The 42,182-nt window shown below is 49.5% G+C and carries 51 protein-coding genes, 1 tRNA gene and 1 pseudogene (1 of these 53 only partly in view); 30 read left to right on the top strand and 23 right to left on the bottom strand.

Annotated features, from left to right (window positions below):
* Positions 1–282: 282 nt before the first annotated feature.
* From sppA to DXD65_RS15885, 6 genes are all read left to right on the top strand, one after another.
* Positions 283–2,052, top strand: coding sequence for a signal peptide peptidase SppA (gene sppA, locus DXD65_RS15910; RefSeq protein WP_117704147.1), 1,770 nt, complete (start codon positions 283–285; stop codon positions 2,050–2,052).
* On the top strand, positions 2,053–3,183 hold the full coding sequence (gene lpxK, locus DXD65_RS15905) for a tetraacyldisaccharide 4'-kinase (protein WP_009037013.1): 1,131 nt from the start codon (positions 2,053–2,055) through the stop codon (positions 3,181–3,183). It abuts the gene before it with no gap.
* Entirely contained in the window at positions 3,122–3,931 is an 810-nt protein-coding gene (locus DXD65_RS15900; RefSeq protein WP_005835556.1) for a purine-nucleoside phosphorylase, read from the top strand. The genes lpxK and DXD65_RS15900 overlap by 62 nt, the downstream gene beginning before the upstream one ends.
* Before the next feature lie 6 nt (positions 3,932–3,937).
* Positions 3,938–4,987 carry a thiamine-phosphate kinase gene (gene thiL, locus DXD65_RS15895; protein ID WP_005828671.1) on the top strand — a complete coding sequence of 350 codons (1,050 nt, stop codon included), beginning with the start codon at positions 3,938–3,940 and terminating at the stop codon, positions 4,985–4,987.
* 143 nt (positions 4,988–5,130) lie between these two features.
* Positions 5,131–5,206: transfer RNA gene (locus DXD65_RS15890), tRNA-Phe, on the top strand.
* A gap of 461 nt (positions 5,207–5,667) precedes the next feature.
* Complete coding sequence (locus tag DXD65_RS15885; protein WP_117678159.1) at positions 5,668–6,903, top strand: site-specific integrase; 1,236 nt, start codon at positions 5,668–5,670, stop codon at positions 6,901–6,903.
* 80 nt (positions 6,904–6,983) lie between these two features.
* Here the strand turns inward: DXD65_RS15885 and DXD65_RS21575 are convergent, their stop codons facing one another.
* On the bottom strand, positions 6,984–7,178 hold the full coding sequence (locus DXD65_RS21575) for a hypothetical protein (protein ID WP_081342751.1): 195 nt from the start codon (positions 7,176–7,178) through the stop codon (positions 6,984–6,986).
* A 27-nt stretch (positions 7,179–7,205) separates the two neighbouring features.
* Between DXD65_RS21575 and DXD65_RS15875 the strand changes: the two genes are divergently transcribed.
* From DXD65_RS15875 to DXD65_RS15825, 11 genes are all read left to right on the top strand, one after another.
* Positions 7,206–7,502 (top strand): hypothetical protein, encoded by a 297-nt coding sequence (locus DXD65_RS15875; protein ID WP_070737847.1) that lies wholly within the window; start codon positions 7,206–7,208, stop codon positions 7,500–7,502.
* Positions 7,487–8,629, top strand: a complete 1,143-nt coding sequence (locus DXD65_RS15870) for a hypothetical protein (RefSeq protein ID WP_117681687.1) — start codon at positions 7,487–7,489, stop codon at positions 8,627–8,629. Before DXD65_RS15875 ends, DXD65_RS15870 begins: the two co-directional genes overlap by 16 nt.
* A 3-nt stretch (positions 8,630–8,632) precedes the next feature.
* Positions 8,633–9,520 carry a hypothetical protein gene (locus DXD65_RS15865; protein ID WP_117678146.1) on the top strand — a complete coding sequence of 296 codons (888 nt, stop codon included), beginning with the start codon at positions 8,633–8,635 and terminating at the stop codon, positions 9,518–9,520.
* A gap of 69 nt (positions 9,521–9,589) precedes the next feature.
* The gene (locus DXD65_RS15860) at positions 9,590–9,841 is read left to right on the top strand and encodes a hypothetical protein (protein WP_005634966.1); all 252 of its coding nucleotides are present in this window, start codon (positions 9,590–9,592) and stop codon (positions 9,839–9,841) included.
* A 50-nt stretch (positions 9,842–9,891) separates the two neighbouring features.
* Positions 9,892–10,389 (top strand): DUF4313 domain-containing protein, encoded by a 498-nt coding sequence (locus DXD65_RS15855; RefSeq protein ID WP_025017653.1) that lies wholly within the window; start codon positions 9,892–9,894, stop codon positions 10,387–10,389.
* A gap of 47 nt (positions 10,390–10,436) precedes the next feature.
* Entirely contained in the window at positions 10,437–11,036 is a 600-nt protein-coding gene (locus DXD65_RS15850; protein WP_038607716.1) for a hypothetical protein, read from the top strand.
* Positions 11,033–11,332 carry a hypothetical protein gene (locus DXD65_RS15845; RefSeq protein ID WP_005637786.1) on the top strand — a complete coding sequence of 100 codons (300 nt, stop codon included), beginning with the start codon at positions 11,033–11,035 and terminating at the stop codon, positions 11,330–11,332. The genes DXD65_RS15850 and DXD65_RS15845 overlap by 4 nt, the downstream gene beginning before the upstream one ends.
* Positions 11,308–11,517, top strand: a complete 210-nt coding sequence (locus tag DXD65_RS15840; RefSeq protein WP_005802673.1) for a hypothetical protein — start codon at positions 11,308–11,310, stop codon at positions 11,515–11,517. Before DXD65_RS15845 ends, DXD65_RS15840 begins: the two co-directional genes overlap by 25 nt.
* A gap of 13 nt (positions 11,518–11,530) precedes the next feature.
* Positions 11,531–12,550 carry an LPD29 domain-containing protein gene (locus DXD65_RS15835; RefSeq protein ID WP_117884371.1) on the top strand — a complete coding sequence of 340 codons (1,020 nt, stop codon included), beginning with the start codon at positions 11,531–11,533 and terminating at the stop codon, positions 12,548–12,550.
* A gap of 10 nt (positions 12,551–12,560) precedes the next feature.
* Entirely contained in the window at positions 12,561–13,262 is a 702-nt protein-coding gene (locus DXD65_RS15830) for a hypothetical protein (protein ID WP_117884310.1), read from the top strand.
* Position 13,263: 1 nt separating this feature from the next.
* Positions 13,264–13,974, top strand: coding sequence for a hypothetical protein (locus DXD65_RS15825; RefSeq protein WP_117884312.1), 711 nt, complete (start codon positions 13,264–13,266; stop codon positions 13,972–13,974).
* Positions 13,975–14,032: 58 nt separating this feature from the next.
* Here the strand turns inward: DXD65_RS15825 and DXD65_RS15820 are convergent, their stop codons facing one another.
* Positions 14,033–14,377: a hypothetical protein gene (locus DXD65_RS15820; RefSeq protein WP_117678144.1), complete on the bottom strand. Its 345-nt coding sequence runs from the start codon at positions 14,375–14,377 to the stop codon at positions 14,033–14,035.
* A 330-nt stretch (positions 14,378–14,707) separates the two neighbouring features.
* Here DXD65_RS15820 and DXD65_RS15815 point away from each other — a divergent pair, with 330 nt between their 5' ends.
* The 7 genes from DXD65_RS15815 to DXD65_RS15780 all read left to right on the top strand — a co-directional run bounded on the left by DXD65_RS15815 (position 14,708) and on the right by DXD65_RS15780 (position 20,438).
* The gene (locus DXD65_RS15815; RefSeq protein WP_005942846.1) at positions 14,708–14,998 is read left to right on the top strand and encodes a DUF4120 family protein; all 291 of its coding nucleotides are present in this window, start codon (positions 14,708–14,710) and stop codon (positions 14,996–14,998) included.
* A gap of 281 nt (positions 14,999–15,279) precedes the next feature.
* Positions 15,280–15,558: a hypothetical protein gene (locus tag DXD65_RS15805; protein ID WP_005636603.1), complete on the top strand. Its 279-nt coding sequence runs from the start codon at positions 15,280–15,282 to the stop codon at positions 15,556–15,558.
* Entirely contained in the window at positions 15,545–16,366 is an 822-nt protein-coding gene (locus DXD65_RS15800; RefSeq protein WP_005636601.1) for a DUF4121 family protein, read from the top strand. Before DXD65_RS15805 ends, DXD65_RS15800 begins: the two co-directional genes overlap by 14 nt.
* Positions 16,353–17,093, top strand: a complete 741-nt coding sequence (locus DXD65_RS15795; RefSeq protein WP_007851225.1) for an N-6 DNA methylase — start codon at positions 16,353–16,355, stop codon at positions 17,091–17,093. The genes DXD65_RS15800 and DXD65_RS15795 overlap by 14 nt, the downstream gene beginning before the upstream one ends.
* Before the next feature lie 32 nt (positions 17,094–17,125).
* Positions 17,126–18,361 (top strand): hypothetical protein, encoded by a 1,236-nt coding sequence (locus tag DXD65_RS15790; RefSeq protein WP_117678143.1) that lies wholly within the window; start codon positions 17,126–17,128, stop codon positions 18,359–18,361.
* 12 nt (positions 18,362–18,373) lie between these two features.
* Positions 18,374–19,255, top strand: a complete 882-nt coding sequence (locus DXD65_RS15785) for a hypothetical protein (RefSeq protein WP_005828711.1) — start codon at positions 18,374–18,376, stop codon at positions 19,253–19,255.
* 28 nt (positions 19,256–19,283) lie between these two features.
* Entirely contained in the window at positions 19,284–20,438 is a 1,155-nt protein-coding gene (locus tag DXD65_RS15780) for a hypothetical protein (protein WP_005828713.1), read from the top strand.
* Positions 20,439–20,506: 68 nt separating this feature from the next.
* Here DXD65_RS15780 and DXD65_RS15775 read toward each other — a convergent pair whose 3' ends face one another.
* From DXD65_RS15775 to DXD65_RS15715, 13 genes are all read right to left on the bottom strand, one after another.
* On the bottom strand, positions 20,507–20,986 hold the full coding sequence (locus DXD65_RS15775; protein WP_117678142.1) for a glycoside hydrolase family protein: 480 nt from the start codon (positions 20,984–20,986) through the stop codon (positions 20,507–20,509).
* Positions 20,983–21,444 (bottom strand): DUF3872 domain-containing protein, encoded by a 462-nt coding sequence (locus DXD65_RS15770; protein ID WP_005828717.1) that lies wholly within the window; start codon positions 21,442–21,444, stop codon positions 20,983–20,985. The genes DXD65_RS15775 and DXD65_RS15770 overlap by 4 nt, the downstream gene beginning before the upstream one ends.
* Before the next feature lie 21 nt (positions 21,445–21,465).
* Positions 21,466–22,053 (bottom strand): conjugal transfer protein TraO, encoded by a 588-nt coding sequence (locus tag DXD65_RS15765; protein WP_117678141.1) that lies wholly within the window; start codon positions 22,051–22,053, stop codon positions 21,466–21,468.
* Positions 22,050–22,964, bottom strand: a complete 915-nt coding sequence (gene traN / locus DXD65_RS15760) for a conjugative transposon protein TraN (RefSeq protein ID WP_117678140.1) — start codon at positions 22,962–22,964, stop codon at positions 22,050–22,052. The genes DXD65_RS15765 and traN overlap by 4 nt, the downstream gene beginning before the upstream one ends.
* A 49-nt stretch (positions 22,965–23,013) precedes the next feature.
* A complete protein-coding gene (gene traM, locus DXD65_RS15755; protein WP_117678139.1) occupies positions 23,014–24,321 on the bottom strand; it encodes a conjugative transposon protein TraM in 1,308 nt (435 codons plus the stop codon).
* Positions 24,272–24,571, bottom strand: coding sequence for a TraL conjugative transposon family protein (locus DXD65_RS15750; RefSeq protein ID WP_005656892.1), 300 nt, complete (start codon positions 24,569–24,571; stop codon positions 24,272–24,274). The genes traM and DXD65_RS15750 overlap by 50 nt, the downstream gene beginning before the upstream one ends.
* Complete coding sequence (gene traK / locus DXD65_RS15745; protein ID WP_005636947.1) at positions 24,568–25,191, bottom strand: conjugative transposon protein TraK; 624 nt, start codon at positions 25,189–25,191, stop codon at positions 24,568–24,570. Before traK ends, DXD65_RS15750 begins: the two co-directional genes overlap by 4 nt.
* Before the next feature lie 169 nt (positions 25,192–25,360).
* Complete coding sequence (gene traJ / locus DXD65_RS15740) at positions 25,361–26,374, bottom strand: conjugative transposon protein TraJ (RefSeq protein ID WP_008778744.1); 1,014 nt, start codon at positions 26,372–26,374, stop codon at positions 25,361–25,363.
* A gap of 2 nt (positions 26,375–26,376) precedes the next feature.
* Complete coding sequence (locus DXD65_RS15735; protein WP_005656895.1) at positions 26,377–27,006, bottom strand: DUF4141 domain-containing protein; 630 nt, start codon at positions 27,004–27,006, stop codon at positions 26,377–26,379.
* Positions 27,003–27,359 (bottom strand): DUF3876 domain-containing protein, encoded by a 357-nt coding sequence (locus DXD65_RS15730; RefSeq protein ID WP_005636939.1) that lies wholly within the window; start codon positions 27,357–27,359, stop codon positions 27,003–27,005. Before DXD65_RS15730 ends, DXD65_RS15735 begins: the two co-directional genes overlap by 4 nt.
* The gene (locus DXD65_RS15725) at positions 27,356–29,890 is read right to left on the bottom strand and encodes a TraG family conjugative transposon ATPase (protein WP_117678138.1); all 2,535 of its coding nucleotides are present in this window, start codon (positions 29,888–29,890) and stop codon (positions 27,356–27,358) included. The genes DXD65_RS15730 and DXD65_RS15725 overlap by 4 nt, the downstream gene beginning before the upstream one ends.
* A complete protein-coding gene (locus DXD65_RS15720) occupies positions 29,887–30,213 on the bottom strand; it encodes a DUF4133 domain-containing protein (RefSeq protein ID WP_005636934.1) in 327 nt (108 codons plus the stop codon). Before DXD65_RS15720 ends, DXD65_RS15725 begins: the two co-directional genes overlap by 4 nt.
* A 5-nt stretch (positions 30,214–30,218) precedes the next feature.
* Positions 30,219–30,521, bottom strand: coding sequence for a DUF4134 domain-containing protein (locus DXD65_RS15715; protein WP_005840906.1), 303 nt, complete (start codon positions 30,519–30,521; stop codon positions 30,219–30,221).
* A 640-nt stretch (positions 30,522–31,161) separates the two neighbouring features.
* Here DXD65_RS15715 and DXD65_RS15700 point away from each other — a divergent pair.
* Both DXD65_RS15700 and DXD65_RS15695 read left to right on the top strand, forming a co-directional pair.
* Positions 31,162–32,172, top strand: coding sequence for a hypothetical protein (locus tag DXD65_RS15700; protein ID WP_070737736.1), 1,011 nt, complete (start codon positions 31,162–31,164; stop codon positions 32,170–32,172).
* Positions 32,173–32,204: 32 nt separating this feature from the next.
* On the top strand, positions 32,205–33,344 hold the full coding sequence (locus DXD65_RS15695; protein ID WP_117887783.1) for an AbiH family protein: 1,140 nt from the start codon (positions 32,205–32,207) through the stop codon (positions 33,342–33,344).
* Positions 33,345–33,810: 466 nt separating this feature from the next.
* Here the strand turns inward: DXD65_RS15695 and DXD65_RS15690 are convergent, their stop codons facing one another.
* The 3 genes from DXD65_RS15690 to DXD65_RS15680 are packed head-to-tail and all read right to left on the bottom strand — an operon-like array spanning position 33,811 to position 35,718.
* Complete coding sequence (locus DXD65_RS15690) at positions 33,811–34,479, bottom strand: DUF4122 family protein (RefSeq protein ID WP_117678135.1); 669 nt, start codon at positions 34,477–34,479, stop codon at positions 33,811–33,813.
* Entirely contained in the window at positions 34,467–34,916 is a 450-nt protein-coding gene (locus tag DXD65_RS15685; protein ID WP_117678134.1) for a DUF3408 domain-containing protein, read from the bottom strand. Before DXD65_RS15685 ends, DXD65_RS15690 begins: the two co-directional genes overlap by 13 nt.
* Positions 34,917–34,923: 7 nt before the next feature.
* On the bottom strand, positions 34,924–35,718 hold the full coding sequence (locus tag DXD65_RS15680) for a ParA family protein (protein ID WP_005636912.1): 795 nt from the start codon (positions 35,716–35,718) through the stop codon (positions 34,924–34,926).
* 166 nt (positions 35,719–35,884) lie between these two features.
* Here DXD65_RS15680 and DXD65_RS15675 point away from each other — a divergent pair, with 166 nt between their 5' ends.
* The 4 genes from DXD65_RS15675 (at position 35,885) to mobC (ending at position 40,170) form a co-directional block, all read left to right on the top strand.
* Complete coding sequence (locus DXD65_RS15675; protein WP_074783307.1) at positions 35,885–36,094, top strand: hypothetical protein; 210 nt, start codon at positions 35,885–35,887, stop codon at positions 36,092–36,094.
* A 351-nt stretch (positions 36,095–36,445) separates the two neighbouring features.
* Positions 36,446–36,868, top strand: a complete 423-nt coding sequence (mobA, locus tag DXD65_RS15665; RefSeq protein WP_117678132.1) for a conjugal transfer protein MobA — start codon at positions 36,446–36,448, stop codon at positions 36,866–36,868.
* Entirely contained in the window at positions 36,853–38,100 is a 1,248-nt protein-coding gene (gene mobB, locus DXD65_RS15660; protein WP_117678131.1) for a conjugal transfer protein MobB, read from the top strand. The genes mobA and mobB overlap by 16 nt, the downstream gene beginning before the upstream one ends.
* 36 nt (positions 38,101–38,136) lie before the next feature.
* A complete protein-coding gene (gene mobC, locus DXD65_RS15655) occupies positions 38,137–40,170 on the top strand; it encodes a conjugal transfer protein MobC (RefSeq protein WP_117884316.1) in 2,034 nt (677 codons plus the stop codon).
* A gap of 85 nt (positions 40,171–40,255) precedes the next feature.
* Here mobC and DXD65_RS15650 read toward each other — a convergent pair whose 3' ends face one another.
* The 5 genes and pseudogenes from DXD65_RS15650 to DXD65_RS15630 all read right to left on the bottom strand — a co-directional run.
* Positions 40,256–40,819, bottom strand: a complete 564-nt coding sequence (locus tag DXD65_RS15650) for a hypothetical protein (RefSeq protein WP_074783311.1) — start codon at positions 40,817–40,819, stop codon at positions 40,256–40,258.
* A gap of 10 nt (positions 40,820–40,829) precedes the next feature.
* The gene (locus DXD65_RS15645) at positions 40,830–41,246 is read right to left on the bottom strand and encodes a protein-export chaperone SecB (protein WP_117678129.1); all 417 of its coding nucleotides are present in this window, start codon (positions 41,244–41,246) and stop codon (positions 40,830–40,832) included.
* 19 nt (positions 41,247–41,265) lie between these two features.
* Complete coding sequence (locus tag DXD65_RS15640; protein ID WP_117834196.1) at positions 41,266–41,535, bottom strand: hypothetical protein; 270 nt, start codon at positions 41,533–41,535, stop codon at positions 41,266–41,268.
* Between the two features lie 166 nt (positions 41,536–41,701).
* Positions 41,702–42,070: pseudogene (locus tag DXD65_RS21530) on the bottom strand (hypothetical protein).
* Between the two features lie 6 nt (positions 42,071–42,076).
* Positions 42,077–42,182, bottom strand: partial view of a translation initiation factor 2 gene (locus tag DXD65_RS15630; RefSeq protein ID WP_117884320.1) — the 3' portion only. The gene runs 797 nt beyond the window's last position; only the last 106 of its 903 coding nucleotides appear in the window; its start codon lies off the right edge, out of view — the gene reads right to left on this strand; it ends in the stop codon at positions 42,077–42,079.

Genomic DNA, 42,182 nt, shown 5'->3' with positions numbered 1-42,182 from the left:
CTTTCCACAGCTGTGGTAAGAAAAGAACATTGCTGTGGAAAGATTAGTTTTTAGAGAAACAGACTCAGAAAGTAAAGAGATAGCAATTATATCTGGCATTTTAGAAACTAACTATCCATAAAGAACGAAATGAAATACTCCAAAGATAAAAGAAAAGAGAATGAAATCTCCCACAATACTGTGACAAACCGAAAAACTCAGCGACAGATAGGGTAAATATCAACCTAATTATTTATCTTTGTTAGCTTTTAAAAGTTAGCATACTAAAAACAATAAAGTGCAATGAAAGATTTTCTGAAATTTACGTTTGCCACCATTACCGGCATCATCGTATCAGTCGTTGTTTTAGTTTTCATCAGTATTCTGGTGGTTTTCAGCATGGTATCATCTTCGGAGTCAGAAACGCAAGTACGCAAAAACTCCATTATGATGCTGGATTTGAATGGTGCACTGGCTGAACGCAGCCAAGACAATCCGTTCGATGCCCTTATGGGAGACAATTATAAGACTTATGGCCTGGATGATATCCTCTCTTCTATCAAAAAAGCAAAAGAGAATGACGACATTAAAGGTATCTATATAGAAGCGACTTCGCTGGGTGCAGGATTTGCTTCACGCGAAGAAATACGCAATGCATTGAAGGATTTCAAGGAATCGGGAAAATTCATCGTGACTTATGGTGACAGCTATTCCCAAGGTCTTTATTATCTGTCAAGTGTAGCCGACAAGGTGTTGCTGAACCCGCAAGGTATGGTCGAGTGGAGGGGCTTGGCCGCTACCCCCATGTTCTTCAAGGATTTGCTGGCCAAAATCGGAGTAGAAATGCAGATATTCAAAGTAGGTACCTACAAATCGGCTGTAGAGCCTTTCATCTCTACCGAAATGAGCCCTGCCAACCGTGAACAAATCGACGCTTACCTGACCTCCATCTGGGGACAAGTGACCAATGATGTTGCAGAATCACGCAAAATATCTGTAGACTCACTGAACGCCATTGCCGACCGCATGTTGATGTTCTATCCCGCAGAAGAAAGTGTGCAATGCAGACTGGTCGATACATTAATATATAAGAATGATGTGCGCAACTACCTGAAAGCGATGGTAGGCATCGACAAAGACGACCGCATGCCCGTACTTGGTTTGCAGGACATGATTAACGTAAAGAAGAATGTTCCCAAAGACAAAAGTGGAAATGTGATTGCCGTATACTATGCCTATGGAGAAATTGACGGTGGTTCATCTTCTGCCTCCAGCGAAGAAGGCATCGACTCTAAAAAGGTGATTAAAGACCTGCGCAAGCTGAAAGATGACGAAGATGTAAAAGCTGTAGTATTACGCGTAAACTCACCGGGCGGAAGCGCCTATGGTTCAGAACAGATATGGTATGCCGTCAGCGAATTGAAGAAAGAGAAACCAGTCATTGTTTCCATGGGTGACTATGCAGCTTCAGGAGGTTACTACATTTCTTGTAATGCAGACACCATCGTGGCCGAGCCTACCACACTGACGGGTTCTATCGGCATCTTCGGCATGTTCCCCAACGCAAAGGGGCTGACTGATAAAATCGGGGTAAATTTTGATGTAGTGAAAACCAATAAATACGCAGACTTCGGCATGCTGACACGCCCGATGAATGACGGGGAAAAAGGGCTGATGCAAATGTATGTGAACAACGGATATGACCTCTTCCTCACCCGCTGCTCCGATGGCCGAGGCATCAGCAAGGAAGACCTGGATAAAATTGCCCAAGGCCGTGTATGGACCGGAAGCAAGGCCAAGGAACTAGGACTAGTCGACGAATTGGGTGGTTTGGACAAAGCTTTGGACATTGCCATTGCAAAGGCCGGAGTAGATGCCTATACCGTGATGAGCTATCCGAAAAAGGAAAGTTTCTTTGAAAGTCTGATGAACACCAATCCGGGTAACTACATCAAAGCACGTATGCTGAAAGGCACAATGGGCGAGATATACCAGCAGTTCAGCGTCCTGGAGAATTTTGACAAATGTGACCGTATACAAGCACGTGTCCCCTTTGAACTGAATATTCAATAAATGGAGGAAAACTTTATCAAGATATATCATTGGCTATATCCCCTATCATGGCTTTATGGGATAGGGGTATGCTTGCGAAATAAACTCTTTGACTGGGGCTGGCTCCGGTCAAAGAGTTTTGACGTTCCAGTAATATGCGTGGGCAATCTTGCTGTGGGCGGAACTGGCAAGACGCCACATACCGAATATCTGATAAAGCTATTACAAAAAAACGGAGTAAATGTAGCCACCCTCAGTCGGGGTTACAAGCGTAAAAGCCGAGGCTATGTATTGGCCGATGACAAGAGCAATGTACGCCAAATAGGTGACGAGCCGTATCAAATTAAAAATAAATTCCCCAATGCACGGGTAGCGGTAGACGAAAACCGTTGCCACGGCATTGAGCAACTGCTGAAACTGGAAAATCCCACTGTAGAAGCCATCATCCTGGACGATGCCTTCCAACATCGCCATGTAAAAGCTGGGCTGAACATTCTACTAACTGATTTTCACCGGTTACTGTGCGATGATGCCTTGCTCCCTGCCGGAAGACTCCGCGAACCTTCAAGCGGTAAAAACCGGGCACAGATGGTCATCGTTACCAAATGTCCGGATGATATCAAGCCGATAGACTTCAACATCATAGCTAAACGGCTCCACCTCTATCCATACCAACAACTGTATTTCTCCAGATTCCGCTATGGAATGTTGACACCGCTATTTCCCGAGAAAACGAACAGCCGGAAAGTGCTCTCCTCCCTCACCGGAGACGAGCAAGTACTGCTGGTGACAGGCATCGCCTCCCCCGCCCCCTTGCAGAAAGAAGTGGAATCTTACACGCCACACGTCAAATTGCTGGCATTTGATGACCATCATGACTTTACTCCCAAGGATTTATTGCAAATAAAGGAACAATTCCAGCACCTGGAAGAGTGGAAAAGACTGATAATCACCACGGAGAAAGATGCGGCAAGGTTGAAACTCCATCCCGCACTGGACGAAACACTAAAGCCGTACATTTACGTGCTGCCGATAGAAATAGAAATCTTACAAAATCAACAATATATATTTAACCAAAACATTATTGGCTATGTTAGAGCGCATTCAAGAAACAGCAGCCTTTCTGAAGGGAAAGATGCACACCCAGCCTGAGACAGCAATCATCCTCGGTACCGGACTCGGCAGTCTTGCCGGTGAAATCACTGAAAAGTATGAGATAAGGTACGAAGAAATCCCCAATTTCCCCGTCTCTACCGTAGAGGGACACAGCGGAAAACTTATCTTCGGCAAACTGGGCCATAAAGACATCATGGCGATGCAGGGACGTTTCCATTTTTACGAGGGCTATTCCATGAAGGAAGTAACCTTCCCGGTACGTGTAATGCGCGAACTGGGTATCAAGACCTTATTCGTTTCCAATGCTAGTGGCGGCACAAATCCGGATTTTGCGATCGGTGACCTGATGATTATCACCGACCATATAAACTACTTCCCCGAACATCCATTGCGTGGCAAAAACATACCTTACGGTCCTCGCTTCCCGGATATGAGCGAAGCTTATGACAAAGAGCTGATTCGTAAGGCCGACGCCATTGCGGCAGAAAAGGGCATCAAGGTTCAGCACGGTGTCTATATCGGTACGCAAGGTCCCACATTCGAAACACCTGCGGAATACAAGATGTTCCACATTTTGGGTGCCGATGCAGTGGGCATGTCCACCGTACCGGAAGTTATCGTGGCAAATCATTGCGGAATCAAAGTGTTCGGTGTATCTGTTATTACAGACCTGGGGGTGGAAGGTAAAATCGTAGAAGTCTCTCACGAAGAAGTGCAGAAAGCTGCGGACGAGGCGCAACCGAGAATGACAGAGATTATGCGTGAATTGATTAATAGAGCATAAGAAAGCATGAGAACAGAAATAGCTACCCTCGGTGAATTCGGCCTCATCCGACACCTCACCGAAGGCATTGAACTAAAGAACGAGTCGAGCCGATATGGTGTCGGAGATGATGCCGCCGTCCTCTCCTACCCGGCCGAAAAGGAAGTGCTCGTTACTACCGACTTGCTGATGGAAGGCGTCCATTTCGACCTTGTGTATGTACCGCTCAAGCATTTGGGGTATAAATCGGCCGTAGTCAATTTCTCTGATATCTATGCCATGAACGGCACACCGAAGCAGATTACCGTTTCCTTGGGCATATCCAAGCGTTTCAGTATAGAAGACATGGAGGAACTCTATGCCGGCATCCGTTTGGCTTGCGAAGAATATGATGTTGACATCGTGGGAGGAGACACCTCCGCTTCCTATACTGGGCTTACCATCAGCATCACCTGCATAGGCGAGGGTGAGAAAGGAAAAGTGGTCTACCGCAATGGTGCCCGCGAAACCGACCTGATTTGCGTCAGCGGCGACTTGGGTGCCGCCTACATGGGACTACAGCTTTTGGAACGCGAAAAGGCGGTGCTCAAAGGAGGTGACAAAGACTTGCAACCGGACTTCTCGGGGAAGGAGTATCTTCTGGAACGTCAACTGAAGCCCGAAGCACGCCGTGACATCATTCAGAAACTGGCAGAAGAAGGTATACAACCCACCTCCATGATGGATATATCGGATGGACTTTCTTCGGAATTACTGCATATCTGTACCCAAAGCAAAGTGGGTTGCCGAGTTTACGAAGAACATATTCCTATCGACTATCAGACGGCTGTAATGGCAGAAGAATTCAATATGAACCTGAGCACTTGTGCACTGAACGGAGGCGAGGATTATGAGTTATTGTTCACCGTCCCCATTGCCGACCATGAAAAGGTTGCCGAAATGGAAGGCGTCAAGCTGATTGGCCATATCACCAAACCGGAATTAGGCTGCGCCCTAATTACCCGTGACGGTCAAGAGTTTGAACTCAAAGCACAAGGATGGAATCCTTTGAAGGAAGAAGAAGCGGAAAAAGCATAACTATAAAACTTTTTCAGTATTTTTTCTCAAATCATAAACGCTGATAATTAGCCATATAGCCAATTATCAGCGTTTTTTATTATGAAAGCTATTGCATAGTCCAAAAGTTTCACTACCTTTGCAACCGCAAAAGAGATAAACATGGTGCCATAGCTCAGTTGGTAGAGCAAAGGACTGAAAATCCTTGTGTCCCCGGTTCGATTCCTGGTGGCACCACCAAAAAGCTTTTCAATTTTAGAAAACCCTTGAATTAGAGATAGTTCAAGGGTTCTTTTTTTACCCTCACTACGCATTTCATTACATATTTGTGAAGTTGGATTTCGCCAATTCAGTGGCTTTTTTTAAGGCTTTTGAAAAAGCCACTGAATATGTATCATACTTCATTGTTTTTCAACTATTTGACAATTCCAATCTCCGGTGTGAAAAAGTAATTTTGCACACATGACCGGATGGAGTTGAAAATGTGAAAGAAGTTTAAAAATTCGGTATTTCCCATCGGGATAAAAAAAAGGAATCGAACCCGGGATACAAAAGGCAATTCGAACTTGAGAAAAATGGGATTTTTATGGCTTTTCCACAAGTCCCCCAAAAAAGCCACCGAATTTAACACTTCGCTCCACGTCCTCATGCCATCCGGTTTTGACGAAACAATTGAATGTAAACCTCAAAAAACAAAAGTGATGAAACAGGGAACAATGAACATTCTGTTTTTCGTGCTTAAAACGAAATTGTTGAAAAACGGTGAGGCACCGGTATTGATGCGGATAACCATCAATGGAGACTATGACGATGTACGTATCCAAAGAAGCGTGCCCCTGAACTTATGGAACGCCGCCAAAGGATGCAGTAAAGGCAGGGACAGGGCATCAGTGGCACTGAACGCCTATATTGCCGAACTGCACGCACGCGCCTTGGAAAAACACAAGGAGCTGGTATTGGAACAGGCCCTGATTACCCCGAAACTGATCCTGAAACGTGTCTTCGGGAAAGACACCGGAATGCGTACACTGCTCGGTACCATGATGGAAGGCATCGGGGAAATGGAAACACTGGCAGGCATAGACTACTCTCCCGTCACGATCAACCGGTACAAGAACGTGGTGAAGAAATTGCAGCGGCTTATCCCCTCTTATTATGGCAAGGAGGATATCACCTTCCATGAGCTGACACCGGAGTTCATCCGTGCGTTTGACATTTACCTGAAAACGGAGGGGGGACTGTGCCGTAACACGATAGTCCGTTATATGAAATGTTTCAAGAAATTCACCAACATGGCATTGGCAAAGGAATGGATGCGCAAGAATCCCTTTTACGGTTACAAGATGGAGCAGGACGAGACCGATCCGGTATTCCTGACCTACGACGAGTTGCAGACCGTAATGAAAAAGAAATTCACCATCCCACGGCTCGAGCTGGTCAGGGACATATTTGTCTTCGCGTGTTTCACCGGTCTGGCGTTCTCCGATGTCGCCACTCTGAGTGGTGAAAACTTGGTACAGGACAATCTCGGGGACTGGTGGATAAGGAAGGGAAGGGTCAAGTTGGAACACCGCAGAAAAGCGTCTTCCATCAGCAACATCCCGCTGCTGCCCGTTCCACTGGCCATATTGGAGAAATACAGGGAACATCCGGTCTGCATAAAGAAAGGATGCTGCCTGCCTGTCATGTGCAACCAGAAAATGAACAGCTACCTCAAGGAAATCGCCGATTTCTGCGGCATAAAGAAAAACCTGACCACGCACGTGGCCAGGCACACTTTCGGGACGACCGTCACGCTCGCCAACAATGTACCCTTGCAGGACGTGTCCGTCATGCTCGGACATGCCTCCACACGCATGACGCAGCATTATGCGCGGGTCATGAACAGCAGCCTGAAAGAGGCGATGAACAATGTGAAGGAACGTCTGGCGCAATAGACGTACGACACACCATTAAAGCCGTCCCCGGAGGATGGCTTTTTTTGTATCAGGACAGATCAGGAATAACTGCCATTCTTTCAATTTCTTACCTGCAAATATAGCCCTTTGCCGGGTTGATTGCGCAAGGCGGCCCCTTTCAGGGGCTGGTTGGCTAAAAGAAAATCATCCTCGCTTCGCTGCGGTATTTTCTTTTGCCAAGCCTTGCGCAATCCCCTGCAAAGGACAGTCCGGCAAGTAAGAAACCGAAAAACCGGCTCCGCGGAGCCGATCATGTCAAACAAACTAAAAAAAATGAAGGTATGAACAGAGAGACGACAGGCAAAGTCCACAAAGGACAGCAGGGTGCCAATCCGAAAATGAGAATGTTGGTTTATCGGGAAAGGAGCTATCCCGCACGGGAGGTGCAAGGCAGGGACGGAAGCTATACGGTTGTCGCAGACAGCCTGGTGCCGGAACTGCTGGACGGCATCGGAAGCCTTGACCCGGCAGCTTTCAAGCTGGACGAGGAAATCGCCTGCTATTGCTCGGACGAGGAAATCCAAAAACTGGCGGACGAAGAACTGGTAGAAATAATTTATGAATGGCAACGGTTATGACTGAAACAACAACAGCAAAGGTCCGGGAAGAACAAGTAACGGGCCTTACCGCAGAGAATGCACACCGGGTCACGATGATCCGGGAAAAGGGTACGGACCATCCTCCCGTACCGTTCCATTTCAGAAAGGAGCATCATGGAACGGGCAACTATGTACACCTGTACGGAAATCCGGAAGACCGCAATGAATTGCATTCCAGGGACTTCAAAGACTGGGAAGCCGTAGCGTTCAAACATCCGGGCTATCTGGAGGATATGTGGAAACAGGCTTGCGACGCATACGCATGGAGCTCCTTCGACCCGGAGATTCGTGGCGAGACGGACATCATGATTTACGGGGAGGAGCTGCACAACGACCTGCAAATCATGCAGGAAGAGGAACGGGATACATACATCGCCGCCTACCGGCAAAAGCTGTCCGCCCAGCTCTCGGCCCTCTCACGCTGCGCCAACCCGATGGTGACGGGACGGGGCGGATTCGATTACCACAGGCAGGAGAATACGGACAGAAGCTATCAGAACCGCTACGAGGAGTTCCGCAATTGGCGGCAAAAGGTTCTTGAAGCCGTCAGACGGAAAAAGGAAGCCGCACGACCGGAGGAAGAAAAACTGGAAAAGGCATGGCAGACGCTCAAACGCGACATCAGGAGCAGCGCCGACACCATCCACGGGATTGATACCGGACAATGCCGGGGTTATAGCCGTGCCCTGTTCGTCAGCAGCATCCTGAACAAGGTATCCACCTTCGCCAATCACGGGGAAGTGGAAATCGTCCGCAGGGCCGTGGACTTCATTTCCGAATATAACGCAAGGGTAAGGAAACCCGTCATCACCCCGAGAAACAAATTCTTCCAATTGCCGGAACTTGCGGAACGGATGCGCGAAAGGCTGAAAGCGGTGCAAAGCCGGGAAAACAAGGAAGTGCCGTTCGAGGGCGGGACACTTGTATGGAACTATGGGGAAGACCGCCTTCAGATCCTGTTTGACAGGATTCCCGAAGACAACAGACGCAAGGAACTGAAATCCTCCGGATTCCGCTGGTCACCCAGAAACAAGGCATGGCAACGGCAGCTCACCTCCAATGCCCTCAGTGCCGCCAAGAGAGTGTTGAACCTTCAAAACATCTGAACCATGAATAACGACAAACTGAAATTCGTAGTCGATTCACGCAGTTTTGACGGCAGTTGCGTGACCACCATGTCTGACGGAATACACGGCGACTACCATCATGAGACACTGGAGGAACTGAGGGACAGGGAAAAGAACCCGTACCTCATAGCCGTGTCCGGAAATACCGTCCGCAAGATGATACGCATCCACCTGCAATCCCTCTGCGCCCCGTTCAGTGAGATTACGGAAGAAAGATATTTCGACTACATGGATGTCTTGCCCCCCATCCGCCATACCCGGAATTTCTTTTTCCTGGGAGAGCCTTATCATGCGGACATCTACCGGTTCTGCTTCCGGGCGGGCGGACGCTACTTCACGGGACTCCGCTCCGTTACCACGCCAAGAAAGGAACTGGAACGGCAGATGGACAACCATTACCGGAACATTACCTTCAAAGGAGACATCCTGAAAGAAAAGCCGATGGTCATCTCTGACCACGCACGGCATGCCTCTATAATTATAGTTCCTTATCTGTTTCTTGACATAAATGGCGAGAAGAAGTTCATCTGCAACCTGATGAGAGGAACGGACGAATCGTCAGGCAGGGATGTAAGGCTGGAAACCGCCAAAATCCTGCGAAGCCTGCGCCGTCATCATTTCCTCTACTTCTCCGGCTATGAGGGAAACGACGATATGGACAAGTTCCTAGGCGAAGTGATGAAGAAAAAGCACACCCTGCTGGCAAACGGCAACTTCCTCCAATATCCCGTGAACCGGGAGTCCGTGTCTTTTACCGGAACGGTCAGGGAAACAGGCGAGCCGTTCTTCTTCCGGATTTACGACAGGGAGCTGTTCCTGCACCTGTTGTACGTCCTGAGAGGCATCAAAAGGGAAAAAGCTAAAATATAACGTAACACATAACGACGGTATGGTGACTGTCTTTCCGACCCGTCACCATACTAAAAAAACAATGAAATCATGAGAACTGTGACCGAAGAATCGTTGCGACGCAGGCTGGCCCGTCTGGAGTCGGCCCTGGAAAGCGAAAAGGCACGCCTGAGAAAAGTATGCGGCGGCATCCCCTGGGGAGCCGGGATGAGGCGTACCAAATGTACCCCCTCATTCCGAAGGGAGGACGAACTGATTGGGAAAATCAAGGCGGTGAGACAGCAACTCTCCCAAATGTCCGCAGGCGGTGACAATCACACGTTTAAAGAAACAGGCAGGTGAATGCCGGCCAATTAACTTGCAAGTCAATAATTTTAAAACCAGTTACGAATATGAACACCCGATTGGCTATAATCCGTTCAGAGGGAAAAGAACATCTCTGCTACCGGGAAGAGGAATGTTTTGTCGATGTATCCTATCCGATGGTGACATTTACCAAAGGGGAGGATGATTTTGAAATTGTCAAATGCGACCATCCGTCCATGGAAGAGACTTTCCTGTATCAGGAAAGCCGTCTCTCAATCGTGATTGAAATGTACCATAACGGCTGGCCGGCATTGTCTCTGAAAGATCCCGTGACCCATGAGATATACACGGTCCTGACGGTCAACTTAGAAGATAAGGCGGCATTCTCACTGCCTGACAGGGCATTCGTGGACATCAACAACAATCCTGATGCCATGGAGTTCCTTCTGTCTAACAAATTGGCTGAGGATACAGGTTATAGACGTCAGAGCGGCTGGGTAAGCTACCCGATGGTCACACTTAACCTTCCGACGTTTTACAGGCTTGACCCACATGCCTTTAGCGCAATATTGAATATCCGGTAATCCTTCCGGGCAATGAATCTGGTATCAACAATCAAATGGAAAGAATCATGAAAAGATATGACATAAGAGTAAGGTATTCCTTCGAGGGCACTTACACGGTAGCGGCAGAAGACCGCGATGAAGCAAAAAGAATGGTAAATGACGATTGCGGTCTTGTTTTGGGCGGCGATATCCACACGACACGCGATGACGATGAAGTTTTGGACTGGGATTTCTGTATCCATCCCGACACGCGGATTCTCTCCTTGCAGGAAAGAGGCGGAAAAGGAAGTTTACCGTCAGAAGCCGTTGATTTCAGCGGCAGGATCAAGGAACTGCGGGGGGACATCATCGACGCGATACGGCAGTTGCTCCATGCTCACTGCGTGAAAGAAATTCGTCTTCCGGAAGAGGATTATGATCCGGTCTGGGTGATATGGTTTGGCAAGAACGGAGAACCATATGAATGCAGGGTGACAGGACTCCGGGTAACGGCGGACAGCCTGACCGTCCTTGCCGAAGAGAAAGAAAGCGGTGACGAGGTGCAGTGTCACAGCCCGTTTGAACTCGGCGCGAAGAACATAGACTGGCTTTATGAGATGTATGAGGCTGTGTGGCATCAACTGAGAGAAACAAACAATGTAGAATCACAAATAGAAGAACCATGAAATATCAAGCGGAAAATACCGTCTCCAGTTTCTTCTACTACATGTGGAACGCCTGGAGCGAGGAGGAATGCAAAACCGTGTATGGCGGCATGTACCCGCATTTCTGGGAAAAATGGTGCGTGGCGACAGACAAGGGCACATTCGGCGCGGCGGAACGGTTCTATCTGGAACTTTCGGAAGACAACCGCAGGCTTTTGGTGGAACGGGCCGTCTCGATATACGACGGACGAGGCCTCAGAAACAGGAACAGAAACATAAAAAATCAAACAGCATGCAGGGAAACATTATCAGTCTGATCTGCAACTCATGCGGTTGCGGTCAAACGGAAGCACAGGAATACCTGGACTCCGAAATCCGGTACCTGCGCGAATTGCAGGAGGCGGACGACCTGAGAGAAGATGACATGGAAACGGCCTGTCTCAACCTCGGTCTTGACCTTGACTACCGGGAATATTTTATCAACCGCCTCGCAGGGGCATAAAAAACTTATGGCTATGACTTATTTTCAGAACATACACTCTCTGGCGGACTTGAAGAAAGAATACCGCCGGCTGGCATTGGAGCACCACCCGGACAAGGGTGGTGACACCGCAATCATGCAACAGGTGAACACCGAGTTTGGAAGGCTTTTTGAGGCTTGGAAAGAAAAACCGGATATTCCCTCGACCTCAACCGGATATGAATATGACTATCCGGGAGCCACGGCAAAGGAATACACCAAGTATGTGTATAACGAATACCGCTGGAAAGGCCGCAATTACAAGGGGCAGCACGCTCCTGAAATCGTGGGACTGGTACGGGCATGGCTCAAGGAGACCTATCCGGGATACAAGTTCTCTGTCAGACGGGAGAATTACCACTCCATCCATATCCGGTTGATGAAAGCGGATTTCGAGGCGTTCACCAAAGAGTCCGGAAAAGTTCAAGGCGATGTCAACCACCATCATATCCATTCAGACAAATCCTTGACGGACAGGGCAAAGGATGTAATGGTGAATATCTGCGATTTCATCATGTCGTACAATTTCGATGACAGCGACCCCATGACGGACTATTTTCACACCAACTTTTACCTGACGCTCGGAATCGGAAGTTACAAACAGCCGTACAAGGTGGAACCGCCCAAACTCGGCAGCAAAGACAAGCCGGAGGTATTCAAGCATCCGGAAGGTCCGGCACACAAGGCAATGCGCCGGGCATTGGGCAAAGCGCGTTTCGGCTTCATCGAAAGCCGGAAGTATGCCGGGGAAATAATTCTGGGGGAAGACTGTTTCGGCTCACGGGGCGAAGTCTATTTTTGGCCGAAGGAATATTCAAGCGCAAAAATGGCCCAAAAACGCATCGACAAACTGGAGGAAGCCGGAATAAGGTGCGAACTCACCGGCTATAACGGAGGATACATCCGCCTGCTCGGATACACCCCTGAGATGAGAAATTCCCTGGAACGGGAACGTCAGGAGTATGCCGCCGCGTATCAGGCATGGTACTCAAAACAGAATTTAAAAACAATCTGATTCAGAAATTATGGATACAAACAATTTGGACAAGTGGTGGTACGGACTTCCGGAAAACACCAGACAGGCTATAGGAAACGATGGGATATGGGAAAAACTGGATATGCCGTCCCGTTCGGCGCTACACCGGTATTCCCGGCTTAGAATTTACGGAACGGCAAAGGACAGGGATGAGGAACGCACGCTGCTCAATGAAATCGCGTGCGGACTGGGAGACCTTGCCCTTGTCCGTAAAAACGGCATCGCTTTGGAGAAAATGTGCAACGGGAACGGGGAATTTTACGATGAATACCAGGAACAGTTCGACATATTATATGACAATTACGGACACACAATAGAAAATATAAGCTGGCCGGACTGGATCGGACATACAATTCCGACAAACAGGGAACTGGTCCGGTTATTGGAACATCACGGTTACAAACGTATGGAAATCGATACCGACAGAAGAATCCCGAAAACTTTCTATGTTTTCCGTCGTGGGTTGCACATCAACGCAAGCGAGGACTTGTCTTACCACATCGTACCGCAACAGGACAGTTTCGGACTGGGGCGTTTTGCGGTATGCGCTACCAAAGACGGTAAAAGCTCCCAGCTGGGAACTGACTGTGCCCGGCTCTTTTTGAGGCGCTTTCTTGCCTTCCTGAAGGGTGAAAGAAGCGGGAAAGAGATTATAGATGAAATATGCAACAACCGACAAACTGAACGATAGTATGAAAGCAAAAGTATTCAAGTACAGGTCTGACGGGAATACCGTCGTGGCTCCTTATATGGAACTGGAGCCGTACGCCGAGAATGTATATCTCTCCCTGTCTAGAAAGAACGAATATGGGAATGAGGACGATGACTGTTTCCATGTGGTCTGCCGGATTGAAAACGTTTATTTCTCCAGCGGGCAGTATTCACGCCGGTTCCTCAACGGAGAAAACCGCAGGGACGAAACTGCCGCCTATTGCAGGAACTGGATCGCGGATACGCTTCAGGGCGCGGAAAGAGGAGCCTTTGTCAGGTTGATCTCCGTCCGCGTGTTCGAGACTCTCGGACTTGACACCACCCCCCTGGTGCAAGCCCGTGAGGCATACAAAAGGAGGCAGGAGCAGAAACGCAGGGAACAGGAGGAGAAAGAGGCGGAAGAGCGCAGAGCGCGGGAAGAGCAACACCAGCGGCTGCTCGATGAGCAGAAACAGAAATTTCTGGACGGGGAACGAATCACGGGAGGAATGTTCCTTGAAATCACCGGAAGGGACGGTTTTGACATCCATATCAGAACCAAAGGGACATTCAACAGGCATGTAAGAGGCATTGACAGAAACGGCACCGTCAGTTTCCGGAAAATCAAAGGCTGCCGGACACCGGACTTTACCGGATGCCATAAGGCTGCGGGCGATTATCTTGCATTTATAGCAACAAGAGAGGGCAAATAATAAAAACTGGCGGTAACGGCCTGCTCCATCCGGCTGTTACCGCTGCCATCTTCCGGCCTCACAATTCACGGTTCAGCACCATTGCCAGCGGAAACATAAACTGATTATAGGCTTTCAGTTTTTGCAAATTCAGCGCATATCCGGCATAGGGATTGGTCAGATTGGTATAGAAGAATACATCGGTAAATCCCGCATGTTCCTCCACAATTTCACCATCCAACGGAATCTCCTCCACATTGAACCGCTCCAGAGGCAGTTCTTCCAGACGGGCATGCTCCGCATTACCCAATACGTTCAGGTTACGGTTAAACAGCACGAACCCTTTCTTCCTGTAATCCACACGCATACCATACGGACGCTCCACAAGGAAAGCATCCGCCGCTTTCTTTATATAGTTTTCCATGATCCTGAAATTAGAAACTGCAAAGATACACCATTTGTCCGGCAATGGCGAACAAATCAGGAAGATTATCTCCGGAAGCCATACAAGATCCCGCAACAAGGAACAACCGCATATTTTATTTCCCACCCTGCAAAGGTAGTCCCGTGTCCTGTGTACCCGTACAAGGTCAGGCCCCTGCGGGGTTGGCTGAAAGAAAATCATCCTCGCTTCGCTGCGGTATTTTCTTTCGCCAAACCTTGCGGGTACGGCCACGGGACTGTCAGGCAGGCGAGAAATAAAAATACCGGCTCCCGGAGCCGGACGTGTTTAACAGATAAAAATACAAAAGTCATGAAAATCCTGAATGAAGAACATTTCGAGAATGTAAGGCGCTATGCCGAATCCATCGGTGACACCTCGCTCCAAAAATGTCTGGAACGGTTGAAAAGCTGGGAAGAAAACCCTGACTGTCCCTGTGAAATCTCACTCTACTACGACCATGCCCCGTACTCGTTCGGCTTTACACAGCGCTATCCCGACGGAAGGACAGGTATCGTGGGAGGTCTGCTCTATCATGGAATACCTGACAGATCGTTTGCCGTAACATTGCAGCCGTTCCACGGATGGCAGATACATACCTGAAAAACATGAGACTCGACAATGACCGAAAAGCAGACTTCAGAACAGAGAATCCGAGGTCTGCTTTTTCATTTCTTGCTGTAAAGATAGCCGTTTGCCAGGCTGATTGCGCAAGGCGGCCCCTTTCAGGGGCTGGGTTGGCTGAAAGAAAATCATCCTCGCTTCGCTCCGGTATTTTCTTTCGCCAAGCCTTGCCGCAATCCCCGGCAAACAGGCCGGAAAGACACCAAGAAATAAAAATGCCTACCCATGTAGGCCGATGTTTTACTTAAAAAAGAACGGATATGGAAACACTGGATTATAACCGGCTGCTGCTTGTCTCCCTGTGGCAATACAACCACCACGGAGATGAAGGGCTGACTCCTGCACTTTTCGAAGAAACGTTCGGAAAGGTCTATGGAAGTCACTGCTACGAAAAATGGACCGGCTACTTCAATCAGAATCTCTGGGACATGATTGCCTATTTCAGAAGCGAGAAGGAGAACGGACAGAAGTTCTGTGATATGGTTGCCCGCCAGGTCAAATTGTACCAACAAAAACGATCTCAATATGAAGTACGGTAATTTTTATGATTTGGAAAGTCTGACTCTGCTCAACAGGCATGAAGGGTGTGCCTGTTCCATAAAGGAGTGCGACGTGGAGAAGGTGAACCGGCTGATTTCAAGGATGCGGGAGGACAGGGAAAGAGTCAGTTTACCGACCGCAGGGGATGTCGTCACTTATACTACCCGTGGCGGTGACTATTATCCGCAGGCACACATTGAAAGGGGCGATGACCGGGAAGTCCATATTTGCCTTCTCCCACAGACACCTTTCTGCCATGAAAATGAAAAGTGTACCGGTTACAATACGGAAGGAGGTCCTTGGGTTATAACCGGTCCGGAATTGCTGCTTCCCGATGGCATACGCAGCAAACAGTTCCGGATGTGGGGGCATACCGGAAGGCACAGGAACGGTGCCGTCCTCTTCCACACATTCGTCAGGGCATGGAAATACACGGAACCCGATCCTCTGTACGGAAAGTACACCACAAAAGAATGGACGAGATACATCATCGAGTGTCAGCCGGATATTGAACCGGCTGATGCCTTTATCTATCGGAATGAGTCATTCACCCTTTACTCGCGGGAAGAACTGGAGCGGCTGGTCGGGATTCTGCACGGAGAACTTTTCAACGGATTCCGTCCCGGTCTGTTCATACTCTGGGCATACCGTATGGAATGGAAGGAACTTCCCACATGGGAATGGAACATGCTGAAAGCGGAAACGCACCTCTTTTTCCTTGGCGTCTCCCCCGTCAAGATACGGACAGACCATAACGGACATACAGTAACCTTCTATAAAAAAACAGAACAATATGACACGCTATGAGACATCCCCAGAAGTCCGGCCACTTGAAAAGACAATCTGTGAGTTTGCAGGCTTGAACGGGTACGATCCGATGAACGTGTTCACAGATTTCCTGCGTTACGTCATACACGGATTCTCACCGGGCGCTCCTCCGCTGAAAGACTGGAGGTACAAGCGGCAGCAGAATGCCGCATTCATGAAAATGTTTGCGGAATGGGTGCGGCTCATGCAGAAGCAGCTGGAGGCCGCATCCTGGTATGACGCGTTAGGAGACCTTTTCATGGCGCTCAGTTCCAGAAAGGGACAACAGGCGCAAGGGCAGTTCTTCACTCCCGTACATATCTGCGACCTGATGGTAATGTGTACGGAAACGGACGAAAAAAAGACCGGGCAGAGGATAAACGACCCTACCTGCGGAAGTGGGCGTCTCCTGCTGGCATATCATGTACGCCACCTGGGTAATTATCTTGTCGCGGAAGATGTCAACCGTACCTGTTGCCTGATGACCATATGCAATATGCTCATTCACGGCTGCGTGGGGGAAGTCATCCACCATGACAGCCTCTGCCCCGAAAACTTCATGGACGGTTGGATGGTAAACCATACACTGACCCAGACGGGCATTCCTTCCATTCGCCGGATGAGCGAGGAGGAATATCGGACAAGCAGGAACATGTCCGTTGACCTGCTCAGAAAGCGGAAAGAGAAATTGCGCCAAATGCAGCCGGACAAGAAACAATTGCCATAAAAACATGGCAGAATTTATAAACAATAAAACGAATGATTATGAAACTGAATGTTAGCAATGAATTGAAATCCCGCCTGGTGCATGCGGCGGAAAACGGAAGTGTGATAGCCAAAGACATCCTTTCGGAAGTAAAAAAGAACGTACCGGTGGAAGAGATCATACGCGGTACTTACAACTGCTTCTCCACCAAGCGCAAGCGGACGGAAGCAGGCACGTTCAAGAAAATCCGGATCGTGTTCACGGCCTGCAGCAAGGATCTGGCCCATCCCAGTTTCCCGGACCGGAACAACCCGCAGGCACCCTGGTTCCCGGAGAACCGGACAGACCTGGAACCCTCCACGTTTGTGGAACTGTTCAGGAACCTGCCCAAGTACTCACCCGACGAAATCAATTATTTCTGTAGCGCCCTCTCATTGGACAGCAAAGTCACGGTCAGGCTGCATGAAAGCATGAACGACTTCATGGAAGCCTATCTGGAAAGCAACTACAGCCCCATCTCCGACAGTGACACATCCAGCCTGCACAGTTCCTGTATGCGGTATGAGGACAAGGCACGCAACGCCGCTGACTTCTATACCAACTTCGCCGGCGCTAAAATCCTTGTGGCAAGGGACGAGAGCAACAACATACTCGGACGGGCTGTCGTATGGAACGAGGTAACATTGTGGAAATCAATAAACACACCGATTGCCGCCTCCCTGCTGGACCGCATCTATTCCTCACACGCATTCGTCGCCGAACTGATCCGCAAGCAGGCGCAGGAGGCGGGCATCCTGTTGCGACGCAGATACAACGATTATACACATACAACGGATTTCACCGTACTGAATCCCATTGAGGGGCAGGAATGGGCGGCCGGAGACAATATACAGGTCTCATTGACGGTGAAAGTGCCCGCCTGCAGGTGGCACAAGAAAGGGGTGCCTTACCTCGACACGTTCTACAGCCTCCATCTGACGGACGGTAACCTGGAACTGAGAAATACGGAGGGCGACACGAGCATAGCCACCTGCCGGAGCACGGAAGGGCGCGCAAACAGGAGAAAATATGTATGTCCCAAATGCGGAAAGATACATTCCTTTCCGGATACGGCATTCTGCAAGAATTGTCAGGACATGTTCTATATATCCACCGTATTCGGAAAAGTACTGAAAGGCACGTCCGCGGAATACAAGGGAAAGAAATATCCGTCCTTCCTCTTCAAGAAGGGACGTCCCGTACCGGAGTTCAGACGGTACCTGCAAATCGAAAAGTTGTTCATCTCCTAAAAAGTCAGTATCATGGAAAAATTAATGGCTCTTTACAACATCTCCTCCCCCTCCGGCAAGGAGGGGAAGATGGCCGGGTTCATCATCGGGGAACTCAGGCGGATGGGGATTCCTTTCCGGCAAGACCGGCACGGAAACATCTACGCGGTCAAAGGCAACCGGAAAAGCTACCCCTGTGTCGTGGCGCACATGGACGAGGTACACCGGCGCAAGACAGGCACCTATGCGGCCCATCTTGTGGCGGACTCGATGATTGTCGGCTATGACCGCAAGCGTAAACGGATGGCCGGAATCGGCGCGGATGACAAGAACGGCATCTGGATCTGCCTGAAATGCCTGGAGGATTTCAAGGCGGTGAAATGCGCCTTCTTCGTACAGGAGGAGATAGGATGCATAGGCAGCGGCCATGCCGACATGTCCTTCTTTTCCGACTGCCGTTTCGTCATCCAGTGCGACCGGAAAGGGAACGGGGACATGGTGACACAAATCAACGGAATGAGGCTCTGCTCCAATGAGTTCATTTCAGCGGTAGATCCCCGGAGGTACGGTTACAAGCCTGCACAGGGGCTGGCTACGGATGTGGCGGCATTGAAAAGGAACGGGCTGGAAGTATCCTGCGTCAATCTCTCCTGCGGATATTATGAACCTCATACGGACAACGAGTACACCATCCTGGCGGATCTTTGCAAGTGCTACCGGTTTGTCCGGCACATCATCTGTTGCCATAAGGAAACCAGCACGCATATACCGGAAACGGAAAGAAAACCCTTCCCCGGATATTATGAACTGTTCGGAACGGCCGGATATAGCGAAAAGGATTATATCCGTCTGTCAGAAGAGTACAGATCTGAATTTACTAAAACAAGCAGGACAAGCCATAAGAACAAATTGTAATTTATCAACGACTTTAAAAACAAGAAATATGGAAGCAACAGTCATGCCGGCCACTGCACCGGTACAGAAACAGCAGGGACTCAACCAGGTAGTCATCAACAAGGTACGGCGAATGATAGAAGGCAGGCAGGGGGATGTCATGGACACCATCAACCGTCTGCTCAGTGAGGGACGGATCGCGCAGGATTTCATCGCTCCCATCGGGGTAAGCCAACGTAGCAAGGAACGCCCCGTTATCTCTTTCAAAGCGGAAGGAAGGGTACAGATGGCAATGCCCGAAGGGAACTTCAACCTACACGGCAACGCCATAAGCCAGATTTCGGAGAAGATGGGCATTCCCGCCAAATACCTGCGCGAGCTTTCCGCCGGAGATGTTTGGCAGAAACAGTTGTGCGCCACCATCCTGAACGAGCATTCGGGATGGACCGAGCGTACACGGGTACTGATACGGGCGGTAGGAATGGAAGTCCGGGGCGTATTGTCAGACTCCTACCGTCGGCTGAACTCGGTGGATATCCTGACCGCTTTCATCCGTGAGGCGGGAGGACAGGGGGCGGTCGTGTCCGATGCCTATATGAACGACACGAAAGTATGGTGTGAGACAATCCTGCCCACTCCGATAGAGATACCCACCCGTAAGAACGGAACGGTCATCATCTTCGCAGGAGCACGCTTCTCCACATCCGACTATGGCAACGGATCGGTCGATATGCGGTCGTTCCTGCTCAACGGGGCGTGCCTGAACGGGATGGTCAGGGAGTCCGTCATGCGGCAGATACACCTTGGAGGCCGATTGCCGGAATCCCTGTCCCTCTCCCAAAAGACCTACGAACTGGACACGCAGACCACCGTATCGGCTGTTTCCGACCTGACCAAAGGACTGTACAGCAAAGACACCATCATGCAGAAGGCCATCGAAATTCAAGGAGCATCGGAAATAGACGTGGATTTCGACAAGGAACTGAAGAATCTGGTGCAGAAAGGAGCCTTGTTGAAAAACGAAGGACGCGAGGTGGAAAAACTGCTGATGAACAACAATCCTGACGACGGAGTGACAGGCGGGGCCACGCTCTGGAAACTGACACAGGGAATCACCGCCTTTGCAAGGGAACAGCAGCCGGAACGCTGCCGGGAACTGCATGAAATATCGGGGCAGCTGATGAACCGGGTAAAGGTAAATTAAGAGTGGCTAAGACTAAAGCCGTGAACGGCGATGGCAAGCGTCCGTTCACGGCTTTGCATAATTTCAATCTACGGCATATAGAACAGTTCAAACTCCTCTTTTCTTCTTCTCTCTATGCCTGGAATGACTTTCCCCCGATAACAGCGGAACGATATATATTCCCTGTAAATATTCCGGTTACCATCGTCCAGTTTCTGAATCAGTCTGCTTTTAGGTATCTTGCCGTTTCCGATCAGACGGTAACAGCCTACATTAAAGCCTAACAGACTTAAAAGAAGCGAGTCTTTTCCATATTTACGGAATACGTTCAGGCACCGTTCAAGGTCGCATCTCAAAAGTGAGTCCGCCTGTGCCTCACTCAGGTTCTCGGTCAGCTTCTCATGGGGGAGCAGGCGGTGTCCGTAACCGATGTAAGGCATTTTCCCCCGGTGCCAGCCTTCCCACCGCTTGATGCAGGCTACCGCCTTATCCTTGTCAGACGGGGGATTTTCCGCCTTGCCATACAGAACAAGTGACAGAAAAATCATAATAACCGGTATTCTTTTCATGCGGCCTCCGTATTATTGTCTTCCTCCTCCGCATCCTTTCCATTGAAATCATATGTCAACTGTTGCAGATTTCCCCAATTGTCTTCAAAATAGAGGTCTATGGTCTGTGATTCCTTGCCGCTCTGCGAGGTATAGTAAAGACGGAATTTCCATTCGTTCAGCAAATAACGATCATTGGGTTTCAGTACCGTTCCGTCCTCCATCTTCAGACTGCCCTTTCCGTCGGGCTGGAAATACCTCAGCGTATAGACAGTTCCGGAAAAGTTTCCTTCCGGCTTGATTTCCAGACGGATTTCCACCGTCTCACCGTTTACGATTTCGTCCGCCACCGGCATGGACTCCACCGTGAACGGGTATTCTTGTCTGATATCCAGCTCATTGTCACAAGCGACAAGGGCAAGAAAGGAAAATACCATGCAACAGGCTGTCATCATAAAATCAAGGATTCTTCTTTTCATGGGTATATGTTCTTTTTAAGGTTAGAAAATGTATTTGACTCCGGCTCCATACTGGAAATGGCAGCGGCCGGAAGCGCCACCCCATACAAAACGTTCACGCAGGCGTATCAGCAGGGCTATCCTGTCCGACAGGTATCCCTCCGCTTCCAGTGTCACCGCGCCTCCATAGATGAAGGACTCATACTTGCGCAAGGAAGCTCCGTCATCCAACAGGCGGTTTCCGTTGTTCACGGCCTCGTAGCCCAGCAAGGCGGAAGCGCCGAGGTTCAGAAAGAAAGACTTGCCGGATGTGGAAAGGATTGTATGATAATAACCGCCTTCCCCTGTATATTGCGACAGTGGGACATACGTGTTCCGGTAAGGGTTATTACGTTGTAGCATCTCACAGCCAAACACCCACTGGTTCCCTTTCTTTGTGTAAGTGGCAACAGCCAGCGAAAAGGCGTAGCCCGCATCATGGCGGTCTGCCCGGCTGTAAAAGCCGTCGGCCATTTCAGCGGTAAAGCGGACGGCTTTCATCCCCGGCAGCCGGCGCTGGGCTTCCGCCTGCCCCGTAAAGAGGGCAAGCAGGAGGATAATGAAGATGAAGTTTCTTTTCATGGCACTCATCTTACTTTCAGTTCATTGACAGTCTCGGCGCGTACAAGGTCTTCGTTCTCCACCTCAAACGACTGATGGCGGCCACCCTGTTTCTCGTACATCTCCACGACCAGCTTCTTGCCGTCGGGGATGGTGAACTTGGGCAGGGCGAACACCGTCCGCTCGTTCTTCTTCCCGTCCACACGGGTCACATAGTTGAAGGCACGCAGCGGATAGATGACCTGCTCCTGCATGGCGGTACGCTTCACGATTTTCTTGTCTACAATCTTGAAAGTTACGAAGTCCACATCGAAAGGCACGTGCGTGGCGTTCTTCACCTCGGTATGGAAATAGAGCAGCTCGCCGTGTGCGTAAAGCCCCTTGAGCAGGTATTGAACCCCGAACCGCTTGCTGCCGATGTGCTTGACCTTGCGTTTGTCCTGCCCATACACGGATTTCATGATCAGCCGTACCAGACGGGGCGACTCCCCGGCGAGTTCCTGCAAGTAGATTTCCATCGCATTGTTCGGACGGTTAACCGACTCCCCGTCATGGATGAAGTCGCACATCTCCACGTTCAGCAGCAACGGCTCGTCGGCATACTTGACGTTGAATGTGTAAAAGTTGCCGTCCTCGGTTATCACGCTCATATTGGTTTCATTGCGGAAATGTTTCCGGGTCGCCTTCACACGGATGACGTTTTCCGCACCGTCCGCCTTGCCCGCTATCAGGTTGGGGGAACCCAAATCCACGTATCTTACGGGAGAGGGGAAAATTATATGTACGGTCTTGTCATACGTGATTTCCAGACCATGCGGGGGAATCATTTGGCTGAAGCCGATCTTGCGGCTCAATCCCTCGTAATAATCCCCGCTGCCTTGCTGCGCGTATGCAGCCACTGCGCCCATAATCAGGGCAAACATCATCAGAATCTTCTTCATGTGCGTTCTTGATTGGTTGGTGAATAAATGGTTGGTTTCTTTTCTCTTTTCATTTTTCGGGAGAGTGCAGCAACAGCCGGTGTCCGGCTTTCAGGGTGATTTTCACCGCACGCATTTTCTTTTCCACATATTGCGACACGCCCTGTATTACCCCCTTGCCCACGTCCGAGGCAATCTGCGCCCCGGCATCCGTCGAAATGTTGATGCTGCTCCCCATTGAGGTGCCCATACCCGCGGCTATCTCACGCGCCGCATCATACTCCATCGAGTTCGGCACGAGGATTCCCTGCTGTCCGTCGGCATCATATACCTCCAGTTCCACCGGAAACAGCGTGCCCTTGTATTCCACCGTTTCTACAAGTATGTCCATCCGCTCCCCCTGGATGCGTGTACCGCCGGTCAATACCGTCCCTTGGGGAATGAGCCGGTCGTCCACCGCCATCGGCTCCAGCAACCGGATGCGCAACACCTGCCCGTCCGATACGGTCTGCGTACCGTGTACACAGGCGGCGATGGTATTCCTGCCGGAAGGGAGTGTCCTGCCTATAGGGGTGTGGAAACCGGTATTCCTCTCTCCCGCAAATTCGGCGATGAAATCCTCATTGCCCATAGGTTGTGCAAGCGATGACACCACCTGATTCTGTACCTGTTTCACCGGGCGGACGGCTGTCCTGTCTTTCCGGTCGCTCCGGCCATTCACGGCAGCCGGGGCATCCGGCTGCTTCCCGTTGTACCGGGCGGCCAGCTCGTAAGACTTTTCCAGCAGTGCCATCTTTTCTTCCAGGGTCTGTCCTTCCGGTTGTCCTTCCGCCGGTCTCTTTTCTTTTTCCAGTTCCTCTATACGGCGGAGCAGATCGGCATTTTGTTGGTTTTCATTCCGGGTATATACAGCACCCAGCGAGCGGTTCATATTCCGGTAGGCTTCCGCGGAGGAATGGACGGAGCCGGGGGATTTCCCCGTTTCCGGTTCCGGCGGAAGTTCCGTGTTGGCTTTTCCTGCGGTAAGGCCGGCAGTATCCTGACTGTCCTTGTTGAGCAGCTCGGACATCTCCTGGAAGGTTCCCCTGCGCCATTTTTCCTTTTTCGCCAGTGCTTCCTGCTCGTAGGCGCTTACCTTGTCGCCCTCCATTTCCGAATCTTTCGGCGAGGGCATCTCCACGTTGAATCCCTTGCCCTTTTCCTTTTCCGCCTTCTCCTTTTCCGACGGGCTGAATACCAGCAGGAGGAATCCGGCGCACAGCAGGCAGAAGAGCGGATAGACAATATACCTCGCGCGTCGGCGCTTCTCTTCGGGAGTCAGCGGCTTGTCACTCGACAGCCCCAGCCGTTCCCTGATTTTCTGAAAGTCCATTTTCATGTTTCTGGATGTTTGAATGAATGGTTGTTGTTTCCGGCCGTAACATGACGGGCCGGATATGCCCGGTTTTCATGTCGCCCTTCCGTTCCCCCAAACGGGACACGGAAGAGACAACCGAGTACAGACAGGCTGCCGTGAACAGAAGCGAGACGACACTTGTCAAGACAATGCGCTGCTTCCCGGTCAGCCGGCGGCAGAACAGCCGGATACGGCTGTCCGCACGTTTTAAGACGGCAGGTTTCCCTCTCATCGTTCCACACTCCTTATATCCCTGTTCTCCAGTATGGTGAACTGCTCGATGATGAACCCGTTGGGATTGTCGTCCGAACGCCCCGTATTCTGGAGCGAACAGGAGGTGACAAGGCTTCGCTCGGTCACGTTGCTCTCACGGATGATCAGCTGCCGGGCGTATGTACGCGCCTTGTAGGGATAGGCGGCAAAGTCGCACACCACGCTGTCCACGTGTACCACCTGGTTGATGTTGCCCGAAATCAGCCGGTTGTAATATCCCTTTTCGGCAAAGTCCACATAGTAGTGATAGGCGCTCTTGTCCGCCAGTTGCAGGGCACGGCCTATATTGTGCTCGATCGCGTCCTTCTGCGGGGAGAGCGAGAAGAACAGTTCGTGAAAACGCCGGACGTGTTCCCGCGCCTCGGCGGGGCGGTTCTGTGAAAGATCCTGCGAGAGGGCGAGCATCAGCGACTTGCCCTTATCCAGCACATAGATCTTTTCCCGTTGCTTCTCGGCGAAACGGTACGAGCTCCACAACGCATAGCCGGTAATGAGCGCACAGCAGCCGGTAAAGACAGCCAGCATCAACCGGATACGCCTGAAGCTGCTCTCAATGTTGGTCAATGACTTGAATTCCATTTAGCGAATGATTGGTTTGAATGAATAAATAAATGTTTCCGGTATGACCGGGCGGCTCCTTCCGACAAGTCGCCCAACCCGGTAATCCAAGTTGCCCGACTCAGAACCGTGAGTTGCCCGACTTGTCATTTTGAGTTGCCCGACTCACGGAAACGGGTTGCCATAGAGCCTATTTGCCCCGCAGCCTTCCCCCGATATTCCCCAGTACGGCACCGCCCGCCCCGGCAGCGAAACCGCCCGCTTTCGTGGCCGTGCGGTTCAGGTTACGGCTGAAGTTTCCGGCTCCGCCCGCCTGTACGATCCAGCCCGCCACCGTCGGGACGGTGAAGTACCCGATAATCCCTATCAGCATGAATATGATATAGACGCTATTTGAGTTGTCTATCGAGTAGTCGGGGTTGTTCTGTAATTCCAGAATGTCATTTTGGAGCATCAGCACCTGGAGTTTGGCGAGCAGGGTGCTGAACAGGTCGCTGACCGGAAGCCAGAGATAAACGGATATGTACCTCGTGAACCACTGCCCGAGCGTGGACTGGAAACCGTCCCATACGCTGAAGGCGAACGCCACCGGTCCCAGTATGGAGAGCACGACAAGAAAAAAGGTCCTCACGGTGTCTATCAGCAGCGATGCCGCCGCGAATATCAGTTCCAGCAGGCTGCGGAAGGCGTCACGGATTTTCTTCTCCAGATTGTACATCCCCACCTCCACGTACATGCCCAGGCGGGAGGCGGTATCTATGGTTGACCAGCCCAGCTCGTCCAGCTGACGGTCGAATTCCTCGTCGCTCACCAGGTAGGCGGTTTCGGGATTGCGCAGCATGGCCTCCCTTTCCAGTTCCTCCTTCTGCGCCCTGTACTGTTCCATATCCAGCGTCTGCCCCTCAAGCATCTTGTGCGTACCCTGTACTATCGGGCTGAGCACGGTGTTCAGCGTGCCGAGCACCAGCGTGGGGAAAAGCAGGATGCAGATGCCGATGGCGAAGGGACGCAGCAGGGGATAGACATCTATCGGTTCGGCACGGGCCATCGACTGCCACACGCGGACGGCGACATAGAACAGGGCACCCAGCCCGGCAAGTCCCTTTCCCACGTCCATCATGTCCTTGCAAAGGGGCTGCATATCGTCATACAGGGTCGCCAGTATGGTATGCAGGTTGGCAAAATCTATCGACAACGGCATCATGGCTACCAGTATTTGGAGGTTTCATTCCCGTAAAGCCGCATCACCCGGTCCAGGTCGTTCTTCTTTCTGGCACGGAGATAGCTCACGGCGATGTTCTTGTTCGTGTAATAGCTCACCAGGTTGCGGTAACGGCGCATCTCATAGTAGCAGCGGTCCACCACGTCCATGCGGTCCTTGTCGGTCATGGAGAGCGTGCTCACGTTGATGACCTGCCTGAGATCCTGCAGCACGCCGTTGCTCTCCTCCAGCAGGCGGGTGTAGCCGAAGGCGATGGCGTCCAGCTCGCGGGGCGAGAAGTTCCCGTCGTTCATCATCTTGCCGAAGTTCGTTACATAGATGTCGGACACGTCGCCCACCATCAGGATGATGTCGCGCACCTTGCGGGCGTCCTGTATCAGGTCGTTCACCGCCTTTAACTGGTCGTAATACTTCTTGGCCTGCTCGTAAATCTTCACCGTCTCCGCAAAGCTGTCGGCCGTATTGACCGCCGTTTTCGAGGTATGGGCGATGTTGTCCGACATGTTGATGATGCTTTGGGCAAGGTTGCCGGGATCGGTCACCACCCACTGGGCATTGGCGCCGGTGCCGCACAGGGCGAGTACCGTTCCGATCAGGAGTGACTTCGCTTTCATGGGCGTTCCTCCTTCCGCACATAGTCACCGTTCGGGGAGAAGGTCAGCACGTCGGCGGCCTCGTTGTAGGAGATGTCGATGCGGTGCCCCGTGTTGATGAACAGGTTCCCGTTCTCCTCAACCAGCAGGTAGGTCTGAGGCCTGAGACGGCGCATCTTTCCGCTGCGGGCGAACACCGTCACCTTGTAGGCTTCCCCTTCCTTATATACTAGCACGTCCGGCTTGCCTTCCACGCTGCTCCACGAGCCGCAGAGCTTGTCACGGTCGGTGCCGCTCTCCGAGCAGCCTTGCAATACCATGGCGGCCATACCGATCAGGCACACCGCCAGTCTCATAAGGGATTTGTTTCTCATTGTTCTCTTTTTGGGGTTGATACTTGTCTTTGTTCCTCTCGTTTTCTCTCTGCCATCCGGCGGATGGCAAGTTCCAGGTTGCCGTCCAGCTCCTCGGCAAGCCGTTGCACTTCCAGTTTCTCGGACTCTTCCGTCGTGAACGTGAAATACTCTTCCGCGCTCACTTCCGTAGCATAGACCGCCGAACGGGTGCCGCCAAGCCCTATCCAGACTTCACGGTAAAAACGTCCGGGATGGTTCGCCTGGTTGATGGAGAGTATCTGGCTTTTCTCTTTCTCCGTCAGGCCGAGCAGCCGCTGGATATGCTCGAACTTGTTCATGTATTTCCGCTGGTCCAGAAGGATCTTGCAGTCGGAGTTGTTGATGATGGCCTCCTTCACAATCGGGGAGCTGATGATGTCGTCCACCTCCTGGGTCACCACAACGGCCTCACCGAAATATTTCCGGACGGTCTTGAACAAATATTGGATATAGCCGCTCATGTTGGCGGACATAAGGGCTTTCCAACATTCCTCTATCAATATTACCTTGCGGATTCCTTTCAGGCGGCGCATCTTGGCGATGAAGGTCTCCATGATGATCAGCGTCACCACAGGCAGCAGCACCTTGTTGCCGCTGATGTTGTCCAGCTCGAACACGATGAACCGCCTGTTTGTCAGGTCCAGTTCCCTGTCGGAGTTCAGCAGGAAGTCGTAGTCGCCACCCTTGTAGAAAGGCTCCAGCACGTTCAGGAAGCCGTCGATGTCGAAATCCTTCTCGCGTACCTTCTTTTCCGCTATCATCCGGCGGTAGTCACCGTCCACGAACTCGTAGAAGCCGTTGAAGTCCGGCCTTGCCTCCCGATTCCCGGTAATTTTACGGATATAGGCGTTCACCGCTCCCGAGAGCGCCACCTCTTCCGAACGTTTCGGTGCCTCGTCCTCCCGTTTCCACAAGGTCAGTATCAGAGTCTTGATGCTCTCGCGCTTTTCCACATCGAACTGTCCGGAATCGGTGTAGAACGGGTTGAAGGATATCGGATTGTCCTCCTCATACGTGATGTAGATGCCGTCCCCGCCGCGTGTGCGGTCGTGGATCATCCGGCACAACCCCTGATAGCTGTTGCCCGTGTCCACCAGCAGGATATGCGCTCCCTGCTCGTAATAGTTGCGCACCAGATGGTTGGTGAAAAAGGACTTGCCGCTGCCGCTTGGTCCCAGGATAAATTTGTTGCGGTTGGTGATGATGCCGCGCTTCATCGGAAGATCGGAAATGTCCACGTGCACCGGAATGCCGTTCTGCCGGTCCGCCATGCGGATGCCGAACGGACTGGGAGAACTTCTGTAATTGGTCTCCCCGGCAAAGAGGCAGACCGCCTGCTCCAGGAACGTATAGAATGACTCTTCGGCAGGAAAGTCGCCCGCATTGCCCGGAATGCCCGCCCAGTAAAGCACCGGGGTGTCGACGGTGTTGTAACGGGGGGTGCATTCCATCATGGCAAGCTGGCTGCCCGTGTCGTTCCTGATACGGCGGAACTCCTCCGCATCCTCCGCCCAGGCGATGACATTGCAGTGGCATCTGACGGGAAGCACTCCCTTGGTATGCGCCTCGTCCAGATACATCTCCGTCCATTCCTGGTTCACGGCATTGCTCCGGCTGTACCGTGACAGAGAGAGCATGTTGCGCGAGTTCTTCTCCATCATCTGCAGGATTTCCTGCGCGTTGTCGATGAACACGTACTGCGAGTAGATGTGGTTGCAGGAGAGCAGCAGCCCCACGGGTGCGGCGAAGGAAAGGCGGCAGTCGCTCCTGTCGGTGGACATACGCTCGTAGCGCATGTCGGTGGAGAGCTTGCCCGGCAGGTCTTCCGTATCCGAAAGTGTGTGCAGGCAGAGCCGCTTGTCCCCGATACGCATCCGTCCGGGCTTGAGGCAGATGTCCTGCAGCACGGCGGTTTCGTCCTCCATCGAGAGGGAGAGGTATTTCTCCACCAGCCCGGGACGTTCCTTCGTGCCGGTAATCTCCTCCGTTTCCAGGCGGCGCAGCCGGATATGGCCGGAGTCGTTCACGATATGCTCGAACTGCTCCACCGCTTCCAGAAAACGGGCCGCCATGTCCTTGTCGGTAATCTCCCTGGGCAGCAGGAATCCCCGGCAGAGGGTGCTGAAGTCGCTTTGCCGGCGGTTGCGCTCACGGGTGGTCTTTGTCAGATACAGGTAACAGCGGTGGTTCAGGTACGGCCTCTCGTTGAAGTGCCGCTCATAGCTGCGCGAGAGGAAGCTCTGTTCCTCCCCGCCGTTTTGGGGACGGTAGCTCTCCTTCGTGAACCAGTCCTGCTTGCAGACGATGCTGTGCTCGGGCAGTACCCTGGCGGCCTTTATCCAGGTGGAGTGCATGGTCTCATACTCTTCCGCCGTCACCGTATACAGCTCGGGAAGCTCCACCTCGAAGGCCACGGTCAGGTCGGCGTCCTTGCTCACGATGCAGCCGTTCTCCACCGAGAGCAGGGGGAACTTGCGTTCCAGCGTTTCCGCTTTCAATACATTTCTCATGATTGTCGTTTTTTTCTTTTTGCAAATAATCTGAAAACTCTCTTGCGGTGGATCAGGTAGCGCGGATGGCGTTTCTCCGCCAGCAGCTTCATAAGACCGTGTTCGCCGTAGCGGGCGTTCAGCCGGAACACCGCCCATGCCAGCAGACCGCCGGATACGGTCCCGAAAGGGATGCATATCCATTGGTCCACGCCTGCCAGGTAAAGGATGACCACCGCCAGGAGCACCGTCACCAGACCGCCCGCGAAGACGAACAGGTATTGTGACTTGAGCCCCTTGAACTCGACGGGATTGCCCGCCCCCTTGTTTACAGGATACTCCATACCGCTTAGAGGAAGAAGGAACGCAGGATGGTGGCGGCTACAATCAGAAAGATGCAGGCAAAGAACCAGCTGGCGGCGGTTTTCGAGGTGTCGGGATCACCGCTGGAGAACTTGCCGTAGGTCTTGATGCCGCCCACCAGGCCGAGCACCGCACCGATGGCATAGCACAGTTTGGTGGCGGGATCGAAATACGAGGTCATGAGGCTGGTCGCCTCGTTGATACCGGCAAGGCCCTGCCCTTGGCCCTGCGCGAAAGCACCGGCGGCAATCGCCGCGCACATCACTGAAAAAAGGATTCTTCTCTTCATTGTCGAATCGTTTGGGTAAGACATAAATTTGAATTCGACGGCGAAGATAAAAAGGGATAATACGCTGTGATTCAGAGGTGTCATCAGATGTCACCAGATGTCATCAGATGTCATCCAACAAGTGCTTTTGCGCGTCTCTACAGAGATTTTCAACATTGTTTTACGTCATTGCGGAGACGCTTACCTCAAGCATAATACATGATTAATTGATGATTTTGGCACAAACATGGATTGTTCAAACGGTTACATGTTTTTCTGTACCATTTATATAATTGCCATACAAAAGCCAGCAAATTCCATAAAGTTGATTTCTTGTCAAAAACGACTATTATTGATATTGGATTAAAATAGCTATATTTGCATATCAAACGCAGTTTTATGGCCAATGTAAACAGGTTAAAAATAGTGTATCATGTAGTAGTGTATAAAGAGAGTAACAATATCACACCTTGATAAGGCATTTTTAAGTAATATATCTGTTTATATTCAAGAACAGCCAAACAGAGAACAATAACTTTCATACTTATAAGTATGAACAATGAAATTATTGTGCCTGAAACAAAGCGAACAAAATATGAGGCCGTAAAATAAAGCATGATGCAACAATTGCTTATGGGCAAAATATTTAATCAGTTAGTGTATGAAGAAAAACCTTAAAGATTTGTATTGCCAACGCCCTCATGTCGTGATAGTTGGAGCTGGTGCTTCAAGAGCGGTCATGGGAAAATCTTGCCCGACGATGAATGAAGCCATTGAACAGGTCGGGTTAGATAGAATCCTTGAAGGATTTATGTTAGAAACGAAAAGCAAGAATCTTGAAGATATATATAGTGAGCTGTTTAGACGTGGTGATGAGTGTAAAAACGCACGGATAGCAATGGAAAAAAAACTTTATGAATATTTTTCAAATGTGCAGCTTCCATCTTTCTTGACCATCTACGACCTTTTGATTCTTTCGCTCACAGAAAAAGACTGCATTGTATCCTTCAACTGGGATAGTCTGCTTATCCAAGCATATAACAGAGTGGCAAAGATTACCTGGAACAGACCAGAGATTCTGTTCTTGCATGGAAATGTGGGGGCTGGTGTGTGCAAAGACTGTATGACCTTTGGTCTTATACAAAACTATTGCAGAAAGTGTGGCAAACCATACAACGCTGTTCCTTTGCTGTATCCTGTAGAACAAAAGGATTACAACAGCGACAGCTTTATCCGTGACCAATGGAGTGTTGCAAAGTACTACATATCGAAAGCAGGCAAGGTAACAATCTTTGGGTATAGCGCACCTTCTTCTGATAAGGAGGCAAGTGAAATACTTAAAGCTGCATTCTCTAAACATGATGGTGCTCATAGATTGGATGCAGTGGAAATAATTGAACGTCCCGGATTCAACGCGAATGAAATATCAGAAACTTGGCAGTATTTCTTTTCATTGACCAATTACCATTCTGACATTGTGGACTCCTTTTATAATAGCTGCTTGGCGCAGGCACCTCGCCGTACCTTGCAATACCAATACCAGCAATTCATTAGAGGATGGTGGGGACAACCAAAGATACACTTCTCAAAACAAGATACTTTTGAGTCGGTGGAAACGCTTTTAAAGCCACTTCTTGTAAATGAAGAGCAAGGAGATTATTCTATAATTTAAGTCAATAACACTAACATCATCATTACAACCGAATGAATAGACTTGTTATCATAGGAAACGGATTTGACATGGCACATGGCTTTAAAACAAGTTATATGGATTTTATCAACTGGTATTGGGACCAACGAGTGTATACTTTTTCCGGTAATACTACAAATGTATCAGAAGATTGCCTTTGCCGTTTGGTTATCAAAGATAATGTAGGCATTAATTGCTGGAATGTTTTTGTCTTCAACAACTCATGTTTTTTTAAGGATATCTATTGTAAAGAAAGATACTCAGGAAGCGAAGTTATTCAGTATATCAAGGACCAACCAAACATTTTCTCTATTGAATGTTGCCCTTTTTTTAAAACTATTCTGCAATCAATAGAAACCAAAGGATGGGTGGATATTGAAAACGACTATTACCAACTGTTGAAAGTTGGCATGGATAGCCCTGGTTGTAATTATACAATCAGTGAGTTGAATGAACAATTTGCATTCCTTCAAGAAAAATTAATTGAATACCTCCATACAATAGAAACAGACAATGTAAGGAATGACCTTCAAAATGCAATAATTGACTTCTTTGATCCTGCTGATTTCTCAACAGAAGGAAAAAAGAAAGCTCTGGATAACATTGGGCTGAATATATCCAGCCTTGCAGATGTTGAATACAATTATGGAGAACGCGATAAACTTATCCCTAAACGTATCATGTTGCTGAGTTTCAACTATACAAAAACAGCTAAGATGTATGGTAACTTTAATATTACCCACAATTATATTCATGGCGAATTAGAAAAACCTGAAAATATAATTTTTGGCTATGGGGATGAACTTGACAAAAGTTACCAGTCTATTCTTGATATGAATGACAATGAGTTACTTAGATATGTCAAATCCGTTAAATATTTAGAAACAAGACATTATCATGATTTGCTCGAATTTCTTTTAGCTGCACCTTTTCAAGTTTTGATAATGGGGCATTCTTGCGGAAATTCAGACCGAACATTACTAAATACCGTCTTTGAACATGAAAACTGTGTTTCCATAAAGCCGTTTTATCATAAATGGGAAGATGGCAGAGATAATTACTTGGAACTTGTTCAAAATATTTCCCGAAACTTTACTAATATGAAGTTATTCAGAGATAGAGTTGTGAACAAGGAGCAATGCAAAACCATGTAATGGAACACTAAATTTAAATGTGATTTTTTCTATGATATCTTGTTATGCACATAAAGTACGACAAAAATATTGTGCAAAAGGAAGCAGGGAAACGGATTTTCATCCATTAGAAAAAGTAAGGAGCTGGCTTGGTAAGCAGCTCCTTACTTTTTTATAGTCGTTTATAGGTCTCTTATAAAGAAATTTCATTTAATAAATTGAGTTATAGTTTTTCCTGTCAGCAAATCAGGATAATTTCATTCTTTTACTTTTGAATCGTAAGCAACAGTGAGGAAGTATCCGATTTTCTGAGTTGTCCCCGTGATTTCTATGTTTTGAGTGTTTGTTCCTTTCTATTACCCTTAACAAAAGACAAACTTCAACCTTTTTCATAGATTATAGAAAAATACAAAGTTGGGTACATAATGAATATCCTATATATAATATTCAACAATATGGAATTTTGTGGCATAATAGCATATTACTTTCAGACCAGCTTCCTCCAGTCTGCGACAGGTTTGGAAACGTTCCTCTCTTTTTTTAAAGGCAGAGCATTCCCTTCCTCATCCACATACCTTTCCATCAGCTCCTCTATCAGTTTCTTGTTCTCCACCTGGGAGGAGAACAGCTCGAACATGTCCGTTTCCCGGATGGCACGCAGTGTCATGGCGGCCCGGTATGATTTGTCCTCATCCGAACCGGCACCGTCCAGATTAAGCAGCACGTCACCTACATTGAGCAGGTCGGCAGGAGTGACTGCCGGAACAATGGCTTCCGCCTCGGGAGAACGGCTGTCCAGCTCCTCCTGTTCGTCTTTCAGCATTCTCATCTCCTCCAAAGGCAGTTTGCATTCCACCTCATCTTCCGGAATATCCTCATCCTTGCCGATAAGGTCGCTTCCCATTTCCAACTGCTGGCTCATGTAAGGGGCAACGGTCTTTCCGGCATTCTCATCCAGATAGACAAAACGGGTGGCCCCCATCACATCTGCCGCACTTTCCGGATTCCGGCGGTAGTCCTTTTCCGTTTCCGTTTTTTTACGGGGAGTATAAAGCAGATCGCATATCTTACCTATTCTCTTTTTCTGCTCCCATACCTTATATAATAGATAAGCGGTACAGCCGAGCCGTATTGACAAATAAACTATTTCTTCCATTCTATCGGTTTTTGTGTGGCTTCCTGGTTATATATCTCGTTGATGATGTCCTGGTACCTTTCCAGATGGTCTGACAGGACACTGCTTAAAAACATCGGGACGGACATATCCGGTGCAATGACCGGCAATACTTTGGCAACAGTCCTGTATAATGCATCGTTAACATAGGTCTGCCTTCTTGCTCCCGACAGTCTCACTTTCAGAAACCGTCTCCGGTATTCATCTGAATCAGCCACTCCATCCGGTGATTTCTTTATTTGCTGTCTGGAAAGGCCGCTTTTCTTCTCCTGTTTCTCCTGAGAAGGCCCAGCCTGACTTTTTGTTTCCGATTCCCCTTCCGGAGAAACCGTTTTTTCCAAAGCGGTTACATCTCCTGCCATCATGCGTTTCAATGCCTCCTCGTCCACTTGGTAATCCGTTCTTCTTTTGGTAGCCATAATTGTTTTATTGAAGTTTCAGTACGGTTTCTATTTCCGCTACCAACAGGTCCAGACCGCTTCCTTTCACTGCGGAGGGAGATGGAGGGAACAAGGTGCTGCGGAACAGGGGCCCCTTCATCCCGGAATCTTTGTTGTAGCGTTCCGCACTGGGAATGACGGTCTCCAGCACCGGCAGTTTCAGAGAGCGGAAAATTTCGGTATAGCCGTTATACAGCCCTTTGGACACCCGTTTGTCCATCCGGTTCCAGAACATATGGATGCCACGCAAGGGTACGTCCGCATGCCGGTGCATGTATTCCCTGATGGCAAGGACAAAAGACATGCTGCTCCGCATTACCATCCTTTCCTGTGTAATCGGAGTGAATACATAGTCCATATTGATCACGGACTGGAAGACACCGGGCACATTCACGGTACCGGGGAGATCAAAAAGGACAAGGTCATAGTCCAGATCCGACTTTTCGAGAAAGCGGCCGGCCGTCTCCCTAGCTTCCTCCGGGGTGGAGTTCAGGATGCTGTAGGCTTTCCTGCCGCTTGTTCCGAACTGTTCCACCAGCTGGTTTTGCAGATGCACGTTCTTTTCAATGTTCCCCACTTCCCAGTCCCGCATGGCACTGATGCTGTGCTGTGGATAATCACAATCCACCACAAGTACGTTATATCCGTTCAGGTAATGGAAATAACTGGCGAGCAACACGGTGAACGTGGATTTTCCCACACCGCCTTTCTGGTTGCTCAAAGCGACAAATAAAGGTTCTCTCTTCATAGGCTTGAATTTAGAGTGTATGACTTGTTTCATATCTGTCTGGATTTTTTCGTTTCATCACACGGCAATGCATCCGTTGGTATATGGCAATTACGCATTGCTTGCCTGTTTGCATGAATACATTGCATACCATATTGCATCAGTGTAATGCCGGTTGCCGGAGGGTGTTGCCGTATAAGGTGCATTGCATTCATGCAATATGGAGTTCAATGTACCCCATACTGCATTGCACGGATGCAATGTGTCCCGTCATGCAGGACTGCCATGCGGCATATATGGCATTGCGCATACATGGATGATACCGCATTCGCGTCATGCACCACCTGTGGCAGGCAAGCAATACACCTTACAGGACAATGTTCCAATGTATGCCCTCATGCACTGTGCCAAAAGTAGCGGCTATTCTTGAAACTTCCGCCAACATTTCCCCTACCTGACATCAGATGTCGTCAGATGTCATCAAATGTCATATCAAACGCTGTTTACCAATCGGTTATCACTGTCTAATTTTGCAAAACCGGAATCAGACAATGGAAAGGAACTGACTTCGCCGGACCACAGCACGCCGTGAACGTCGCGCAGCAATCCGACGAAGGAGGATTCTCTGTTCAAGCGAACAGAGCAAGTTGTGTCCTTGTCCGACAAAAAGTCTTTTGTCCGACAAGAACCAACTTGCCCGCCCCTTCCCGGGGCGGGGGAATCCGCTCCAAAGTCGCGGATTCCGGAAGAGAAAAAAGTACAAACCAAAAATCTCATGTGCATGGAGAGAACAACAGGGACAAGGACGGGCAGAAAGCCCAAGAGTGATCCGGCGGACCGCAAGTACAGCTTCCGCCTGAACGCCGAGGAGAACACAAGATTTGAAAAGTTGCTGGCGGATTCGGGAGCCGGGGACCGCACGCTGTTCATCAAGAAATCCATCTTTTCGGGACAGATTAAAGTCGTGAGAATCGACAAGGCTACAATGGACTATTACATCAAACTGACCGAGTTTCACAAACAGTTTCAGGCTGTCGGAAACAACTACAACCAGGTCGTCCGTGCCTTGAAGAACAATTTCGGGGAGAAACGGGCGATGGCATTGCTCTACAAGCTGGAGAAACTGAGCATCGAACTGATGCTTGTCTGTAAAAAAGTCATGGCGCTGACCCAGGAATACGAGCGGAAATGGTTGCAAAAATAAGTCACGGCATGAGCCTTTACGGGGCGCTCGCCTACAACCACGGCAAGGTGGCGGCGGGTACCGCCGAGATTCTTTCGGGCAACCGTATGATTTCTGACAGGCTTGGATTGCCAAGCGAGGACATGCGCCTGGCGTTGCTCTCTTTCGAGAACTACCTGCTGGCAAACCGCAACACGGAGAAGCCCGTCCTGCATATTTCGCTCTCTCCGGCACCGGAAGACCGGCTAACCGATGGGCAGCTGGTGGAACTGGCGGACCAGTATATGCAGAAGATGGGCTACGGGAACCAGCCTTACATCGCCTACAAACATGCCGATACCCACAACACCCACATCCATATTGTCAGTGTCTGTGTGGACGAGCAGGGGAAAAAGATAAGCGATGCCTACGAGCACCGCCGTTCCATGACCGCCTGCCGGGAACTGGAAACGGATTTCGGCCTGCGCAACGGAGCGGACACGGAAAGGCGGAATCCGAAAGCGGAGCTGAGGAAGGTGGACGCTTCCTTGGGGGATGTCCGCCATCAGGTAGGCAATACCCTTAAAGCCGTATTGGAAAGCTACCATTTCCAAACCTTCGGGGAATACAATGCGCTGCTTTCCACGCTCAACATCGAGGCGAAACAGGTCAGGGGAGAATACAACGGTACACCATATACCGGTATTGTCTATTCGGCCACGGATGATACCGGCAAGGTGGTCAGCCCGCCGTTCAAGAGTTCCCGATTTGGGAAACGCTTCGGAAATGAACAGTTGGAAAAGCGGATGCTGATGAACCTGAAAGACCTCAAGGACGGGAAATGGGCACCCTCCATACAGGCGGACATCGTTCGTGCCTTGCGGCAGGCGGATTCACGGAAACGGTTTGTGGAACTGCTCGGGCAAAGGCGTATTGATGTGGTTTTCCGCGAGAATGAGCGGGGACGTATCTATGGTGTCACCTTTATTGACCACAACCGTCGGGAGGTGTTCAACGGCTCACGCATGGGCAAGGAGTTTTCCGCCAATGTGTTCAACGACTATTTCAAATGGTTGGAAAACATACCCGAAAAGGAACGGGGTGGACATTCCGCTGCAGAGCTTTGGCAGCATCACCGTCACGAATCCTCTAGCACGCTCGAACTGGCGGCAGGCATTCTTTCTATGGAAACCAATCCGCGGGATTACGAGGAGGAAGCCTTCGCACGCCGCATGAAGAAAAAGAAGAAGGCCGGACGCAAGCGTGGCATTTAGACAAAACAAGTATCAACCTTTTTATACACAATCCTTATGCAACAGGAAGACGATTTGAGGGCTCTCGCTAAGATAATGGAATTCGGCAGGGCTGTGAGTATTTTTCTTTTGGTGGTGCACGTCTATGTGTACTGCTATCCGAGCATGACCGCATGGCATCTGAATCTTGCGGTCATAGACAAGATTCTGGTAAACTTCAACATTCACACGGGCATTTTCGACAACATCCTCTGGAGTAAGTTGTTGGCGGTGCTTTTGCTGGCCATCTCCTGTATGGGCACGCACGGGGTCAAGGGAGAGAAAATCACCTGGCCAAAAATCTATGCGGCACTGGTTGCCGGATGTACGTTCTTTTTTCTGAACTGGTGGCTGCTGGATTTGCCGCTGCCACATACGGCAAGTACCATAATGTATGTAAGCACGCTTACCACCGGTTATCTCGGTCTGCTGATGGCGGGGTTATGGATGAGCCGGCTCTACAAGAACAACCTGATGACCGATGTGTTCAACAATGAGAACGAGTCTTTCGGGCAGGAAACACAGCTGATGGAAAATGAGTATTCTGTCAATCTGCCGACCAGATTCCAATACCGTGGAAGGCTCAATGACGGATGGATCAACGTGGTGAACCCGTTCCGTGCCACGATTGTACTGGGTACGCCGGGGTCCGGCAAGTCATACGCGGTGGTGAACAATTATATTCGCCAGATGATTGGCAAAGGGTATAGTTGTTACCTTTACGACTATAAGTTCGACGACCTTTCCACCATCGCCTACAACACATTGCTGAACAATATGGACAAGTACAAGGTCAGACCCCGGTTCTATGTCATCAATTTCGATGACCCCCGCCGCTCGCACCGCTGCAACCCCATCACGCCGGAGTTCATGACGGACATCTCCGACGCGTACGAGGCAAGCTATACCATCTTATTGAACCTGAACAAGACTTGGATTGAAAAGCAGGGGGATTTCTTCGTGGAGTCGCCGATTATCCTGCTGGCGGCAATCGTGTGGTACCTCAAAATATACAAGAACGGAATGTACTGTACTTTCCCTCATGCGGTGGAGCTGCTCAACAAGCCTTATTCGGACTTGTTTACCGTTCTGACCTCCTATCCGGAGCTGGAAAATTACCTTTCCCCCTTTATGGATGCCTGGAAATCAGGAGCTCAGGACCAGCTCCAGGGCCAGATCGCTTCCGCAAAAATCCCCCTTACACGCATGATTTCCCCACAACTTTATTGGGTGATGACAGGCAATGATTTCTCTTTGGACATCAACAATCCGGAGGAGCCTAAAATCCTGTGTGTGGGCAACAATCCCGACAGGCAGAACATCTATTCGGCGGCACTCGGCCTCTACAACTCCCGCATCGTGAAGCTGATCAACAAGAAAGGAAAGCTCAAAAGTGCGGTCATCATAGACGAGCTGCCCACCATTTATTTCCGGGGACTCGACAACCTGATTGCAACGGCGCGTTCCAACAAGGTGGCGGTCTGCCTGGGATTTCAGGATTTCTCCCAGCTCAACCGGGACTATGGTGAAAAGGAGTCGAAAGTGGTGCAGAACACGGTGGGGAACATATTCAGCGGACAGGTGGTTGGGGAAACGGCAAAGACGCTTTCCGAACGTTTCGGGAAGATATTGCAACAGCGCCAGTCGGTTTCCATCAACCGGCAGGATGTCTCCACATCCATCAATACACAGATGGACTCCCTCATCCCGGCTTCCAAGATAGCCACCCTCTCGCAGGGCATGTTTGTCGGTGCCGTGTCCGACAATTTCGGTGAGAGGATAGACCAAAAGATTTTCCATGCCGAAATCGTCGTGGATCATGCAAAGGTAAGTGCGGAGGAAAAGGCTTACAAAAAAATCCCCATCATCAACGAATTCAAGGACAAGGAGGGCAATGACATCATGATGCAGCAGATACAGCGCAACTACGACCAGATCAAGGCGGATGCACAGGCTATCATCAACGAAGAGATGGACCGTATCAAAAGAGATTCGGAGTTATGCAAGCGATTGGGGTTGGATGATGAAAAATCATCAAAGAAGAAAGAATGATTCATCTTCCCTTAAATCTCCATGAAGTGTGCGGGAAATGATATAAAAGCTTCCCTCACACTATCATTTCTTTGTATGATAATGCCTATATGACAGGATTTTGACAATACATTTCAGGATAGACAATCAGGTAGTCTTCCGTAAACAGGCTTTTATCGAAAAAGCAAAATTGAATAGCAGGACATACATCTATGAATGCCTTGTTCCGGTTGTTGAATTTGAACAGAAAAGATTGGCTGTACGAATTCGGCAAAGTACTCAAAGGATTGGCTCTGATGGCTTTGTAGCGAGTCGAGAACTGGGTATATTGTTTCAGGTACGCAATAATTTCAGGAACGTAAACAGTCGTCTTGTGCCACTTTTCAGTGATGATTTCCGAACATCTTTTCATCTCTGTCAGATGCTCTGGTCTTCCAACCAAATCAAATACCTTTTCTAATTTGTCATCACAAGCAGACTGGCTGATTATATATCCGCTGTCCTTATAGCAAAGATTTCCCCACCAATGGGCAAGTTCTATAATTGTATCCCAGAAATAATAGCCTTCTCCAAGCCATGCGTTTTTATTCGTACAAATGAACGGACCATGTTGTTCCACATAGTCGGGGTTCCCTCTGTCTTCAACGGTCTGGTATATGATTCTGTTCATTGAAGGCTTCTTACTTTAAGACCGTGTTTCTCCTTAGTTCATGTTCCAACAACGATACATTCAGTGTGGGTATCATTATCGGAGCTACGTTTGCCTGTAATGTTATAGTACTTACAAAGGCACGTACATAAGGGAAAATGATAGCAATGCTGTTCGCATAAAAATAAGGAGGGATGTTGTCAGCCTGTACCATGTCCCCAAAAGAAAAGACGGCTTTAAGTTTGATGTTTATAACTTCAAAGTCAGTATTTTCTTTCTTATATGAAGCCTTGAATACCAGAGTCAATACATACTGTCTTTCTCTCTGAAAATAGATGCCGGATGGTTCTATTTTCAGATCGAAGATACATTGGGGTGGAATATTCTCCAAGTCAAGCATTACGTTGACTACGGAGTAATTTTTTAGCGAAAAAACGGCTTGCTTCATTATGATGTATTTTAGTGTTTTATACTGCCATAGGCAAATATGAGTCAGACCCGAAATCCTGGGATATAGGGGATTCTACATTCACTCTGGATGTTGGATGGCTTCCGTAGATACCGGCTACAATTTCATTGTGCAAGGCATTCTTTTCACATTCTTCAATAAATTGATTGATTTCCGGTCCATAAGCATACTTGCTGTGTATAGCCTCCCAATCTTTTTGTAATTGTTCTTCTGGGGTGTTGCTAAAATATTCCAAAAGTTCTTCTGATAAACGTTTCATCTCAATCATTCTATTAAATATATACTATTGCAAATATACTAATTTATTCTATTGATATGGCTAAAGTCATCACTTTTAGTACCAATAGCAACAATCAATTCACTATCATAACAATATTTAAGACAAAACTTTTAAGCAATATTGCTATTACACGCAGCATCGTCAGTTCTTTCACCTACTTCCCAAACCCCACAACTACCTCCGCCACTTCCCCATGCACCCTCCGCACATTCAGCACCCGTGCCGGAATCCCATAGTTGAAACAGCATTGGATAAATTCCATCCCGATAAACACTCCTGTATTGTATTCCCCGACATTATCTCCGTCATTTTTACAGAAAGTTACGGTTCCTTTCATCTCCTCATTCCTTCTCTTGCGGTATTGCGCCTCCTTTTCAAACATCATAAAGACTTATCCTCTGACAATCTGCACCTGTTGGCCTCCGGTTTGCAGGAATTGCAGGTAGCTCTCCAGCAGGTCTTCCGGGCATCCGCTATGGGATAGCATGTTTCTTATCCCTTGTATCTGAATCGAATTTTCCATTGCTTTTTATTTGGCTATGATTATCTTTTTATCCTTGATGACAAGTGTGTCTTTCCCGCCATGGTTCGTCAGGCTTACATCCTTCAAGTCAATGCGGCTGTTGGAGATGGAA

Origin of the sequence: Bacteroides sp. 4_1_36 (assembly GCF_003466325.1) — a bacterium.
In the GTDB taxonomy this organism is placed as follows: Bacteria; Bacteroidota; Bacteroidia; order Bacteroidales; family Bacteroidaceae; genus Bacteroides; species Bacteroides uniformis.
This window is presented reverse-complemented; position numbering and strand designations above follow the sequence as displayed.

Bases quoted from the DNA above. Each gene is read 5' to 3' on its own strand.
- sppA (WP_117704147.1), top strand. From the start codon at position 283: ATGAAAGATTTTCTGAAATTTACGTTTGCCACCATTACCGGCATCATC.
- lpxK (WP_009037013.1), top strand. From the start codon at position 2,053: ATGGAGGAAAACTTTATCAAGATATATCATTGGCTATATCCCCTATCA.
- DXD65_RS15900 (WP_005835556.1), top strand. From the start codon at position 3,122: ATGTTAGAGCGCATTCAAGAAACAGCAGCCTTTCTGAAGGGAAAGATG.
- thiL (WP_005828671.1), top strand. From the start codon at position 3,938: ATGAGAACAGAAATAGCTACCCTCGGTGAATTCGGCCTCATCCGACAC.
- DXD65_RS15885 (WP_117678159.1), top strand. From the start codon at position 5,668: ATGAAACAGGGAACAATGAACATTCTGTTTTTCGTGCTTAAAACGAAA.
- DXD65_RS21575 (WP_081342751.1), bottom strand. From the start codon at position 7,178: ATGATCGGCTCCGCGGAGCCGGTTTTTCGGTTTCTTACTTGCCGGACT.
- DXD65_RS15875 (WP_070737847.1), top strand. From the start codon at position 7,206: ATGAACAGAGAGACGACAGGCAAAGTCCACAAAGGACAGCAGGGTGCC.
- DXD65_RS15870 (WP_117681687.1), top strand. From the start codon at position 7,487: ATGGCAACGGTTATGACTGAAACAACAACAGCAAAGGTCCGGGAAGAA.
- DXD65_RS15865 (WP_117678146.1), top strand. From the start codon at position 8,633: ATGAATAACGACAAACTGAAATTCGTAGTCGATTCACGCAGTTTTGAC.
- DXD65_RS15860 (WP_005634966.1), top strand. From the start codon at position 9,590: ATGAGAACTGTGACCGAAGAATCGTTGCGACGCAGGCTGGCCCGTCTG.
- DXD65_RS15855 (WP_025017653.1), top strand. From the start codon at position 9,892: ATGAACACCCGATTGGCTATAATCCGTTCAGAGGGAAAAGAACATCTC.
- DXD65_RS15850 (WP_038607716.1), top strand. From the start codon at position 10,437: ATGAAAAGATATGACATAAGAGTAAGGTATTCCTTCGAGGGCACTTAC.
- DXD65_RS15845 (WP_005637786.1), top strand. From the start codon at position 11,033: ATGAAATATCAAGCGGAAAATACCGTCTCCAGTTTCTTCTACTACATG.
- DXD65_RS15840 (WP_005802673.1), top strand. From the start codon at position 11,308: ATGCAGGGAAACATTATCAGTCTGATCTGCAACTCATGCGGTTGCGGT.
- DXD65_RS15835 (WP_117884371.1), top strand. From the start codon at position 11,531: ATGACTTATTTTCAGAACATACACTCTCTGGCGGACTTGAAGAAAGAA.
- DXD65_RS15830 (WP_117884310.1), top strand. From the start codon at position 12,561: ATGGATACAAACAATTTGGACAAGTGGTGGTACGGACTTCCGGAAAAC.
- DXD65_RS15825 (WP_117884312.1), top strand. From the start codon at position 13,264: ATGAAAGCAAAAGTATTCAAGTACAGGTCTGACGGGAATACCGTCGTG.
- DXD65_RS15820 (WP_117678144.1), bottom strand. From the start codon at position 14,377: ATGGAAAACTATATAAAGAAAGCGGCGGATGCTTTCCTTGTGGAGCGT.
- DXD65_RS15815 (WP_005942846.1), top strand. From the start codon at position 14,708: ATGAAAATCCTGAATGAAGAACATTTCGAGAATGTAAGGCGCTATGCC.
- DXD65_RS15805 (WP_005636603.1), top strand. From the start codon at position 15,280: ATGGAAACACTGGATTATAACCGGCTGCTGCTTGTCTCCCTGTGGCAA.
- DXD65_RS15800 (WP_005636601.1), top strand. From the start codon at position 15,545: ATGAAGTACGGTAATTTTTATGATTTGGAAAGTCTGACTCTGCTCAAC.
- DXD65_RS15795 (WP_007851225.1), top strand. From the start codon at position 16,353: ATGACACGCTATGAGACATCCCCAGAAGTCCGGCCACTTGAAAAGACA.
- DXD65_RS15790 (WP_117678143.1), top strand. From the start codon at position 17,126: ATGATTATGAAACTGAATGTTAGCAATGAATTGAAATCCCGCCTGGTG.
- DXD65_RS15785 (WP_005828711.1), top strand. From the start codon at position 18,374: ATGGAAAAATTAATGGCTCTTTACAACATCTCCTCCCCCTCCGGCAAG.
- DXD65_RS15780 (WP_005828713.1), top strand. From the start codon at position 19,284: ATGGAAGCAACAGTCATGCCGGCCACTGCACCGGTACAGAAACAGCAG.
- DXD65_RS15775 (WP_117678142.1), bottom strand. From the start codon at position 20,986: ATGAAAAGAATACCGGTTATTATGATTTTTCTGTCACTTGTTCTGTAT.
- DXD65_RS15770 (WP_005828717.1), bottom strand. From the start codon at position 21,444: ATGAAAAGAAGAATCCTTGATTTTATGATGACAGCCTGTTGCATGGTA.
- DXD65_RS15765 (WP_117678141.1), bottom strand. From the start codon at position 22,053: ATGAGTGCCATGAAAAGAAACTTCATCTTCATTATCCTCCTGCTTGCC.
- traN (WP_117678140.1), bottom strand. From the start codon at position 22,964: ATGAAGAAGATTCTGATGATGTTTGCCCTGATTATGGGCGCAGTGGCT.
- traM (WP_117678139.1), bottom strand. From the start codon at position 24,321: ATGAAAATGGACTTTCAGAAAATCAGGGAACGGCTGGGGCTGTCGAGT.
- DXD65_RS15750 (WP_005656892.1), bottom strand. From the start codon at position 24,571: ATGAGAGGGAAACCTGCCGTCTTAAAACGTGCGGACAGCCGTATCCGG.
- traK (WP_005636947.1), bottom strand. From the start codon at position 25,191: ATGGAATTCAAGTCATTGACCAACATTGAGAGCAGCTTCAGGCGTATC.
- traJ (WP_008778744.1), bottom strand. From the start codon at position 26,374: ATGATGCCGTTGTCGATAGATTTTGCCAACCTGCATACCATACTGGCG.
- DXD65_RS15735 (WP_005656895.1), bottom strand. From the start codon at position 27,006: ATGAAAGCGAAGTCACTCCTGATCGGAACGGTACTCGCCCTGTGCGGC.
- DXD65_RS15730 (WP_005636939.1), bottom strand. From the start codon at position 27,359: ATGAGAAACAAATCCCTTATGAGACTGGCGGTGTGCCTGATCGGTATG.
- DXD65_RS15725 (WP_117678138.1), bottom strand. From the start codon at position 29,890: ATGAGAAATGTATTGAAAGCGGAAACGCTGGAACGCAAGTTCCCCCTG.
- DXD65_RS15720 (WP_005636934.1), bottom strand. From the start codon at position 30,213: ATGGAGTATCCTGTAAACAAGGGGGCGGGCAATCCCGTCGAGTTCAAG.
- DXD65_RS15715 (WP_005840906.1), bottom strand. From the start codon at position 30,521: ATGAAGAGAAGAATCCTTTTTTCAGTGATGTGCGCGGCGATTGCCGCC.
- DXD65_RS15700 (WP_070737736.1), top strand. From the start codon at position 31,162: ATGAAGAAAAACCTTAAAGATTTGTATTGCCAACGCCCTCATGTCGTG.
- DXD65_RS15695 (WP_117887783.1), top strand. From the start codon at position 32,205: ATGAATAGACTTGTTATCATAGGAAACGGATTTGACATGGCACATGGC.
- DXD65_RS15690 (WP_117678135.1), bottom strand. From the start codon at position 34,479: ATGGAAGAAATAGTTTATTTGTCAATACGGCTCGGCTGTACCGCTTAT.
- DXD65_RS15685 (WP_117678134.1), bottom strand. From the start codon at position 34,916: ATGGCTACCAAAAGAAGAACGGATTACCAAGTGGACGAGGAGGCATTG.
- DXD65_RS15680 (WP_005636912.1), bottom strand. From the start codon at position 35,718: ATGAAACAAGTCATACACTCTAAATTCAAGCCTATGAAGAGAGAACCT.
- DXD65_RS15675 (WP_074783307.1), top strand. From the start codon at position 35,885: ATGGAGTTCAATGTACCCCATACTGCATTGCACGGATGCAATGTGTCC.
- mobA (WP_117678132.1), top strand. From the start codon at position 36,446: ATGGAGAGAACAACAGGGACAAGGACGGGCAGAAAGCCCAAGAGTGAT.
- mobB (WP_117678131.1), top strand. From the start codon at position 36,853: ATGGTTGCAAAAATAAGTCACGGCATGAGCCTTTACGGGGCGCTCGCC.
- mobC (WP_117884316.1), top strand. From the start codon at position 38,137: ATGCAACAGGAAGACGATTTGAGGGCTCTCGCTAAGATAATGGAATTC.
- DXD65_RS15650 (WP_074783311.1), bottom strand. From the start codon at position 40,819: ATGAACAGAATCATATACCAGACCGTTGAAGACAGAGGGAACCCCGAC.
- DXD65_RS15645 (WP_117678129.1), bottom strand. From the start codon at position 41,246: ATGAAGCAAGCCGTTTTTTCGCTAAAAAATTACTCCGTAGTCAACGTA.
- DXD65_RS15640 (WP_117834196.1), bottom strand. From the start codon at position 41,535: ATGATTGAGATGAAACGTTTATCAGAAGAACTTTTGGAATATTTTAGC.